Below are 56,168 nucleotides of genomic sequence, written 5' to 3' on the forward strand. Positions count from 1 at the left end.
TGTTAGATTGTTTGTGGTGATTTTTTTTTTGTGTTGGGGGGAGGGGGTGTGGGAACATCGGGGCCCCCACCCGGCAGAAAACCAGCCGCGCCCGACGGCAAAAAGCCGCGACGGCGACCGTCGCGGCCATTCGTTGCGGCGGACCGCTCCGCCGGCTCAGGCCTGCTCGATGCTCTGCCGGATCTGCTCGATACCGGCCGGATCGTCCAGCGTGGTCAGGTCGCCCGGATCACGGCCTTCGGCCAGCGCCTGGATCGAGCGGCGCAGCACCTTGCCGGAGCGGGTCTTCGGCAGCTGGTTGACGAAGTACACCCGCGCCGGGTTGGCGATCGCGCCCAGCTGCGCCGCCACCTGCGCGATGACCTCTTTTTCCAGCTGCGCACGGCTGGCCGGATCGTCGAGCAGCGCCGGGTTTTTCACCACCGCGAACGCCTTCGGCACCTGGCCCTTGAGGCTGTCTTCCACGCCCACCACCGCCACTTCGGCGATGGCGCTGTGGCCGGCAACGGCTTCCTCGATCTCGCGGGTGCCGAGACGGTGGCCGGCGACGTTGATCACGTCGTCGGTGCGGCCGAGGATGGTGAAGTAGCCGTCAGCATCCTTGATGCCCCAGTCGAAGCTGGAGTACACCAGCTGGTCCGGGAACAGGCTGAAGTAGGTGTCGACGAAGCGCTGGTCCTGCTGCCAGATGGTGCTCATGCAGCCCGGCGGCAGTGGCGGGATCACCCCGATCACGCCCTTCTCGCCGGGGCCGACCTCCTCGCCGGTGGCCTCGTTGAACAGCTTGACGTTGAAGCCGTACACCGGCAGGCCGGGGCTGCCGAACTTGACCGCCTTGGGCTCCACGCCGTTGCACAGCGTCAGCATCGGCCAGCCGGTTTCGGTCTGCCAGTAGTTGTCCAGCACCGGCACCTGCAATTCGGCGGCGATCCAGCTGGCGGTCGGTTCGTCCAGCGGCTCGCCGGCGAGGAACAGCGCGCGCAGGCTGGAGAGATCGTATTTATGCAGCCACGCCGGATCCTGCTTTTTCAGCACGCGGATGGCGGTCGGCGCCGAGAACATCACCGTGACCTTGTACTTTTCCACCAGCTGCCACCAGATGCCGGCGTCGGGGCGGATCGGCAGCCCTTCGTACACCAGCGTGGTCATGCCGTTCAGCAGCGGGCCGTACACGATGTAGGAGTGGCCGACCACCCAGCCGATGTCGGAGGTGGAGAAGTAGCACTCGCCCGGCTGGCCGCCGTAGATGTAGTCCATGCTCGCCGCCAGCGCCACCGCGTAGCCGCCGGTGTCGCGCTGCACGCCCTTGGGTTTGCCGGTGGTGCCGGAGGTGTACAGGATGTAGCTGGGGTGGTTGGATTCCACCCACGTCACCTCGGCGCGCTCGTGCAGGTGCTGCTCGCGCAGCGCGGCGTAGTCGAGGTCGCGCCCCGGCTTCATCATCGGCGCCTCGGCGAGACCGCGATTGACCACGATCACCTTGCCCGGCGCGCTGCTGCCGGCCAGCGTCAGCGCCTCGTCCACCAGCGGCTTGTAGGCGATCACCTTGCCGCCGCGCATGCCGGCGTCGGCGGTGACCATCACCTTGGGCGTGGCATCCTCGATGCGGGTGGCGAGGCTGGCGGAGGCGAAGCCGCCGAACACCACCGAGTGGATGGCGCCCAGGCGCACCGTGGCCAGCATCGCGAAGATCGCCTCCGGGATCATCGGCATGTAGATCAGCACCCGGTCGCCCTTGCCCACGCCCTGCGCCTGCAGGATGGCGGCGAAACGCGCCACTTCCTCGTACAGCTCGCGGTAGCTGTAGCTGCTTTCGGCGCCGGTCTCGCTGGACACGTACACCAGCGCCGCCTGCTCGCCGCGCGCGGCCAGGTGGCGGTCGACGGCGTTGTAGCAGAGGTTGGTCTCGCCGCCGGCGAACCAGTCGCGGAACGGCGGCTGGTCGTACTGCAGCGCCTTGTCGAAGGGCTTGTGCCAGTGGATGCGTTGCGCCTGCTCTGCCCAGAAGCCGGCCGGGTCGTCGATGGAGCGGCGATGGAAGTCGTGGTACGAGGTCATGTCGGGGTCTCTCTTGTGTCTGCCGCGTCTGGCGCGCGGTCTGGCGTCAAACAACCAAGCGGTTGCTTGTCAGACAAATTAAGCCCTTTGACGGGCAAGGTCAATGCGCACACCCCCTGCCGGCGACCCGCGCGAAATTGGACGTTGCGGAAATGCCGAGCCGGCGCCGCATTCCGCCCGCCATTCGCCGGCGCTGCCGCCGGCTGGCCTTGCACAACACTGGTCGAAAGCGGGGCAGATGCGGTACGCTGTAACGCTAAGAAAACGCCCGCAGGACAGGACAAAGCCATGGACATCAAACATTACATGAACGTCGTCGGCCAGGCCGCGCGCAAGGCCAGCCGCGCCATCGCCCGCGCCGACACCAACCAGAAGAACAAGGCGCTGCTGGCCATCGCCGACGCCATCGAGCGCGATCTGGAACGGCTGGTTGCGGCCAACATGGTGGATCTGGAAAACGCGCGCCAGAACGGACTGGAAGAAGCGCTGATCGACCGCCTGACGCTGTCGGAAAAAACCGTGCGCGGCATGGCCGAGGGCTTGCGCCAGATCGCGGCACTGCCGGACCCGGTCGGCGAGATGGACGACTTCACCTACCGTCCGTCCGGCATCCAGCTGGGCAAGATGCGCGTGCCGCTGGGCGTGGTCGGCATCATCTACGAGGCGCGCCCGAACGTGACCGCCGACGCCGCCGGCCTGTGCCTGAAATCCGGCAACGCGGTGATCCTGCGCGGCGGCTCGGAAGCGTTCAACAGCAACCAGGCCATCGCCGCCTGCGTGCACGAGGGCCTGCGCGTGGCCGACCTGCCGCTGCACGCGGTGCAGGTGCTGGAAACCACCGACCGCGCCGCGGTGGGCGAGCTGATCACCATGAGCGAGTTTGTGGACGTGATCGTGCCACGCGGCGGCAAGGGCCTGATCGAGCGCATCAGCCGCGAGGCGCGGGTGCCAGTGATCAAGCATCTGGACGGCAACTGCCACGTCTACATCGACGACACCGCCAATCCGGACAAGGCGTTCAACATCGCGCTGAACGCCAAGACCCACCGCTACGGCACCTGCAACACCATGGAAACGCTGCTGGTGCACACCGCGTTTGCCGAGTTCATCCTGCCAAGGTTGGCCGCGGCGTACTGGGAGCAAGGCGTCGAGCTGCGCGGCTGCGAGCGCACCCAGGGCATCCTCGGCGACAAGGTAGTCGCTGCCACCGAGGCTGACTGGGAAACCGAATACCTGGCGCCGGTGCTGGCGATCAAGGTGGTCGGCGGCATCGACGATGCCATCGAGCACATCAACCACTACGGCAGCCACCACACCGACGCCATCGTCACCGATGACTACGGCCGTGCACGTCGCTTCCTGCGCGAGGTGGACTCCGCCAGCGTGATGGTCAACGCCAGCACCCGCTTTGCCGATGGCTTCGAGTACGGCCTCGGCGCCGAGATCGGCATCTCCACCGACAAGATCCACGCCCGCGGCCCGGTCGGCCTGCACGGTCTCACCAGCCAGAAGTGGATCGTGCTCGGCGACGGCCAGATCCGCCAGTAAAACCGCACCCGTTTCACCCTCCGATGCGCCGCCGGCAGCCCTGCCCGCGGCGCATTGTCTTGCCCGCAGTTCTTGCCGTACGTGCCGCTGCCGACTGCGCCACTCTTCCACAGTCGGCTGTGGATAAGTTGTGCACAATACTGGCCACGCCGCGCAATGGTGTGGCCGCTGGCGATGATCACGCGCAAAAACCGCCCGTCACGCGCCAAGAACCGCTTTGCCGACAAGCACTTGCCGACAGCGGCAGGCCGGCGCGGGCGAGCGTGGCCCCTGTCCGTCACAGTGCTACAGTGAAAACAGGGGGCTGTGGACAAGCCGGCAGGACAAACCCCGTTTTTGGCAGCAATGCGCAGTTTATTTCCATTTTTTGAAACAATGTCCCGCCATGCGGAACAAAATACTTGCCCTGCATTACCGCACAGGCATAATCGTCTGGCCCGTTGGCACCGCGCTTGCGCCCCGCCATCCCGTTCAGGAGTCGTGCATGTACCCAGTCGTACCCAATACCGAACAGAGCCAGTGGCTGCGCGAGCGCGGCTGTCGTGACGTGGAGCTGTGCTTTGCCGATGTCAGCGGGTTTGCCCGCGGCAAGACGCTGCCGCGCGAGGCCTTCATCAGTGGCCAGACGCTGCGCATCGCGCGCGCGGTGGCGATCCAGAGCTGCGTCGGCGAATTCCCCGACTACCGCTTCTACGGCGAGAACGACCCCGACGCCACGCTGCGCCCGGACATGGCCACGCTGCGACCGGTGCCGTGGGCCAGTACGCCGCGCGCGCTGGTGCTGTGCGACTGTGTCGATCTGGACGGCGCGCTGACCCCGTTCGCGCCGCGCTCGGCGCTGAAGCGGGTGCTGGCCGGCTACGCCGCGCGCGGGCTGCAGCCGGTGGTAGCGCCGGAGCTGGAGTTCTACATCTTTGCGGCCAACCCTGATCCGGCGCAGCCGTTCCAGGCACCGCCGCTGCGCAGCGGCCGGCGCGAGGTCGGCTTCGACTCGTTCAGCTTTACCACCCTCAACGATCTGGAAGCATTCTTCGACGACGTCTACCGCGGCTGCGAGCTGCTCGGCATCGCCACCGATACCTGGGTGCACGAGATGGGCCCCAGCCAGTTCGAGATCAACCTCAAGCACGGCGACGCGCTGGCGCTGGCCGACCAGACCTTTTTGTTCAAGACCCTGCTCAAGGAAACCGGCAACCGCCACGGCCTGAACGTGGTGTGCATGGCCAAGCCGCTGGCCGGCCAGCCGGGCAGCTCGATGCACCTGCACCAGAGCCTGGTCGACCGCGACGGCAGCAACGTGTTCAGCGACCGCCACGGCAACGAGAGCGCGCTGTTCCACCACTTCATCGCCGGCCTGCAGACGCATCTGCCCAAGCTGATGCCGCTGTTCTGCCCTAGTCCCAATTCCTACCGCCGCTTCGTCAAGGGGCTGGCGGCACCGGTCAACGTGTCGTGGGGACTGGACAACCGCTCGGTCGGGCTGCGCATCCCGCAGGGCGGCCCGGAGGCACGGCGGGTGGAAAACCGCCTGCCCGGCTGTGACGCCAACCCCTACCTGTCGCTGGCGGCCAGCCTCGGTGCCGGCCTGCTCGGCATCGAGGACGGCCTGCAGCCGAGCGCACCGGCTCAGGGCAACGTGTTCAAGCAGGCGGACAGCGAACTGCTGCCCAACACGCTGGACGCAGCGCTGGCGGCGATGCAGGGCGCCGACAGCGTCAGCCGCCTGTTCGGCGAGGCATTCAGCCTGCCCTATGCCGCGGTGAAGGAAGTGGAGTTGCAGCATTTTCACGGCGAGATCACGCCGTGGGAGCGCCGCTACCTGTCGCTACTGGCCTGACGGCAGCGGAAAACGACACAGGCCACGGCAATGCCGTGGCCTGTGCTGATCAAGACGGGATGGCGCTTACGCCGTGGCGGCCATTGGCGCCGCGGTGCGCTCGGCCAGCAGCGCGATGGCGTCGCTGCGCGTATGGCCCGGCATCTGGCGCTGCACTTCGATGATCCAGAATTCGACCTTCTGCCGGTCGCCACGCGCCAGGCGCAGCAGGGCGCCGTAGGCCGGGCCGGTGAGGTGGACATCGTGCTGCAGCGACTGCGTCTGCGCGTGCATCGCATAGCGCGCCGTGCCGGCACGGGCGGCGGCCTTGGACCTGGCCCGCTGCTGCGCCGGCTTGACGAAGAACAACCAGTACAGGGCAGCAAACACCAATAATGCAGAGAGAGCGAACCAAGCGAACACGGCATATCCTCCTGTAATAATGACAAGATTCTAATCTGCAATCGCTGGCGAACCTATCCGTGAAAACACCTATAAATGGCATGAGGGCCGGCCTTGCCAGCACCGCCCAGTCGCCGCGCCAGCCATTCCAATGACATGACCGGCGCGTTACACTGCCGCCTGGATCCGAACTCCCTCACCCGCAAAGGAGAAGTGCATGTACCAGCATCTGACGGTTGCCCTCGACGGCAGCCATAACGCCCGCCCGGCCCTGATCGAGGCGGTTCGTCTTGCCGCCGCCAGCAAGGCCCGCCTGTCCTTGGTGCATGTGGTGTCGCTGCACGACTTCGCCATCGAAAGCGTCGGCCTGCTCGACAGCGGCGCACTGCAGGCGGAGGCCCGCGGTCGCGGCCAGGCCATCCTCGACGAGGCCGCCGACTACGCGCAGAAGATGGGGGTGGCCCAGCCGGACTGCTTCCTGCTGGAGGCGCCGGAAGGTGGCAGCAGCATGACGCAGGCGCTGGTCGACTGCGCCACCCAGGTCGCCAGCGACCTGCTGGTGATCGGCACCCACGGCCACCGTGGCTGGCGTCACCTGCTGATGGGCAGCTTTGCCGAGGAAATCATGCGCAAGACCACGCTGCCGCTGCTGGTGGTGCGCAATCCGGAAGACGACGACAACCCGCTGCCGAGCATAGGCTGAGGGTTCAGTACCGGTTCACCATTGTCTGCGGCGGGTCGCAACGGGGCGATCCGGCGTTGAAAACGGCGGCGGCATGCAAGTTGACCGCAAGGTAAACGCCGCTTGCTCGGCCGTTTGCGCCTTGTCTCGCGTGAGTTCGCGAGAGCGTGGGCACGCGCTCAGGCAGAGGCGTGGCGCTGCGCGAAGATGAAGAACTCGCGGTTGCCATCGCCGCCCTTGATCGGGCTGTCGAACCAGCCCAGCCGCCGGAAGCCCAGCTCGGCCACCAGCGCGCTGATCTTCTGCTCCACCCCGGCGTACAGCTGCGCGTCGCGCACGATACCACCATGACCCAGCCCTTCGCGGCCAACCTCGAACTGCGGCTTGACCAGGCTCAGCAGGTAGCCGCCCGGCCGGATCAGCGGCAGCGCCGACGGGTACACCAGCGCCAGAGAGATGAAAGACACGTCGCACACCATCAGGTCGAACGGCGCGCCGTCATTGGCGGCCAGCAGCGCCGCGTGGTCCAGCGCGCGGGCGTTGACGCCCTCGAAGGCGACGATGCGCGGATCGGCGGCCAACCTTGGCGCCAGCTGGTCGTGGCCGACATCGACCCCCACCACCCGCCGCGCGCCGGCCTGCAGCAGGCAATCGGAAAAGCCGCCGGTGGACTGGCCGACATCCAGCGCCGTCCAGCCGTCGATCTGCAAGCCGGCCTGCGCCAGCGCGCCGGCCATCTTCAGCCCGCCGCGCGACACGTAGCGGTCGGCCTCGTCCGGCACGATCACGAAGCGGCTGTCGGCTGGCAGCTTCTGGCTGGCCTTGCCGATGTCGCGCAACTGGCCGCCGTCGTCGATACTGACCCGCCCGGCGGCAATCAGCGCCTGTGCCGCGGTGCGCGATGGCGCCAGACCCAGCTCGACCAGTAACAAATCAACACGTTGCATCAGGCGCACTCCACAAACAGGCAATCGGGCGGCAAGGGTGCGCAATGCGCCGCGGGCTGTCAAGACTGCCGCAGTGCCACCATAAGATGCGATGATGGCCGCAGCCATGGCCACAAGGAGAACAAAATGGACACCCTGACACTGGAACCGCACGCGGTACGCGTCCTCGGCGCACTGATCGAGAAACAGGCGCTGACCCCGGACAGCTATCCGCTGACCCTCAACGCGCTGCTGGCCGCCTGCAACCAGCTGACCAGCCGCGAGCCGGTGCTGCAGCTGAGCGAGGCCGATCTCAGCGCCACGCTGGACAGCCTGCTCGCCGCCAAGCTGGTCAACGAACGACTACCGGCCGGCAGCCGCGTCGCCAAATACGAACACCGCCTCAACTACGCGTGGAACATCGACGGCGCCAGGTTGGCCGCACTGGCGCTGCTGATGCTGCGTGGCGCGCAGACCGCGGCCGAGCTGCGCACCCGCGCCGGACGCCTGTACAGCTTCGGCAGCGTCGAGGAGGTCGATACCGCGCTGAATGCGCTGGCCGACAAGTACCCGCCGCTGGTGCTGAAGCTGCCACGCCAGCCGGGCGAACGCGAGGCGCGCTGGGTGCACACCCTGCATCCGGTGGCCGTGGCCGCCGCCCCTGCGACGGCGAGCGCCAGCGACGACAGTCTCGCCGAACGGGTCAGCGCGCTGGAACAGACCGTCGCCGGCCTGCTGCAACGCGTCGCCGAGCTGGAAGCCGGCGCCGGACAGGCGTAACATCGCCCCCCTTTTTCCGGAGAACATCATGCTGAAACCTGTCCTGCTGGCGCTGGCCGCCTGCCTGCCACTGTCCGCCGTTGCCGGCGACACCACCCTCGCCCGCGGCAGTGACTACGACTTCCTCACCCGCATGCCGACCGGCCTCGGCCCCGGCATCAGCATCGACCACATCGTGGCGCGCAAGGCCACACCGCAGGGCGACAAGCCGCAGGCCAGCGCCGTCGGCGTGCTGTTCGGCCTGCCGGTACCGGCGCTGTTGCGCCTGGACCTGGGCGGCAAGCTGGCCTATCTGGAATCGGACGGCTACGCCAGCGCCGCCATGGTCGGCGGCCGCCTGACCATCGATCTGCCGGCCAGCACCGAGCTGTTCGCGCAGGGCTTCTACGCGCCGTCGTCGGCCGCCAGCGGCAGCGTGAAATCGGTCAGCGACAGCATGGTCGGCCTGCGCTGGAGCCCGCTGAAGCTGGTCGGGGTCGAGGCCGGCTACCGCGTGTTCGAAGTGAAGCGCAACGACAGCCAGCGTGACCGCAGCATCGCCGACGGCGCCTACGCCGGGGTCAGCGTCGCCTTCTGATCACGCCAGCGCCCGATAAACAAACCGGCCCGACAGCATGCTGTCGGGCCGGTTTGCATTGCGGCCAACCTTGGCGCTCAAAACGAGTTCACGATCTGGCGCCTTCACGCGAGGGCAGGCGCCAACGGCAGGGCAAGCGGTGTTTACCTGGCGGAAACAGCCATGCCGCAGCCGTTTCTAATGCCGTCGCCCCTGCTGCAATCCGTGGCAGTAGGGATGCTCAGTGCAGCACGGTACGCTTCAGCCGTCGCATGCCCCACCACACCGCCAGCGCCACCAGCGGCACCGACAGCCCGGTGGCCAGCTCGGCATTGATCGGCGCGCCCAGCGCCTTGCCCGCCTTGAACAGATAGGACAGCAGGCCGATGGCGTAGTAGGTCAGCACCCCGACCGACAGCCCTTCCACCGTCTCCTGCAGCCGCAGCTGCAGTGCGGCGCGCTTGTTCATGCTTGCCAGCAGCGCGCGGTTCTGCGCCTCGTGCATCACCTCCACCCGCGTGCGCAGCAAGGCGGTGCTGCGCTGCAGCCGCGCCATCAGCCGCTCCTGGCGTTTGGCGGCGGTGTCGCAGGTCTCCATCGCCGGCACCAGCCGCCGCTCCATGAATTCACGGAACGGCTGCAGCCCCGGCAGCCGGCTTTCGCGCAGTTCGGTGATGCGCCGCTCCACCAGCTTGTAGTAGGCGCGCGCGGCGGCGAAGCGGTACTGGCTTTCGGCGATCAGCTGTTCGCCCTGCGCCGCCAGATCGGTCAACTCGTCCAGCAGCAGCGCGTCGGTGTCGCTCTGCTCCGCCATGCGCTGGGTGACGCTGCGCAGCTGGGTGCCGAGGCGGCTCAATTCCGGTGCCTGCCGCTTCGCCTCCGGCAGCGCCAGCAACGCCAGCAGGCGGTAGGTCTCGATCTCGAACAGACGCTGCAGCATGCGGCCGGACTGCGACGGCCCCATGTCGCGGTCGATCACCACGTAGCGGCTGAAGCCTTCGGTCAGCCGTGCGTCCGGGTGCAGGCGCAGGTCGGTGTAGGCGACGCCGTTGTTGTCGCCGATCTCGGCGCCGATCAGGTCGTGGCCGCCGAACCAGCGCTGCGAGATCTCGCTGGCCGGTGCCTCCTGCGACGCCGGCAGCAGCACGGCATGGATCGCCACCATCAGCTCGCCGGGCAGGCTGGCCAGCCAGTCCTTCGGCAGCCGGTCCAGCGCGGTGCGTTCGAACGGGTCGACGCAATCGCCGGACAATACAAAGGTGTAACGCACGAATTCGGTATGCAGCGCCCAGCGCACGGTGAGGTCGCCGGCGATGCCGGTATGGTGCGCGCCGCGCGGATCCGGCAGCGGCAGGCCTAGGCGGCGGAACAGCTCGATGAAGGCGGCGCGTTGCGCGGTGTCGTCGTCGTCGAACAGCAGGGTCAGCGTGGAGAGCCGCGCCGGCGACGGAATGGCGATCGGGGGACGAGCATGGGCTTCGTCATTGAGCACCCGTCGTAACGGGTGGCTGGTGAGGGTTGTCATGATCTAGGCAGTGTCCAGTTGACGATGCTCTGTCGGCATCTGCACCGCAGCATAAACGGCGGCACCGGCCACCGCCAGCCCGCCAGCCGTGGCGGCACGGCAATCGCTCAGGAATACCACACCCGCTGGTACATTCTGTGCCCGGCACGCCGTCAGAACCTGTTCACGGTCTGCCGCGACTCCATCTCAAATGAGGCGATGCCGCGTTAAAAACGCCTTCGGCATGCTTGCTTTATCTCTGGATAAACGCCGCGTCCCCAGCCGTTTTCGCCTTGTCCCGCGTGAGCGCGCGAGATCGTGGACACGTACTCAGCGCGGCTTGTGGTGGGCCAGCAGTGCCAGCATCGCCTCGCGCACCACCGGATTGCGGATCTGGCGTGCAGCGTCGTCGAAGGCGCTGACGCCGGCCTCGGACAGGGCAAAGGATTTCGGCTTGCGCAGCTTGGGCGGTGTCGGCAGCACCTTGACGCGCAGGCTGCGCAGCGGGTGGCCCTGGCGCTGCAGCGGCGCCAGCAGGCTGTTGCCGAGCAGCTTCAGCCGCGCGGCCACGGTGCTGTTGTGGGCGTAGACCACCAGTTCACCGTCGCGCACGCAGGCCACCTGGCAGAACTGGCCAAGTTGCCCCGGCAGCAGGCGCTTGAACGCGCGGTCCAGTGCCAGGATGGCGTGGGCGGCGGCGGTCAGGTCGGCCAGCTGCTTGTCGCGGCGGCTGAAGGCGGTGAGGTGCAGGCTGCTCATGATGAAGTCGGGCAAAGGGATAGCCGCAGTTTAGCGCTAAACCGCCCTGCCTGCCGCGCCATCGGCGCCGCCACGCGGCGTGTACAAGGTTGGCCGCAACGGCGGCCGGGCGACCGGCAATTCATCGCCATGCATCTTGATTCCGCGCAGAATCGGCCCCATCTATGCCGCTTATTCGTGTGCTACACTTTAAGCCATTTTTTTCGGCCCGCTGGCCGCTGGATGTTCAGACAATGATTTCGACGCTCCTTAAGAAAGTATTCGGCAGCCGCAACGAACGCCTGCTGAAGGAATACCGACAGGTTGTGGCGCGCATCAACGCCATGGAAAGCACCATGACCGCGCTGTCCGACGCAGCGCTGGCGGCCAAGACCACCGAATTCCGGGAGCGTCATGCCAAGGGCGAAACGCTGGACGCGCTGCTGCCGGAGGCGTTCGCCGTCTGCCGCGAAGCCTCCCGCCGCGTGCTGAACATGCGCCACTTCGACGTGCAGCTGATCGGCGGCATGGTGCTGCACCAGGGCAAGATCGCCGAGATGCGTACCGGCGAGGGCAAGACCCTGGTCGGCACCCTGCCGGTGTACCTCAATGCGCTGTCCGGCAACGGCGTGCACGTGATCACTGTCAACGACTACCTGGCCAGCCGCGACGCCGGCATCATGGCCAAGCTGTACAACTTCCTCGGCCTGTCGGTCGGCGTCAACCTCAGCCAGATGGCGCACGACGCCAAGAAGGCCGCCTACGGCAGCGACATCACCTACGGCACCAACAACGAATTCGGCTTCGACTACCTGCGCGACAACATGGTGTTCTCGCTGGGCGAGAAGGTGCAGCGCAAGCTGAACTTCGCCGTGGTCGACGAAGTGGACTCCATCCTGATCGACGAGGCGCGCACGCCGCTGATCATCTCCGGTCCGGCCGACGACAACGTCGCCATGTACCAGCTGATCAACCAGGTACCACCGCGCCTGCAGAAGCAGGAAACCGAAGACGGCGAAGGCGACTACTGGGTCGACGAAAAAGCACACAGCGTGCTGCTGTCCGAAGCCGGCCACGAGCGCGCGGAACAGATCATGGCCGAAATGGGCCTGCTGCAGGACGGCGACAGCCTGTACTCGGCGGCCAACATCTCGCTGATGCATCACCTCGGCGCCGCGCTGAAGGCGCACGCGCTGTTCATGCGCGACCAGCACTACGTGGTGCAGGACGGCGAGGTGATCATCGTCGACGAATTCACCGGCCGCCTGATGTCCGGCCGCCGCTGGTCCGACGGCCTGCACCAGGCGGTGGAAGCCAAGGAAGGCGTGCAGATCAACCGCGAGAACCAGACGCTGGCGTCGATCACCTTCCAGAACTACTTCCGCCTGTACGGCAAGCTGTCCGGCATGACCGGCACCGCCGACACCGAAGCCTTCGAATTCCAGAGCATCTACGGCCTGGAAACGGTGGTGATCCCGACCAACCGTCCGATGGTGCGTATCGACAGCCAGGACAAGATCTACCGTTCCGCACGCGAAAAATACGCGGCCATCCTCGCCGACATCGGCGACTGCCAGCAACGCGGCCAGCCGGTGCTGGTCGGCACCACCAGTATCGAGAACTCGGAAATCGTCGCCAAGCTGCTCGGCGATGCCGGCCTCACGCACAACGTGCTCAACGCCAAGGAACACGCGCGTGAAGCCGACATCATCGTGCAGGCCGGCCGTCCCGGCGTGATCACCGTCGCCACCAACATGGCCGGCCGCGGTACCGACATCGTGCTCGGCGGCAACCCGGAGCCGGAAATCAAGGCGGTGGAAGCCGACGACAGCCTGTCCGACGCCGACAAGGCGGCGCGCATCGACGCCATCCGCAGCGACTGGAAACTGCGCCACGAACAGGTGCTGGCCGCCGGCGGCCTGCACATCATCGGTACCGAACGCCACGAGTCGCGCCGTATCGACAACCAGCTGCGTGGCCGTGCCGGTCGCCAGGGCGACCCCGGCTCCAGCCGCTTCTACCTGTCGCTGGAAGACCCGCTGCTGCGTATCTTCGCCGGCGACCGCGTGGCGATGATCATGGACAAGCTGAAAATGCCGGACGGCGAGGCCATCGAGCACGCCTGGGTGACCCGCTCCATCGAGAACGCGCAGCGCAAGGTGGAAGGCCGCAACTTCGACATCCGCAAGCAGCTGCTGGAGTATGACGACGTCGCCAACGACCAGCGCAAGGTGATCTACCAGCAGCGCAACGAGATCCTGGAAGACCAGGACGTGTCCGCCATCGTCGGCAATATGCGCGACGACGTGTTGTCCGACCTCATCGACCAGCACATGCCGCCGGAATCGCTGGAAGAACAGTGGGACCTGCCGGGGCTGGAAAAGGCGCTGGACAGCGAATTCCAGCTCGCCGCACCGGTGGCGCAGTGGATCCAGGAACAGCCGACGCTGGACATTCCCGACATCAAGCAGCGCATCCTGGAGCTGGCCGCAGCCGCCTATCAGGACAAGATCAGCCAGGCCGGCGAAGCGGCGATGCGCCAGTTCGAGCATGGTCTGGTGCTGCAGATGCTGGACAACAACTGGCGCGAACACCTCGCCGCCATGGACCACCTGCGCCAGGGTATCCACCTGCGCGGCTACGCGCAGAAGAACCCGAAGCAGGAATACAAGCGCGAGGCGTTCGAACTGTTCGCCGGCATGCTGGACCGCATCAAGCGCAGCGTGGTCGGCGTGCTGATGACGGTGCAGGTACGCAGCGAAGCCGACATGGAAGCGGTCGCCCCGCACGAAGTGGCCGGCATGGAACTGCACCACGACGAGCTGCCGTCGGCAGTCTCCGGCGAGGACAATCCATTCTCCGCCACCGCGCTGGCGGCACAGGGCCTGCGTGTCGGTCGCAACGATGCCTGCCCGTGCGGCAGCGGCAAACGCTACAAGCAGTGCCATGGCCAGCTGAGCTGAGCCGTAGCTGCCCCCATCACGCCGCCGTGACCCCGTCACGGCGGCGTTTTTCATGGTGCCGGTGCTGACGGTCAGCGCACACGGCCGAAGGTTGGCCGCAGCGCGCCCGATCTGTACGTGACCGCCCGGCCACGGCCAAGCCGAACGGCGGCAGCGGCAGCAAGCTTGCGGCCAACCCTGGCCCGCTGCAGACCGCCTGCGGTGCACGACCATCTCGCACGCCCTGCCCCACCGTAACGGGCTTGCCGTCCGCACGACACGACACGACACGACACGACACGACACGACAATGGCACCAAGCTTTGTGCCGCAGCGCACGCCACCGTGCGACACAAGCCTGGCCGCCCCCGCAAACGCCGCCGTCACTGCTGGCCGGCCAGCGCGTCAGCCATGAAAAAACCCTGCCACCGCGGATGCGGCGACAGGGCGGTGTCGACAAGGTTGGCCGCAGGCTTGCGGCCAACCTTGTGTCAGGCCAGCAGGCAGGAGGACTGGGTGTCGGCGCTCAGCCGGCGCAACTCCGGACGTTCGCCGGCGCACTGCGCCTCCGCCAGCGGGCAGCGGGTGCGGAACACACAGCCGGACGGCGGGTTGATCGGGCTGGGCAGGTCGCCCTGCAGGATCTGGATCACCTTGTTGCGCTCCAGTTTCGGGTCCGGGATCGGGATCGCCGACAGCAGCGCGCGGGTATACGGGTGCGACGGTTTGTCGTACAGCGCATGCTTCTCCGCCAGCTCCATCTCGCGACCGAGATACATCACCAGGATGCGGTCGGAAATGTGCTTCACCACCGCCAGGTCGTGGGCGATGAAGATCAGCGCCAGCCCCATCTCGCGCTGCAGTTCCTTCAGCAGGTTGATGATCTGCGCCTGGATCGACACGTCCAGCGCCGACACCGGCTCGTCGCAGATGATCAGCTTCGGCTCCAGGATCAGCGCACGGGCGATGCCGATACGCTGGCACTGGCCGCCGGAGAACTCGTGCGGATAGCGGTTGATCATCTGCTCGCGCAGGCCGACCTTGACCATCATCGCGCGCACGCGCTTCATCACTTCCTCGGACGACAGCTCCGGGCGGTGCACGCGCAGCGGCTCGCCGATGATCTGGGCGATGGTCATGCGCGGGTTGAGCGAGGCCAGCGGGTCCTGGAAGATCATCTGGATGTCGCGGCGCACCGCCAGCCAGTCCTTCTCCGTACCCTGGCGCAGGTCACGGCCCATCCACACGATCTCGCCGGCGGTGGCCGGGATCAGGTTGAGGATGGAGCGCGCCAGCGTCGACTTGCCGCAGCCGGACTCGCCGACCACGCCCAGCGTCTCGCCTTCGTACAGGTCGAAGCTGACGCCGTCGACCGCCTTCAGCGTTTTCTTCGGCGTCCACGGCCAGTCGTTGCCGCCCTTGACCTTGAAGTGCACCTTGACGTCGCGCACCGAGAGAATCAGTTTCTTGTCAGACATGGGCCACTACCTCGACGGACGGTTTCAGCTCGGCCGGCGCCTTGTGACAGGCGCGCAGCACGGCAGGGTTGGCCGCAGAGGCAGCCAGTGGCGGCAGCGTGCTGATGCACAGCTCGCTGACATGGGTGCAGCGTTCGGAGAACGGACAGCCCTTCGGCATGTTGGCCATGTTCGGCGGATTGCCGGGGATGCTGACCAGCTCGCTACCGTCGTGGTCCAGCCGCGGCAGCGCGCCGAGCAGGCCGATGGTGTACGGGTGCGACGGCTGGTAGAAGATGTCATTGGCGCTGCCATACTCCATCACCCGGCCGCCATACATCACCATCACTTTTTCGCACAGCCCGGCCACCACGCCCAGATCGTGGGTAATCATCACGATGGCGGTGCCGAAGTCGCGCTGCAGGTCCTTCAGCAGGCTGAGGATCTGCGCCTGCACCGTCACGTCCAGCGCGGTGGTCGGCTCGTCGGCGATCAGGATTTCCGGCTCGCACAGCAGTGCCATCGCAATCATCACGCGCTGGCGCATGCCGCCGGAGAACTCGTGCGGGTACATGTCGACACGGCGGGCCGCCTCGGGAATGCGCACCGCTTCCAGCAGGCTGATGGCGCGCTTTTTCGCCTCGCGCCGGGTCATGCCCTTGTGCAGCTCCAGCACCTCGGTCATCTGCCGCTCCACCGTCAGGTAGGGGTTCAGCGAGGTCATCGGGTCCTGGAAGATCATCGACACGCGGTCACCGCGGATCGCATTCAGCTGGCGCGGGCTCATGGTCAGCAGGTTCTGGCCGTTGTACAGCGCTTCGCCCGTGGCTTTGCCGTTCTTGGCCAACAGGCCCATCATCGCCAGCACGCTCTGGCTCTTGCCGGAGCCGGATTCGCCGACGATGCCCAGCGTCTGGCCGGCCTGCAGGTCGAAGCTGACGCCGTTGACGGCGCTGACCAGACCGTCGGGGGTCTGGAACTGCACGCCGAGATTGTTTACTTGTAACAGGCTCATGCTGTTCTCCTCTTATCGGTCTTTCGGGTCCAGCGCGTCACGCATGCCGTCGCCGATATAGTTGGCGCAGTACAGGGTGAGCGACAGCATGGCCGCAGGGAACAGCAGCATCCACGGTGTGGTTTCCATCACCCCGGTGCCGTCTTCGATCAGGACGCCCCAGCTGGTCATCGGCTCCTGTACGCCGAGGCCCAGGAAGGACAGCACCGACTCGGTGAGGATCACGCCCGGCACCGTCACCGTGGTGTAGATCACCACGATGCCCAGCAGGTTCGGCACCACGTGGCGGAAGATGATGCTGCCGGTGGACACGCCGATGGCACGCGCCGCTTCGACGAACTCCTTCGACTTCACCGACAGCGTCTGGCCGCGCACCACGCGCGCCATGTCCATCCACGAGAACACGGTGATGGTCAGCACCACCAGGTAGAACTCGCGACCGAGCAGGGTCACCATCAGGATGGCGATCAGCAGGTAGGGCACCGCGTACATCATGTCGACGATGCGCATCATCACGGTATCGACCTTGCCGCCGAGGAAGCCGGCGGTGGCGCCCCACACGATGCCGATGGTGACCGAGGCGATGGTGGCCATCAGGCCCACCATCAGCGAGATGCGGCCGCCGATCAGGGTGCGCACCAGCAGGTCGCGGCCGAGATCGTCGGTGCCGAACAGGTGCAGGTTGTGCCAGGTCGGCGCCATCGCCATCGCATCCCAGTCGGTGTCCTCGTAGCTGTGCGGCAGCAGCATCGGCCCGAAGACACAGGCCAGCACCACCAGCGACAGCAGGATCAGGCTGACCACGGCCGCCTTGTTACGCAGGAAGCGTTCGCGGGCATCGGCCCACGGGCTGCGGCCTTCGACCGCGGCCATGCTCAGGTTGGCCGCCATGGCCTCGGCCACCGCCTTTTGTTTACTTCTGAACAACATGTGCAAGCCCTCGCTCAGTAGCGGATTTTCGGGTCGAGATACGCGTAGGCGAGGTCAACCAGCAGATTGAGAATCACCGCGAACACGGTCACCAGTACCACCAGCCCCAGCACCAGCGTGTAGTCGCGGTTGGAGGCGCCGTTGATGATCAGCTTGCCCAGCCCCGGCAGGGAAAACACCGACTCGGTGACCACCGCCGAGGTGATCGACGAGATCGCCAGCGGGCCGAGCACCGACACCACCGGCATCAGCGCCGGTTTCAGCGCGTGGCGGAACACGATGGTCCGCAGCGGCAGGCCCTTGGCGCGCGCGGTACGGATGAAGTTGCTGTTCAGCACCTCGATCAGGCTGCCGCGCATCACGCGGCCGATGGTAGACACGTTGATGAAGGTCAGCAGCGCGATCGGCAGCACCATGTAGCGCGGGTCGAAGTCGTTCCAGCCGCCGGCCGGCAGCACGCTCAGCCAGATGGCGAACAGCAGGATCAGCACCGGGCCGATCACGAAGGAGGGGAAGGCGCTGCCGAGGTTGCCGACCAGCATCACGAAGTAGTCGATCAGGCTGTTCTGGCGCAGCGCGGCGATAATGCCCAGCGCCACACCGATGACCACCGACAGCAGCAGTGCACCGCCACCGATGGCCAGCGATACCGGCAGCGCATTGCCCACCAGCTCGTTGACGCTCCAGTCGGCGTAACGGAAAGAAGCCCCCAGGTCGCCTTGCAGCAGGCTCTTGAGGTAGAGGAGGTATTGTTGCCACAGCGGCAGGTCCAGATGGTACTTGGCCTGCAGGTTGGCCATCACCGCCGCAGAAACCTTGCGTTCGGTGTCAAACGGGCCACCGGGGGTGGCGTGCAGCATCAGGTAACAGACGGTGATGACGAGCAACAACGTGGGAATCGTCATCAGCACGCGTCGTAAAGCGTAAGACCACATGGGAGTACTCCAGGACGGATAGCGCTTTGCATTGCAGCAATGCAGGTAGGCAAGCGGCAGCAGCACCGCAGGTCGCGGCAGTGCAGCAATCGCCATCACTTCAAACCAGACCGGGTGGCCCCGTCAGGAGCACACCCGGTCTGCGCACATCAGGGGCAAGCCCCGTCAGACTGCCATCAACTCAGCTTAGTGCTTGATGATGTACAGGTCCTTGCTGCGATAGCGGTCCATCGGATTCTTGGTGGTGTAGCCGCCGACGTAGGATTTCACCAGCCGCGGTACGGTGTACTGCAGCAGCGGGATCATCGGGTAGTCATCCATGATCAGCTTGGTGGCCTGGGTCAGCAGCTGCTTGCGCTGGGCCGGGTTCTGCGCCAGGTTGCCCTGCTTGATCAGTGCTTCGGCCTTCGGATTGCAGTTGAAGTTGTCGTTCTGCTCGGAGCCGCACTGCACCAGGGTCAGGAAGGTGGTGGCGTCGTTGTAGTCGGCCACCCAGCCGTTGCGGCCGATCTGGTATTCGCCGTCATGGCGCTTCTTCAGCAGCACCTTGAATTCCATGTTTTCCAGCTCGGTGTTGAGGCCGAGCTTGGTCTTCCATTCCGAGGCGGCGAAGATCGCCATCTTCTTGTGGTATTCACTGGTGTTGTAGCTGAACTTGACCTTGCTGCCCGGCTTCACGCCGGCGGCGGCCAGCAGCTTCTTGGCTTCGGCCACGCGCTGCGCCATCGGCCACTTGGCCCAGTCGTAGCTGGTCACATCGGCGCCGTTGGTGCCGCGCACGATGGCGCTGTAGGCCGGTACCTGGCCGTCGGCGGTGATCTTGGTGGCGAGGATGTCACGGTCGATGACCATGTTCAGCGCCTTGCGCACGCGCACGTCCTTCATCACCGGGTCCTTGTGGTTCAGACCGTAGTAACGCAGGCCCAGCATCGGCGCGTTGCGGATGTCTTTCGGCAGCTCGGCCTTGTACTTCTCGTAGGTGCCTGGTGGCAGCTGGTACACCCAGTCGTTTTCACCGGACAGGAACATCTTCACGTCGGCAAAACCGTCTTCGATCGGCAGGTAGGTGACGCGGGTCAGCTGCACGTTCTTGTTGTCCCAGTACTGCGGGTTCTTGGCCAGCACCACCTTGCTGTTGACCTGCCACTCCTTCAGCACGAAAGCGCCGTTGCTGACCATATTGCCCGGCTTGACCCAGTCCTTGCCGAACTTGTCGATGGCCGCTTTCGGTACCGGGCCCAGCTGGCCGTTGGATACCACTTCCGGCAGGAAGGCCACCGGGTACGGGGTCTTGATTTCGAGGGTGAACTTGTCGAGCGCCTTGACGCCGACATCGCTTACCGGCTTCTTGCCTTCGGCGGCTTCAACACCGTTGAGCAGGAAGGTGCCGTAGGTGGTGGCGTAGGTGGAGGCGGTCTTCGGATCGAGGAAACGACGAATACCATAGACAAAATCATCAGCGGTCACGCTGGAGCCATCCGACCATTTCGCGTTCTTGCGCAGGGTGAATACCCAGGTGGTCGGGTCTTTCTGCTTCCAGGATTCGGCCACACCCGGCACGACACGGCCTTCGTTGTCGGTGGCGGTCAGGCCTTCGAACAGGTCACGGACGAGGTTGTTGGCGCCCACCGACTCGGCGATGGCCGGATCCAGCGATTCCGCTTCGGAACCGTTGTTGCGCACGATTTCCTGCTTAGCGGCCAGCGGGGTACCGGCCGGTACCTTGGCGGCAAACGCGGCGCCGGATACGCCCAGGCCCAGGGCAACGGAAGCTGCCAACACACTGATTGTCATGGTTTTTTTCATATTCTCCTGCTCTCCTTGAAACGACGAGGGCCAACCCCAGGCTGGCCCTCAGCACGATATGGATACAATACGCAAAGGCGAGGCAATTATGCCCAGCCATAAAGTGCGCCACAAGCACTAAAACATGAACTAGCCACCACGACAAGCAAAAAGCGTGGCATTTCTTTCACAGAATTTGAGTAGAAACACCACATTTATGCCAAGGCATGAGCCTTACTCATGCCAGGCATTTCCAAAACACATGCTCGCCGGCGCGCAGCGGCACCAGCGTGTCGTTGCCGTAGGTGATTTCCGCCGGCACCTGCCAGCTTTCCTTCACCAGGGTGATGGTGTCGCTGTTGCGCGGCAGACCGTAGAACGCCGGGCCGTTGAAGCTGGCGAACGCCTCCAGCTTGTCCAGCGCGCCGGCGGCCTCGAATGCCTCGGCGTACAGCTCGATGGCGGCATTGGCGGTGTACATGCCGGCGCAGCCGCAGGCGTTTTCCTTGGTGTGGCGCGCGTGCGGCGCACTGTCAGTACCGAGGAAGAACTTGTCGCTGCCGCTGGTCGCCGCCTTCAGCAGCGCTTCGCGGTGCCGCTCGCGCTTGAGCACCGGCAGGCAGTAGTGGTGCGGACGGATGCCGCCGGTAAACAGCGCATTGCGGTTCATCAGCAGGTGGTGGGCGGTGATGGTGGCGGCAACGTTGGCCGCAGCGCCGGCGACGTACTCCGCCGCCTGTTGCGTGGTGATGTGCTCGAACACCACGCGCAGTTGCGGCAGGCGCGCCATCAGCGGCTCGAACACGGTGTCGATGAACACCGCCTCGCGGTCGAACACGTCCACGGCAGGGTCGGTGACTTCGCCGTGCACCAAGAGCGGCATGCCGACTTCGGCCATCGCTTCCAGCGCCGCCATCGCGTTATTCACGTCGCGCACACCGGCGTCGGAGTTGGTGGTGGCGCCGGCCGGGTACAGCTTGATGCCGTGCACGAAGCCGCTTTCCTTGGCCTTGCGTACTTCGTCGGCGCTGGTGGTTTCGGTCAGGTACAGCGTCATCAGCGGCTCGAAGGTGCTGCCGGCCGGACGCGCGGCCAGGATGCGCTCGCGGTAGGCGGCGGCGGCCTCGACGGTGGTCACCGGCGGTTTCAGGTTGGGCATGATGATGGCGCGGCCCATCTGGCGACAGGTATCCGGCAGCACCGCCGCCAGCGCCTCGCCATCACGGATGTGCAGGTGCCAGTCGTCGGGGCGGGTAATGGTCAGTTGCATGGCAAAACCTTTCTTGAATAAAAAGCGGGCGCCGCCGTGGCAACGCCGGTGGTGTCTTATTTGCGGCGGATCACCAGCAGGAAGCGGCCATCGTCGGTGGTGGACGACTCCAGCAGCGCATTGCCGGTCTGGCGGCAAAAGGCCTCGAAATCCTTCGGCGCACCGGGGTCGGTGGCGATGGCGGACAGTACCTGGCCGCTGGTCAGGCCGGCCAGCGCCTTTTTCGCGCGCAGGATCGGCAGTGGACAATTGAGACCGGACAGGTCGAGGTGAAGATCTGGCTGCATGAAAACTATCCCCTGCCATTACACGTTACAATGAAGCGATCTATTTTAAGGTGCGCCGGCAGATTGCCCAAGTGCGCAATACCATTATATGTGTGTGATTGCCCTCGCCTACCAGACCGCAGCCTGCGGGCCGCTGCTGGTGGCGGCCAACCGTGACGAGTATTACGCCCGCCCCACCGCGGCGCTGGATTTCTGGCGCCCGGAACATCCGGACGTGCTCGGCGGCCGCGATCTGCAGGCCGGCGGCAGCTGGCTGGCGATGGACGTACGCGGCCGCTTTGCCGCCGTCACCCACATCCGCGAAGGCCACGCCCGCAGCGCGGCGCGCTCGCGCGGCGAGCTGGTCAAGCGCTTTGTCAGCGGCAACGAATCGGCGCTGGAATTCGCCGCCTGGCTCAAGGCCGAGCACCGCCAGTTCGCGCCGTTCAACCTGCTGTTCGGCGAGATCCGCAACCTGTTGCACTTCAACAGCCGCAGCGGCATGCTCAACCGCGTGCCGCCGGGCATCCACGTGCTGTCCAATGCCGACATGAACAGCCGCTGGTTCAAGTGCGAACAGCTGCGCGCCAAGCTGCAGCAGCAGACACGGCCGCCGGCGGAAAACGACATCCTGCGCTGGCTGAGCGACCCGACCCCGGCACCGGTGGAACAATTACCCAATACCGGCGTCGGTCTGGCATTGGAAAAGATGCTGTCGCCGGTGTTCATCAACGGCCGCGACTACGGCACCCGCGCCTCGTCGGTACTGATGCTGAACGCGCGCAGCGAATTAAGCTTTACCGAAGTCAGCTGGGGACTGGGTGGCCGTGAAAGCGGTCGCCGTCGCCAGACCATGCGCCTCACTCCCAACAGGAACTCATGATCGTGAAATACCTTGCCCCTGCCCTTGTCATCGCCGTTGCGGCCAACCTTGCCGTGGCCAGCTCCCTGGGTAAAGACCGCCCGGTCCACAGCAAGCAGAACTGGTACGAGGAAGAAGCCCCGTGGCAGGAAGCCAGCGTGCCGCTGGCCGACTATCCGGCCAGCTTCGACTGGCGCGAGATCGAGATGCCCGGCGAGGTCAAGCAGCGCGTGTTCATCGATGCCGGCTCGATCCAGGTCGGCAGCGATGGCGTCACCCGTTTCAGCCTGCGCCAGCTGAGCAGCAAGGGCGCGGAGAACATCAGCCGTGAAGGCGTGCACTGCAACGAGCGCAGCCTGCGCAGCTACGGCTTTGCCGACCCCGAGGGCAAGCGCTGGATCGAGTCGACCAAGGCCAAATGGCAGAAGGCCAGCTTTGGCGATCCTTTCCGCCAGACCATGCTGAAGAACCTGTGCCCGGACGGCCTGGCGCCACGCAACGCCGAAGCGCTGCTGGCCAACCTGAACAAGCCGGACGCCAGACCGCGCAAAAAGTAAACGGATGCCGCCATGACCGCCTCAGCCACCACCCTGTCGCCCGGCCACAGCCTGCTCGGCCCCGCCCAGATCCTGCTCTCCGCGGTAGCCTTCGGCGCGATGGCGATCTTTGCCAAACAGGCTTACGCCGACGGCGTCAGTACCGGCAGCCTGCTGTTCCTGCGCTTCCTGGTCGCCGGGCTGCTGTTGCTGCCGTGGGTGCTGTGGCGGCGGCTGCCGTGGCCGCGCGGCCGTAGCCTGCTGACGCTGATCGCGATGGGCGCGGTCGGCTACGCCGGCATGTCGGCCTGTTATTTCAATGCGCTGCACTACGCCTCGGCCGGCACCGTGGCGCTGCTGCTGTACCTGTTTCCGGTGATCGTGATCCTGCTCTCCAGCCTGCTCGGCGAGCCGCTGACCCGACGCCGCCTGCTGGCGCTGCTGCTGGCGCTGGGCGGGCTGGCGGTCACCATCGGGCTGGAGTGGTCGACCTCGCTACGCGGCCTGCTGCTGGGGCTGGGCGCGGCGCTGATCTACGCGCTGTACATCCTGGCCGGCAGCCGCCTGCGCGAGCGCGGCCACCCGCTCGCTGCCGCCTGCGTGGTGACGCTGTCGGCGGCACTGTGCAATGGCATCGTGGTCAGCCTGCAGGGGCTGCAGCCACCGGCGAGCGGCAGCGGCGTGCTGGCCATTGCGCTGATCGCGCTGATTTCCACCGTGATTGCCATCACGCTGTTCCTGGCCGGACTGGAAAAAACCGACGCCACCCAGGCCTCGCTGCTATCGACGGTGGAGCCGGTGGTCACCGTGCTGCTGGCGGCGGTGTTCCTGCACGAAGCCGTCACCCTGTCGCAGCTGGCCGGCGGCGCGCTGATCCTGGCGGCGGTGGTGGTGATCAGCCGTGAACGCAAGCCAGCGGAGCTGACACTCACCGAGTGACAGGCGGCCAGTCGACACGGTTTTTCCCGATAGATACGACGGCACCGGTATAATCTGCCGCTGTTTTTCGAATTAGGGTGTCATCGTGTCCGATCGTCTTGCCGTATTGCCGCAATACCTGCTGCCCAAGCAGGCGCTGACCGCCTTTGCCGGCCGGGTTGCCAATGCCCGTGGCGGCGAGCGCACCACGCGGCTGATCCGCTGGTTCGTGCGCCGTTACCAGGTCAACATGGCGGAAGCCGCCAATCCGGACATCGCCAGCTACGACACCTTCAATGCCTTCTTCACCCGCGCGCTGCGCGACGGCGTGCGGCCGCAGGCGGACGCGGCGCTGACCTGCCCGGTGGATGGCGCCATCAGCCAGTTCGGCCACATCGCGCAGGACCAGATCTTCCAGGCCAAGGGCCACCACTACTCCACCACCGCGCTGCTCGGCGGCGACGCCAGCCTGGCGGCACAGTTTGCCGACGGCCAGTTCGCCACCATCTACCTCAGCCCGCGCGACTACCACCGCATCCACATGCCGTGCGACGGCACGCTGCGGCGCATGATCTACGTGCCCGGCGCGCTGTTCTCGGTCAACCCGACCACCGCGCGCGGCGTGCCCGGCCTGTTCGCGCGCAACGAGCGCGTGGTATGCGTGTTCGACACCGCGTTCGGCACTATGGTGCTGACCCTGGTCGGCGCCACCGTGGTCGGCAGCATGGCCACCAGCTGGCACGGCGTGGTCAATCCGCCGCGCCGCAGCGAGGTCACCGAGTGGTCCTATACCGGCCAGCACATCACCCTCAAGCAGGGTGAGGAAATGGGCCGCTTCCTGCTCGGCTCCACCGTGGTGCTTCTGTTCCCGCAGCACAGCATGGCGTTCAACCCGGCCTGGCTGCCGACCAAGCCGGTGCGCCTGGGCGAAGCGATGAGCACGCCGCGCTAAGACGGCCCCGTCCCAATGCAAAACCGCGCGGCGATCACTCGCAGCGCGGTTTTTTCATGCGGCCAACCTTCAGACCACGTCGGGCAGGCGGTGAAAGCTGGATGGCACGTCGTGCTCGTCGCTGAAGCTGACGAACTCCCACGCCTCCGGCGTATCCAGCAGCACGCGCAGCAGCTTGTTGTTGAGCGCATGGCCGGACTTGTGGCCGCTGAAGGCGGCGATCAGCGGATGGCCGACGATGTACAGGTCACCGATGGCATCGAGGATCTTGTGGCGCACGAACTCGTCCGGAAAGCGCAGCCCTTCCGGGTTGAGCACGTACTCGTCGTCGATCACGATGGCATTGTTGAGGTTGCCGCCGCGGCCGAGACCGTGGCTGCGCATGTACTCGACCTCGTGCATGAAGCCGAAGGTGCGCGCGCGGCTGATTTCGTCGATGTAGGAACGGTTGGCGAAATCGATGTGCACCGTCTGCGGCGCACGGTTGAATGCCGGATGGTTGAACTCGATCGACAGCTCGACACTGAAGCCGTCGTGCGGCGCCAGCCGCACCCACTTGTCGCCTTCCACCACCTCGACCACCTGCTTGACGCGGATGAAGCGCTTCGGCTGTGCCTGATCGACGATGCCGGCGCTTTGCAGCAGGAAGATGAACGGCGCGGCGGAGCCATCCATGATGGGCATCTCCGCCGCGGTGACGTCGATCAGCAGGTTATCGATGCCCAGCCCTGCAAAGGCGGACATCAGGTGTTCGATGGTGCCGATACGCACGCCGGTCTCGGAGACCAGCGTCGAGGAGAGGCGCGTATCGTTCACCAGCGAAGGATGCACTTTGACACTGACCGGCTCGGGCAGGTCAGTACGGCGAAACACGATGCCGGTATCGGGCGCCGCCGGGTTCAGGGTCAGTTTCACCCTTTCTCCCGAATGCAGGCCTACGCCGGTCGCGCTGATCGCTTTTTTCAAGGTGCGCTGCAAAATCATCACATGCTTTCAAGCCGTTACAGTGACACCGATTCTAGCACAGCTCACGCTAGTGCTTTATTGATTGACCGGATACCGACTATAGGTCTGCGCTATCAGTCCGCCTGCTTGCGCAGGAAGGCCGGAATGTCGAACGACTCGCTGACCGACGGATCGGAGAAGTCGGCGGCACCGGTGGCACGGCGGTTGCGGCTACGCATCACGGCCGGGGTGTTGCCCAGCTCGTTGTAGTCCACTTCCATCGCGATATTGTCGGTACCGGTCTTCACGATCTTGATGTATTCCGGACGCTCGTCACGGCTGGTCTGCGGCTTCTGGCCGAGGCCGGTCGCGATCAGTGTCACGCGGATGGTGTCTTCCGGCATGTCTTCCACTTCGGCGGTACCGAACTTCACCTGCGCATCATCGTCGGCGTACTGGCGGATGATGGACATGATTTCGCGGTATTCGCTCATCTTCAGACAACCCGGCGCGGTGGAAATGTTCACCAGTACGCCACGGGCACCTTCCAGCGTGATGTTGTCCAGCAGCGGGCTGGCCACGGCCTGTTCGGCGGCGACGCGGGCACGGTCGATGCCGGAGGCAAACGCCGACCCCATCATCGCCAGACCCATCTCGCCCATCACCGCGCGCACGTCGGCAAAGTCGACGTTGATCAGGCCCGGGCAGGTAATCACCTCCGAGATCCCGGCCACGGCGCCCTTGAGCACGTCGTCCGCGGCGCGGAAGGCGTCGCGCATCGACACGTCGTCACCCAGCACGTCCATCAGCTTCTCGTTCGGGATCACGATCAGCGAATCGACGTGCTTCTTCAGCAGCTCGATGCCGTCGTTGGCGACGCGCATGCGCTTGCCTTCGTGGTCGAACGGACGCGTCACCACGCCGACGGTGAGGATGCCCATTTCCTTGGCCACTTCCGCCACCACCGGTGCGGCGCCGGTCCCGGTACCGCCGCCCATGCCGGCGGTCACGAACACCATGTTGGCGCCGCGCAGCATCTCGGCGATGCGTTCGCGGTCTTCCAGCGCGGCGCTGCGGCCAACTTCCGGATTGGCACCGGCACCCAGACCGCGGGTCAGGTTGTTACCCAGCTGCAGCTTCTGCGCGGCCTTGTTGCGCTTCAGCGCCTGGGCATCGGTGTTGGCGCAGATGAATTCCACGCCGTTCACCAGATTGTCGATCATGTTGTCGATGGCGTTGCAGCCGCCACCACCAACACCGATCACCTTGATCACCGCCTCGGAGGCGGTTTCCTGCATTACTTCGAATACCATGCTCATTTTTTCTCTCCTGTTAAAAGATGAGCGAACCCGAGACCCTGGTCATGCTCAGAAATTTCCGGCAAACCAGGCTTTCATTTTTTGAAACATTTGTCCTACGCCGCCATCGTCCACCTTGTGGTGGGCGCGCGGATTCATCTGGTCCTTGCCGTACTGCAACAGGCCGACGCCGGTCGAGAAGCGCGGATTCTTCACCACCTCCGACAAACCGCCGACATACTTCGGCACGCCGATACGCACCGGCATGTGGAACACTTCCTCGGCCAGCTCGACCATGCCCGGCATCAGGCTGGCGCCGCCGGTAATCACCATGCCGGACGACAACACTTCCTCGAAACCGCTGCGGCGCAGCTCCTGCTGCACCAGCTGGAACAGTTCTTCCACCCGCGGCTCGATCACTTCGGCCAGCGTGGCGCGCGACATCTGGCGCGGACCGCGCTCGCCGACGCCCGGCACCTCGATCATCTGCGAGGCATCGGCCAGCGACACCAGCGCCACACCGTGCTGGATCTTGATGTCTTCCGCTTCCTTGGTCGGGGTGCGCAGCGCCATGGCGATGTCGTTGGTGATCTGGTCTCCGGCAATCGGGATCACCGCGGTATGGCGGATGGCACCGTTGGTGTACACCGCGATGTCGGTGGTGCCGCCACCGATGTCGATCAGGCAGACGCCGAGTTCCTTCTCGTCCTCGGACAGCACCGCCATCGCCGACGCCATCGGCTGCAGCACCAGGTCGGACACTTCCAGCCCGCAGCGGCGCACGCACTTGGCCACGTTCTGCGCGGCGGAGACCGCGCCGGTGACGATGTGCACCTTGGCCTCCAGCCGCACGCCGCTCATGCCCAGCGGCTCGCGCACGCCTTCCTGTCCGTCGATGCTGTATTCCTGGGTCAGGATGTGCAGCACCTGGTGATCCGGCGGAATGGTCACCGCGCGCGCGGTTTCGATCACGCGCTCGATGTCCATCGGCGTCACCTCGCGGTCCTTGATCGCCACCATGCCGTGCGAATTGACGCTCTTGATGTGACTGCCGGCGATGCCGGTAAACACCTGGTGGATCTTGCAGTCGGCCATCAGCTCGGCCTCTTCCAGCGCGCGCTGGATCGCCTGCACCGTGGACTCGATGTTGACCACCATGCCGCGCTTCAAGCCGCGCGACGGCACCTGGCCCATGCCGATGATGTTGATCTGGCCCTCTTCCAGCACCTCGGCAACGATCGCGACGATCTTCGAGGTCCCGATATCCAGACCGACCAGCATGTTCTTGCTTTCTTTAGGTTTGCTCACCTGTCGCTCCAACACTCAAAGCTTGTTTGCTGTTGCCGTGCTTGCCGCCTTGTAATCCGGCATCTTCACGGCAAATCCATTGGGGTAACGCAGGTCGATGTACTCGATGCGATACGGCATGGTGGCCAGGCTGCGCGGCCAGTACTCGACAAACCGCGCCAACCGCTCCTTCACCGGGCCACGTCCCAGCTCCAGCATTACCCCGTTATCCAGTTCCATCTTCCAGGCGCGGCGTTCGCTCAACCACAATTGCCGCACTTTCAGCCTGGCCTGAGCCAGTACCGGCCCGAACGTGTGCAGGGCCTGTACCATTTCCTTTTCACTGCCCGCCGGCCCGAACAGCACCGGCAGCGGCTGGTCACTGGCCGCATCGAACCAGCGGCCTTCCTTGCTGATCAACCCGCTTTCGCCCCAGCGCGCCACCGCGACGTGTTCCGCGATGGTGATCTGCAGGCGGTCCGGCCACGTCCGCCTCACCTGCGCCTCGCGCACCCACGGCAGCTTCTCGAACGCACCGCGCGTCTTGTTGATGTCCAGCGTGAAGAAGGTGCCGGACAGCTCGTGCTGCGCGATGTACTTCAACTGCACCGGTGTCACCTTCACGAACTGGCCACCAATCGCGATCCGCTTGACCGGGAACAGCGGCGAGTGCGTCAACCACACCCCGGCGCTGTACAGCAACATCAGCAGCGCGGCCAGCAACAGCATGTTCGCCAGCGCGCGCAGTACCGCATGGTTATCCCACATGAGCTGCCGCCAGCACCTGTACGCACAGATCTTCGTAGGACAGCCCCTCGACCCGCGCCGCCATCGGCACCAGGCTGTGGCTGGTCATGCCCGGATTGGTATTGGCCTCCAGCAAATAAATGCCGCCGGCCTCGTCCATCAGGAAGTCGATGCGCGCCCAGCCACGGCAACCCAGCACGCGGAAAGCCTGCAACGCCAGCTCGCGCGCACGCTGCTCAACGTTGGCCGCAAGGCCGGACGGGCAGCGGTAGACGGTGTCGTCGCGGAAATACTTGGCCTGGTAGTCGTAGTACTCGGTGGCCGGCTCGATCTTGATGGTCGGGTAGGCCTTGCCGTCGATGATGGCGCAGGTGTACTCACCGCCGCCGATGAACTGCTCGGCAATCACGATCTCGTCGTACTGGCGCGCCTCTTCGTACGCCGCCTTCAGGCCGCCGTGTTCCTTCACCTTGGTGACGCCGATGCTGGAGCCTTCGGTGGACGGCTTCACGAAGATCGGCAGGCCGAGGCGGGCCTCGATGGCGTCGAAATCGCTGTCGTCGCTCAGCAGCTCGAAGTCAGGGATCGGCAGGCCGGCGCCCTTCCACAGCAGCTTGGTGCGCCACTTGTCCATGCAGATCGCCGACGCCATCACGCCGCAGCCGGTATAGGGAATGGCCATGCTCTCCAGCGCACCCTGCAGCGTGCCGTCCTCGCCGAACGGGCCGTGCAGGATGTTGAACACGCGTGCAAAGCCCTCTTCCTGCAGCGCTGTCAGCGGTTTTTCCGACGGGTCGAACTTGTGCGCATCGACGCCCTTGCTCTGCAGCGCGGCCAGCACGCCGTTGCCGCTCATCAGCGACACTTCGCGCTCGGCGGAGCTGCCACCCATGATCACTGCCACCTTGCCAAATTGCTTCATCATGTTTCCTTGCTGCCGCGTGAGCTGCACGCGGCCAACCTTGTCCTGGGTTATGCCTTGCTCGCCGCGACCAGCTTGGCCGGGATGCCGCCAATGGAACCGGCGCCCATGGTGATCACCACGTCACCGTCACGCACCATGTCGCTGATCACCTGCGGCATGTCGGCGATCTGCTCGACGAACACCGGCTCCACCTTGCCGCCGACCCGTACCGCCCGCGTCAGCGCGCGGCCGTCGGCAGCCACGATCGGTGCCTCGCCGGCGGCGTACACTTCCGCCAGCAACAGGCAGTCGACACCGTTCAATACCTTGACGAAGTCCTCGAACAGGTCGCGGGTGCGGCTGTAACGGTGCGGCTGGAACGCCAGCACCAGCCGCTTCTGCGGGAAGGCGCCGCGCACCGCGGCCAGCGTCGCCGCCATTTCCACCGGATGGTGGCCGTAGTCGTCGATCAGGGTGTAGCTGCCGCCATCCTTGGCCGGCAGTTCGCCGTAGCGCTGGAAGCGGCGGCCGACACCGGCGAACTCGGCAAGACCACGCTGGATCGCCTCCACCTCGGCACCGCACTCCAGGCCGATGGCGGTAGCCGCCAGCGCGTTGAGCACGTTGTGGCGGCCCGGCATGTTCAGCGTCACCGGGAAGCGCAGGCCGTCGGCCTTGACCACCACGTCGAAGTGCATCTGGCCGGCATCGGCGACCACGTTCTCGGCGTAGACATCGGCGCTGTCGTCCAGACCGTAGGTGGTGACCGGCTTTTTCAGCTGCGGCACGATGCTGCGCACGTGCTCGTCGTCGACGCACAGCACGGCCCGGCCGTAGAACGGCAGGTGGTGGATGAAGTCGACGAAGGCCTGCTTCAGCTTGTCGAAGCTGTGGTCGTAGGTGTCCATGTGGTCGGCGTCGATATTGGTCACCACCGACATCACCGGCTGCAAATAGAGGAAGGAGGCGTCCGATTCGTCGGCCTCGGCCACCAGGTAGTCGCCGCTGCCGAGGCGGGCATTGGTGCCGGCCGCGGTCAGCTTGCCACCGATCACGAAGGTCGGATCAAGGTTGGCCGCACCCAGCACCGACGCGGTCAGGCTGGTGGTGGTGGTCTTGCCGTGGGTACCGGCGATGGCAATGCCCTGCTTGAAGCGCATCAGCTCGGCCAGCATCATCGCGCGCGGGATCACCGGCACGTGCTTGGCCTGGGCTTCCTGCACTTCCGGGTTGTCGGCCTTCACCGCGGTAGAGGTCACCACCACGTCGGCGCCCTTGATATAGGTGGCATCATGGCCAAAGAAGATGCGCGCGCCCTGCTCGGTCAGGCGCTTGGTGGCGGCGTTGTCGGCCATGTCGGAACCGGACACGGTGTAGCCCAGGTTCAGCAGCACCTCGGCGATGCCGCACATGCCGACGCCGCCGATACCGACAAAGTGTATGTGTTTGACGCGATGTTTCATGGTGTCTTCTCTTGCTCGGGCCCCGTTCGGGCCCAGTCCTATTCGGTATCCGCCAGCGCCTGGCACAGGTCAGCCACTTTGGCTGCCGCGGCCGGCTTGGCCAGCGTTCGCGCCTGTTCGGCCATCTGCAGCAGCTGTGGGCGGGTCAGCCCTGCCAGCAGCGCCGCCAGTTGCTGCGGATTCATGTCTTGTTGCGGCAGATGGATGGCCGCGCCATGGGCCGCCATCCACGCCGCGTTGTCGCGCTGGTGCGAGGTGGTGGACACCACCAGCGGCACCAGGATGCTGGGCACGCCGGCGGCGCACAGTTCGCTGATGGTGATCGCGCCGGCACGGCACAGGATCACGTCGCAGTCGGCCAGCAGCGCGGCCATATTGTCGATAAACGGCAGCAGCGTCACGTCGCGGCCAACCTTGAGCCCGGCGCTGGCGTACGCCTGCTGCACCGCGTCGAAATTCTTGTCGCCGGTCTGGTGCGTCAGCAGCGGCCGCGCCTCGGCCGGCAGCAGCGCCAGCGCCTGCGGCAGGGTGTCGTTGAGCACCTTGGCACCCAGGCTGCCACCGACCACCAGCACCCGCAGCGGGCCAGTACGGCCGGCAAAGCGCTCGGCCGGCGGCGTCATCTGCTCGATCTCGGCGCGCACCGGGTTGCCGGTGACCACCGCCTTGTTCAGCCTGGCGGCCTCGCCGTCAAAGCCGCAGGCCAGATGGTCGGCAAACGGCAGCAGCGCCTTGTTGCTCAGCAGCAGGCCGGCGTCGGCATTGACCATCACCAGCGGCTTCCACAGCAGCGCGCCGGCGAGGCCGGTCGGCAGGCACACGTAGCCGCCCATGCCCAGAATCACGTCCGGGCGGTGTTCGAACATCAGCTTCAGGCTGCGCACAAAGGCGGCCCCCAGCTGCAGCACGCCTTTTACCGACCCCAGCAGCCCCTTGCCGCGCACGCCGTGGAACGCCAGCCGGATCAGCGGGATGCCGGTCGGCGGCACCAGCTTGTTTTCCATGCCACGCTCGGTGCCGACCCACAGCACTTGCCAGCCGCGCTGTTGCAGCTCGCGGGCAACAGCGATGCCGGGGACGATGTGTCCACCCGTGCCTGCCGCCATTACCATCACCGTGCGTTTAGTCATCTTTTCTTTCTCAACTCCGGGCCGTAGCCCCTGATTCCGTTCACCTGCGGCCAACGTTGGCCGCAGCGTAATGCTTCAAACCCTGAAGCCTCACTGCCTGTTTTTCCTTCGCCGCTACGCGGCTTTTAAACCTTGAAGCCCCGCATCAAACGCCTGTTTTCATAATCCACCCGCAACAGCACCGCCAGCGAGGCGAGGTTGCACAGCATGGCCGAGCCGCCGAACGACATCAGCGGCAGGGTCAGGCCCTTGGTCGGCAGCAAGCCCATGTTGACGCCGACATTGAAGAAGGTCTGAATCCCCAACCAGATGCCGATACCCTGTGCCACCAGCGACGGGTAATAACGCTCCAGCTTCTTCGCCTCGGTGCCGATATGGAAGGCACGCCGCACGATCCACGCATACAGCCCCAGCACCACGCAGATGCCGATGAAACCGAATTCTTCCGAGATCACCGCCATGATGAAGTCGGTGTGCGCCTCCGGCAGGTAGAACAGCTTCTCGATGCTGCCGCCGAGGCCGACGCCCAGCCACTCGCCACGGCCGATGGCGATCAGCGAGTGCGACAGCTGATAGCCCTTGCCGTACGGGTCTTCCCACGGATCGAGGAAACCCAGCACCCGCTTCACCCGGTACGGCGAGGTCACGATCAGCAAGCCGATCGCCGCCACCGCCATCAGCGCCAGACCGGCAAAGATGCGCAGGTTGATACCGCCGAGGAACACGATGCCCATGGTGATGCTCATCACCACCATCAGCGCGCCGAAGTCCGGCTCCGCCAGCAGCAGGAAGGCCACCACCACGATCGCCATCAGGATCGGCAGGAAACCCTGGCTGAAACTGTGCAGCTTGGCCGCCTTGCGCACGGTGTAGTCGGCAGCGTAGATCACCGCCGCCAGCTTCATCACTTCCGACGGCTGGAAATTCAGCACGATCAGGTTGATCCAGCGCCGCGACCCATTCACCACCCGGCCGATGCCGGGAATCAGCACCAGCACCAGCAGGAAGCCGGCGAACAGGAAAAACTTGCCCGCGTACTGCTGCCACCACGCCATCGGGACCATGAAGGTCAGCGCCGCCGCCGACAGCCCGATCACCATGAACACCATGTGGCGCATCAGGTAGAAGTACGGGCTGTTGGTCGCCGGATCGGCCTCGGCGTTGGCAATCGACGCCGAGAACACCATCACCAGGCTGACCGACAGCAACAGCGCAATCGCCCACATCAGCGCCTCGTCCATCACGGTGATGGCGGTGCTGTGGTGGTAGCGGCTGCGCGCGGCGTGCATCACGATAGACGCTCCGCTTGCAGCTGCGCGACGGTGTCGACAAACACTTGGGCGCGATGCGCGTAATTCTTGAACATGTCGAGGCTGGCGCAGGCCGGCGACAGCAGTACCACGTCACCGGGCTGCGCCAGGCTGGCCGCCTCGCGGGTGGCGTCCTCCAGCGTCTGGCACGCCACCAGCGGCACGCCGCTGTCGGCCAGCGCGGCGCCGATCTGCGGGCCGTCACGGCCGATCAGCACCACCGCGCGGGCGATACGGGCGCAGGCCGGCGCCAGCGGCGCAAAATCCTGGCCCTTGCCGTCGCCGCCGGCGATCAGCACCACCTTTCGGGTCATGCCGTTCAGCGCCGCCTCGGTGGCGCCGACGTTAGTGCCCTTGGAGTCGTCGATGTACATCACGTCGTCGAACTCGGCGACGAACTCGACGCGGTGCGCGAGGCCACGGAAGGTTTTCAGTGCCGGCAGCAGCTGTTCGCGCGCGAGGCCGATCGCCTCGCACAGCGCCAGTGCCGCCAAGGCGTTGGCCGCGTTGTGCAGGCCCTGCAGCGGCATGTCGGCACAGTCGAACACCGCCTGTCCGGCGATGGCCAGCTGGTAACGGCTATCCGTCTGTTGCAATGCGTAATCGGCGTCTTCACGCAGCGAGAACCACGCCACCCGTCGTCCGGCGCGCACCATCGCACGGCAGAACACGTCGTCGCGGTTCAGCACCTGCACGCCGTCACCGTTGAAGATGGCGGTCTTGCTGTGCGCGTAATCGAGCAGGTCGTGGTAGCGATCCAGATGATCTTCGGAGATGTTCAGCACCGTGGCCGCGTCCGCCTGCAGGCTGCGCGTGGTTTCCAGCTGGAAGCTGGACAGCTCCACCACCCACACCTCCGGTGCCCGCCCGGCGGCTTCGCGCGCGGCCAGTGCGTCCAGCACCGGCAGGCCGATATTGCCGCACACCACGGTATCCAGCCCGGCGGCCTCGCACAGGTGGCCGACCAGGCTGGTGACGGTGCTCTTGCCGTTGGAGCCGGTGATGGCGATCACCCGCGCACCACTGACGGCAATGGCGCGTGCCCACAATTCCACGTCGCCGACCACCTCGCCGCCGGCGGCGGCAAAGGCGGCGATGGCCGGGCTGCGGACGCTGACGCCGGGGCTGACCATCAGCATGTCGGCATCGGCAAAGGTAGCGTCGCTGAAGGCGCCCAGACGCAGCGACACCGAGCCAAGGTTGGCCGCAACGGCGGCCGCATTCGGCGGATTGTCGCGGCTGTCCGCCATCGTCACCCGCGCACCGTGCGCCAGCAGCCAGCGGGCGGCGGACACGCCGGTGTCACCGAGGCCGATAACGATGATGTGACGGTTAGCCAGATCCATGGTCAGCTTTCCTTAGCGCAGTTTCAGCGTGGCAAGACCTGCCAGCACCAGCATCATGGTGATGATCCAGAAGCGGACCACCACCTGGGTCTCTTTCCAGCCTTTGAGTTCGTAGTGGTGATGCAGCGGCGCCATGCGGAACACGCGCTTGCCGGTGAGCTTGAACGACGCCACCTGGATCATCACCGACAGCGCCTCGACCACGAACAGGCCGCCCATGATCAGCAGCACGATTTCCTGGCGCACGATCACCGCCACGGTGCCCAGCGCGGCGCCCAGCGCCAGCGCGCCGACGTCGCCCATGAACACCTGTGCCGGGTAGGCGTTGAACCACAGAAAGCCGAGGCAGGCGCCGCAGATGGCGGCGCAGAACACCACCACCTCGTGCGCACCGGGCACGAAGGGCATGCCCAGGTATTTGGAGAACAGCGCGTGGCCGGCGACGTAGGCGAAGATCGCCAGACCGGCAGCCACCATCACCACCGGCAGCGCGGCGAGGCCATCAAGGCCATCAGTGAGGTTGACCGAGTTGGAGGTGCCGACGATGACGAAGTAGGTCAGCACGCAGAAGCCGATGCCGCCCAGCGGATAGATCACGTTCTTGAAGAACGGGATGATGAATTCGGTGGATGCCGGCAGCTTGGCGGTGGTGATCAGGAACACGCCGGCGGCAATGGCGATGGTCGATTGCCACGCCATCTTGAAGCGGGCGGAGACCCCGTTCGGGTCCTTGTACACCACCTTGCGCCAGTCATCGTAGAAACCCAGCGCGCCGGTGCCCAGCGTCACCGCCAGCAGCAGCCACACGTACTGGTTGGACAGGTCGGCCCACAGCAGGGTGGTGACACTCATCGCCAGCAGGATCAGCGTGCCGCCCATGGTCGGGGTGCCGGTCTTCACCAGATGCGTCTGCGGGCCGTCGCTGCGCACCGCCTGGCCGACCTTGAGTTCGGTCAGCTTGGCGATCACCCACGGCCCCAGCCACAGCGAGATCACCAGCGACGTCAGCGCCGCCATCACCGCGCGCAGCGTGACGTAGTTGAGGACGTTGAAAGCCCGGATGTGGTCCTTTAGCAGTTCAGCCAGTAACAGCAGCACGTTTAGCCCTTCCCGTTTTCTTGTTGTTGTGGGGTTACCAGATGGGCAACGACCCGTTCCATGCGCATGAAGCGCGAACCCTTGACCAGCACCGTGCTGGCCGGGGTGACCACGGCATCCAGCCGCGCCAGCAGCGCGTCGATGTCGTCGAAATACTCGGCGCCGGCACCGTAGGCTGCGGCGGCATGCTGCGCCAGCTCACCGAGGCACAGCAGGGTTTCGATGCCTCGTGCGCGGGCGTGGGTGCCGACTTCGGCGTGCAGTTGCGGCGCGGTGTCGCCCAGCTCGCCGATCTGCCCCATCACGAATACGCGCGGTGCCGGATAGGCAGCCAGCACGTCGATACCGGCCTTCATCGAATCCGGATTGGCGTTGTAGCTGTCGTCGATCACGGTGGCACCGCAAGCGGCTGGCTTCAGCTGCAGGCGGCCCTTGACGCCGGCAAAGGCGGCCAGGCCGGCGGCGATGGCGGCCAGCGGCACGTCCAGTGCCAGCGCCACCGCTGCGGCGGCCAGCGCGTTGCGCACATTGTGTTCGCCGGCGGCCGGCAGTTCGATCGCCTGCTCGCCCTGCGGGCAGCACAGCACGAAGCGGCTGCCGGTGGCGCTGGCGACGATGTCGCGGGCGTAGACGTTGGCCGCAGCGGACAAACCAAAGCGCAGTTGGCGATGCTGGCCGGCGGCGGCGGTGAAGATCGCCTGCTGCGCGTCGTCGGCATTGATGATGGCGACACCGTCGGCGCTCAGGCCTTCAAAAATCTCGCTCTTGGCGCGGGCGATGTCGGCGGTGCTGTCGAAGCCGCCGCCCAGATGCGCGCGCATGGCATTGTTGACCAGCGCCACCTGTGGCCGGGTCAGGCCGCTCAGGTAGCGGATCTCGCCAAAGTGGTTCATGCCCATCTCGATCACCGCGTAGCGGTGCGCCGGGCGCAACGCCAGCAGCGTCAGCGGCAGGCCGATGTCGTTGTTGAAGTTGCCGGCAGTGGCGTGCACTGCGGCGTTGCCGGCATGGGCGCGCAGGATGGCGGCCACCATCTCCTTGACCGTGGTCTTGCCGTTGGAACCGGTGATGCCGATGCGCTTCACGTCCAGCCGCGCGCACCAGGCGGCGGCCAAGGTGCCCAGCGCCAGCCGGGTGTCGTCGACACGGATCACGCTGCCGCCAGCCGGCGCAAAGTCGCGGCGCACCAGCGCAAACGCGCCCTTGGCCAGTACCTCGGCCACGAAGTCATGCGCGTCGAAGTTGTCACCCTTCAGCGCCACGAACAGGTCGCCGGCCTGCACCGCGCGGCTGTCGGTGACCACGCGCTGGAACACGGCGTCGCTGCCGGCCAGTTCGCCGGACAACAGGCGAGCGGCGTCAGACAGCGGCAGCATCGTTGGCCCCCCAGGCGGTGAGCGCGTCTTCGGCAACGCGGAAATCGGAGAACGGCTGCTTCACGCCGGCGATGTCCTGGTATTCCTCGTGGCCCTTGCCGGCGATCAGGATTACGTCGCCGACGCGGGCATTGGCCACCGCCCAGTGGATGGCGGCGGCGCGGTCGATTTCGACATGGCCCGGTGCCTGCATGCCGGCGACGATGTCGGCGACGATGGCCGCCGGCGCTTCGCTGCGCGGGTTGTCGCTGGTCACCACCGCCACGTCGGCGATGCGCTCGGCGATCTCGCCCATCAGTGGCCGCTTGCCCTTGTCGCGATCACCACCGCAACCGAACACGCAGAACAGCTTGCCGCCGGCAGGGCGGATCTCGGCCAGGGTGGCCAAGGCCTTTTCCAGCGCGTCCGGCGTGTGTGCGTAGTCGACCACCACCAGCGGCTCCAGGCTGCTGCCAATGCGCTGCATGCGACCGCGTGCCGGCTGGATCTTGCCCAGCACGCGCACCGCGTCGTCGAGGGTCACGCCGTTGGCGCACAGCACCGCCAGGCAGGCCAGCATGTTGGCCGCATTGAAGCGGCCCAGCAGCGGGCTCTTGATCTCGGCATCGCCCCACGGCGTGGTGACGGAGAGCTGCAGGCCATCAAGGTTGGCCGCAAGGCTCAGCGGGCGCACGTCGCCCTGCTCCAGGCCGTAGCTGATGACACGGGTGCGGCTTTGGTCAATTTCGCTCGCCAGCTGGCGACCGAAGGCGTCGTCGACATTGATCACCGCGTGCTGCAGCCCCTGCCAGTGGAACAGCTTGGCCTTGGAGGCGCCGTACTCGGCCATGGTGCCGTGGTAATCAAGGTGGTCGCGGGTCAGGTTGGTGAACACCGCGCTGCGGAAGCTGACGCCATTGACGCGGAACTGGTCGAGGCCGTGGCTGGACACCTCCATCGACACCATGTGCGCGCCCTGGCGACGGTATTCCGCCAGCTTCTGCTGCACGGTGATCGGGTCGGGGGTGGTGTGGGTGGTTTCGGTCAGCGCGCCGTAAAAGCCGTTGCCGACGGTGCCGATCAGCGCCGCCTTCTCGCCCAGCAGCGCGTAGGCCTGCGCCAGCCAGTGCGAGATCGAGGTCTTGCCGTTGGTGCCGGTAATGCCGATTACCGCCATGTCCCGGCTGGGGTAGCCGTAGACGTGGGCGGCGACGATGCCGGCGCGCTCGCGCAGCTGCGGCACCGCCAGATTGGGTACCTGCCACGCCGGGTTCCAGACGAAGCCGTCGGCGTCATCCCACAGCACCGCGGCGGCGCCCTTTTCCAGCGCGGCGGCGATGAAGTCGCGGCCGTCGCTGTACTCGCCACGGCAGGCGAGGAACACGTCACCGGGGAACACGCGGCGGCTGTCCGCCTCGACGCGGGAAATGGCGACGCCCAAACCCTGCAACACGGCAGGGTCCCAGTCAGGCAAGTCGATCAAGCTTGTTTTCATGTTTCTTCCCGCACTTCCGAAATCTGGTGTTCCGGAATCAATGTATTGTTGGAGGGAGCATCCGGCTCGACCCCCAGAATTCGCAAACTGCCGGCCATGATGTTGGAAAACGCCGGCCCGGCCACCGCACCACCGTAGTAGGCACCGGCACCCGGTTCATCAATCATCATCGCCACGATCAGCCGTGGCGTGGTCGCCGGCGCAAAGCCGACAAACAGGCCGATGTGCTTGTTGGCCGCATAGGCGCCACCGACCAGCTTGCGCGCGGTACCGGACTTGCCGCCAACGTGGTAGCCCAGCACCTGGGCGCGCACCGCGGTACCGCCTTCTTCCGTCACCGTCACCATCATGTCGCGCATCTTTTTCGCGGTGTCCGGCTTGATCAGGCTCTTGCCCGGCAACGGTGCACCGAGGCGGGTAAACGACACCGGCAACAACGCGCCGCGGTTGGTAAACACCGTGTACGAACGCGCCAGCTGCAACAGGCTGACCGAGACGCCATAACCGAACGACATGGTGGCCTGCTCGATCGGGCGCCAGTTCTGCCAGTCGCGCAGGCGGCCGGCACTTTCACCCGGAAAACCGGTTTGCGGGCTTTGCCCGAAGCCGGCCTGCCGGTAAAACGTCCACATATCCTCCGGCGAGAACATCGCCGCCATCTTCGACGAACCGACGTTCGACGACTTCTGGATGATCTGCGTCACCGTCATCGCCGGCTTCGGATGCGTATCGCGCACCGTGGCCGGACCGATGCGGTAGGTCTGGGTGTCGAACACCGTGTCCGGCGTCACCTTGCCGGCATCCAGCGCCATCGCGATCGGGAACGGCTTCATGGTCGAGCCGGGCTCGAACATGTCCACCACCGCGCGGTTGCGCCGCATTTCCGGCTCCAGCACCGCACGGTTGTTCGGGTTGTACGACGGGGTGTTGGCCAGCGCCAGCACCTCGCCGGTGCGGGCATCCAGTACCACCACCCCGCCGGCTTTCGCCTTGTTTACTTCCATCGCCGCCTTCAGCTCGCGGTAGGCGAGGTACTGAATGCGCTTGTCGATCGACAGCTGCAGCGTCTGGCCGTCACGCGGCGGCTCGATCACCGCCAGGTCTTCCACGATGTGGCCGCGACGGTCCTTCAGCACCGTGCGACTGCCGTGCTTGCCGGCAAGCATCTTTTCGCGCGTCAGCTCGAAACCTTCCTGCCCCTTGCCGTCCACGCCGGTAAAGCCGACCACGTGGGCCAGCATCTCGCCAGCCGGGTAGTAGCGGCGGAATTCCTGCTGCTTCGCCACCCCCGGAATCTCCAGCGCCATCACCTGCTGCGCCAGCGCCGGACTGATCTGGCGCTTGAGGTAGACGAACTCGCGCTTGTTGTCCGACAGCTTGCGCTTCACTTCGTCCAGCGGCATTTCCAGCAGCCGCGCCAGCTGCTGCAGCTTGGCGGCCGGCACCGTGCCCAGCTCCATGTCGACCGGGCTGGCCCAGATCGACTGCACCGGGGTGCTGATCGCCAGCGGCTCGCCATTGCGATCGGTAATCTCGCCGCGGTTGGCCTCCAGCAGCAGCGTGCGGCGGAAGCGCGCATCGCCCTGGTTCTGCAGGAAGTCCTGCTGCACCACCTGCAGGTAGATCGCCCGTGCCAGCAAGGCCAGCAGCAGCGCGCCCAGCAGCAGCAGCACCACGGTGACCCGTCCCGGCGCCAGCCGCATCGCCGGCTTCAGGTTCTGCTGGTAGCGCGGCGTGTACACCCGGCTCATCGCACGCCCTCAGGCGTGATCACGTGCACCTGGCGCTGGCTCGGCGTCAGCATCTGCAGCCGCGCGGCGGCGGTCTTCTCGATCAGCGCATGCGCGCCCCAGGTGCTCTGTTCCAGCGTCAACTGCCCGTACTCCACATCCAGCTGGCGTGCCAGCTTTTGTTCTTTTTCCAGCTCGTAGTACAGCTTGCGTGCCACGTGGGTGGAACTCACTACCGACATCGCACACAGGACCAACAGCAGCAGCAGTACCGCATTCAGCTTGTTAAGGCTCACTCTGTGCCCTGCCACTGCCCGCCGATACGCTGCGCCACGCGCATGATCGCGCTACGCGAACGCGGGTTGGCGGCCACTTCCGCCTCGCTGCAGCGGATCGCCTTGCCCACCGGCTTGATCGCCGCCTCGGGGATGTCGCAGGCACGCACCGGTACCCACGACGGCAGCTTGTCGGTGGTGCTGGCATCGCGAATGAAGTTCTTCACGATGCGGTCTTCCAGCGAGTGGAAGCTGATCACCGCCAGGCGACCGCCTGCGGCCAACCTTGCCACCGTTTGCGGCAGGATTTCCTTCAGCTCGTCCAGCTCGCGGTTGATGTAGATCCGGATCGCCTGGAAGGTTCGCGTCGCGGGGTCCTGACCTTGTTCGCGAGTACGGACGTTTTTCCCAACGAGCACAGCGAGCTCACGCGTCGTTTCGAGGGGACGTTCAGCCCTGTGCGCAACAATGGCTGCTGCGATCTTGCGAGCAAACCGCTCTTCACCATAAGTCTTGATAACCTCTGCAATATCCGCCTCGTCAGCCGTGGCCAGCCACTGCGCGGCCGTCTGGCCGCGGGTGGTGTCCATGCGCATGTCCAGCGGCGCGTCAAAACGGAAGCTGAAACCGCGGCGTCCGTCGTCAATTTGCGGGGACGAAATCCCCAGATCCATCAGCACGCCGTCGACCTGGGCCACGCCCAGCGCGTCCAGCTCGGCGGCAAAGGCGGCAAAGCCGTTGTGCACGATGGTAAAGCGGGCATCGCTGGCCGCCAGTGCGGTGGCGACCGCAATCGCCTCCGGGTCCTTGTCGAAGGCGATCAGCCGGCCCGTCGGGCCCAGCTGCGACAAAATCAAGCGACTGTGGCCGCCGCGCCCGAAGGTGCAATCAACGTAAACGCCATCCTTGCGGATGGCGAGCGCCTCTACGGCTTCGTCGAGCAGCACCGTGCGGTGAACAAAAACTGCGTCGGTCAAAGTGTAAAATCTCCAAGGTGCTGCGCCAGGTCGGCCGGATCCAACGCCAGGGCAGCATTGGTCTGCGCGTCCCATTCGACGGCATCCCACAATTCAAATCGGTTACCCATACCCACCAGCGCCACTTCCTTGTCCAGCTTGACCAGCTCGCGCAGCCGCGCCGGCAGCAGGATGCGGCCGGCGGCATCCATCTCCAGCAGGTCGGCGTGGCCGAGCATCAGGCGCTGGTAGCGCTTCAGGGCCGGGTTGGCGGCCGGCAGCTTCAGCAAGCGCTCTTCTACCGGTTTCCAGTTGGCTTCGGGGTACAACAGCAGGTGCTCGGACGATTCCAGCGTGATTACCAGGCGATGACCGAACGCGGACAACAGTGTCTCCCGGTGCTTGGCCGGAATGGCCAGACGCCCCTTGCTGTCGAGAGAGACAAGACTTACGCCGCCGATCATTTTGTTGTCACATCACCTGAAATTAATGCGCTGACACTCCACAATTACCCACATTGCCCCACTTTTCGCCACTATAGGGAAACGACATCAGCCGGTCAATATTGATTTGTGGCATTTCGCCTTTCGCGACAAAGACTTAGGGCAGGTCAAAGCGGAGGGAAAACAAGAGAAATCAGCGGCTTACAGCATCCTCTGCAGGCAGAGTGTCAAGTCATGCCATTGACAAGCAGCACCACAAAACAAAAAACAGCGGCCGCCCTGCCAAATACAGGGCGGCCGCTGTTTTTGCAGGCTTACGCCAGCTTCTGCTTCAGGATTTCCTGCACCTGCGCCGGGTTGGCCTTGCCTTTGGATGCCTTCATCACCTGTCCGGCCAGCGCGTTAAGCGCCTTTTCCTTGCCGGCGCGGAATTCTTCCACCGCTTTCGGGTTGGCGGCCAGCACCTCTTCCACCATCTTCTCGATGGCGCCGGCATCGGACACCTGCTTCAGGCCGTCGCGCTCGATGATGACGTCGGCAGACAGCTCGCTGTCCCACATCGCATCAAACACCTGCTTGGCCAGCTTGTTGGACAAGGTACCGTCGGCAATGCGCACCAGCAGGCCGGACAAGCGTTCGGCATTGATCGGCAGCTCGGCGATATCCTTGCCTTCGCGGTTGAGACGCGCGGCGACGTCGCCACCCAGCCAGTTGGCCGCCAGCTTGCCCTGGCCGGAGGCCGTCGCCACCGCCTCGAAATAGGTGGCCAGCGCGCGACTGCCGGTCAGTACCGCGGCGTCGTACGGGGTAACACCGAAGGCGTCGACAAAGCGCGCCTTCATCTGCGCCGGCAGTTCCGGCATCTCGCTGCGGACGCGTGCGATCTGCTCGTCGCTGATGCGCACCGGCAACAGGTCCGGGTCCGGGAAGTAGCGGTAATCGTGCGCGTCTTCCTTGGTCCGCATCATGCGCGTTTCGCCGGAGTCCGGATCGAACAGCACCGTTGCCTGCTGCACCTTGCCGCCGTCCTCGATGGTTTCGATCTGCCACTGCGTCTCGTACTTGATCGCCTGCTCGAGGAAACGGAACGAGTTCAGGTTCTTCACCTCGCGGCGGGTACCGAATTCGGCCTGGCCGAACGGGCGCACCGACACGTTGGCGTCGACGCGGAAGCTGCCTTCCTGCATGTTGCCATCGCAGATCCCCAGCCAGGTCACCAGCGTGTGCAGCGCCTTGGCGTAGGCGACCGCCTCTTCCGCCGAGCGCATGTCCGGCTCGGACACCACTTCCAGCAGCGGCGTGCCGGCGCGGTTGAGGTCGATGCCGGTCATGCCGTGGAAGTCTTCATGCAGCGACTTGCCGGCATCTTCTTCCATGTGCGCGCGGGTGACGCGGATGGATTTCTCCTCGTCGCCGACCAGGATGTTCAGCTTGCCGTGTTCGACGATCGGCAGCTCCATCTGGCTGATCTGGTAGCCCTTGGGCAGGTCGGGATAGAAGTAGTTTTTGCGGGCAAACACGTTCTTCTGGTTGATGGTGGCGTCCAGCGCCAGACCGAGGCGAATCGCCTTCTCCACCACCGCCTTGTTCAGCACCGGCAGCACACCCGGCAGCGCCAGCTCCACCAGCGAGGCCTGGGTGTTCGGTTCGGCGCCGAAAGCGGTGCTGGCGCCGGAGAAAATCTTGGAAACGGTGTTGAGCTGCACGTGCACCTCAAGACCGATAACGACTTCCCATTTCATGTTTGGAAAATCCTTCTTGTTTTAAAGGTTGGCCGCAGGCTGCGGCCAACCTTTGTTGATCGCGTAATTACAGGGCCGGGGCCTTGCTGTGCCAGTCGGTGACCTGCTGGAACTGGTGCGCCACGTTCAGCATCTTCGCTTCGCTGAAGTAGTTGCCGATGATCTGCAGCCCGACCGGACGGCCGTTGTCGCTGAAGCCGGCCGGCACGCTCATCGCCGGCAGGCCGGCGAGGTTGACCGACAGGGTGTAGATGTCCGACAGGTACATCTGCACCGGATCGCCGGACTTCTCGCCCAAATTGAAGGCGGCGGTCGGCGCCACCGGGCCGAGGATCACGTCGCAGCCGGCAAAGGCGGCCTTGAAATCGTCGGCGATCAGGCGGCGGATCTTCTGTGCCTTGATGTAGTAGGCATCGTAGTAACCGTGGGAGAGCACATAGGTGCCGACCATGATGCGGCGCTTCACCTCGCTGCCGAAGCCTTCGGCGCGCGACTTCTCGTACATGTCGACCAGGTCCTTGTACTCGCTGGCGCGGTGGCCGTAGCGCACACCGTCGAAGCGCGACAGGTTGGCGGAGGCTTCCGCCGGCGCGATCACGTAGTAGGCCGGGATCGACAGCTGGGTGTTGGGCAGGCTGATGTCCACCACCTCGGCGCCCAGCTTTTTCAGTTCGCTCACCGCGTTGTCGATGATGCGGCCAACGTCGGCGGCGAGGCCGTCGGCGAAGTACTCGCGCGGCAGACCGACGCGCAGGCCGGCCAGCGGCTGCGCCAGATCGCGGCTGTAGTCTTCCTTGGCACGCTCCAGGCTGGTGGAATCACGCTCGTCGAAGCCGGCGATCACGTTCAGCATCAGCGCGCAGTCTTCCGCGGTCTGTGCCATCACCCCGCCCTGATCCAGCGAGCTGGCGTAGGCGACCATGCCGAAGCGCGATACCACGCCGTAGGTCGGCTTGATGCCGGTCACGCCGCAGTGGCTGGCCGGCTGGCGGATGGAGCCGCCGGTATCGGTGGCGGTGGCCACCGGCGCCAGGCGCGCGGCCACCGCCGCGGCGGAACCGCCGGAGGAGCCGCCGGGAATGGCGGCCAGGTCCCACGGGTTCTTCACCGCACCGTAGTAGCTGTTCTCGTTGGACGAGCCCATCGCGAATTCGTCCATGTTGGCGCGGCCCAGCGTCACCAGACCGGCGGCCTGGCACTGCTCGATCACGTGCGCGTCGTAGGGCGAAATAAAGTTGTCCAGCATCTTCGAGCCGCAGCTGGTCTTCCAGCCCTGCTGGCAGAAAATATCCTTGTGCGCGATCGGTGCCCCGGTCAAGAGCCCGGCGCTGCCCGCGGCGCGGCGCGCATCGGCGGCGGCGGCCTCGAGCAGGGTCTTGTCGCGGTCAACGGTGATGAAGGCATTGAGCTGCGGGTTGAGCGCGTCGATGCGCTGCAGGTATTCGGTGGCCAGCTCGACGGCAGAAACCTGCTTGTCGGCCAGCTGTTGCGACAATTGTTTTAGCGTAGCGTGAATCATCGTGTAGAGAGCTTCCGTAGAGAAGGCCCGCCTCGGCGGCAGGGCAGATACGGCAAAGGTTGGCCGCAGCGGCTTATTCGATGACTTTCGGCACCAGGAACAGGCCTTTTTCCACCTGTGGCGCCACCGCCTGGCAGGCCTCGCGCCGGTTCGGCTCGGTGACAACGTCTTCGCGCAGGCGCAGCGATACATCCTGCGGGTGCGCCATCGGCTCGATACCGTCGGTATTGACCGCCTGCATCTGCTCGATCAGGCCGAGAATACTGTTCAACTGGCGGTTTACCGCGTCGATTTCGGCGTCTGTTACCGCGATGCGGGACAGGCGCGCAATACGTGCAACATCCTGATGGCTCAACGACATGGCGTCCTCGTCAAAATCTTTAATATTTCAAGCGTTGTAGGGTATCATAATTGGTTACATTAGCCCAAGAACCAAGGGGCCAGACCTGCTTGGCAAACGGGACCGCTGCGGACAGTGAATCTTTACCTGTCCGCCCTGTCCCAAACACGATTTAATTACGCGTGCCGTCGTTTTCGATAAGGCAACGTTCAAAAAACATTTCAGGACCGACCCCCATGCTCCGCTCGCTCACCGGATACTTCTCCAATGACTTGGCTATCGACCTCGGTACTGCCAACACCCTGATCTACATGCGCAACAAGGGCATCGTGCTGGACGAACCGTCGGTGGTCGCCATTCACAACGATATCCCCAGCAACAAGAAATCGATCCTGGCCGTCGGCCTCGAAGCCAAGAAAATGCTGGGACGCACCCCGGGCAGCATCCAGGCCATCCGTCCGATGAAGGACGGCGTGATCGCCGACTTCACCGTCACCGAGCAGATGCTGAAGCAGTTCATCAAGAAGGTCACCCCCAACCGCTTCTTCGCCGCCAGCCCGCGCATCGTGATCTGCGTGCCGTGCGGCTCGACCCAGGTCGAGCGCCGCGCGATCAAGGACTCGGCGCTGGCCGCCGGCGCCCGCCGTGTCGAGCTGATCGAAGAAACCATGGCCGCCGCCATCGGCGCCGGCCTGCCGGTGGAAGAGCCGACCGGCTCCATGGTGGTCGACATCGGCGGCGGCACCACCGAAGTCGGCGTGATCTCGCTGGGCGGTGTGGTGTACTCCAATTCGGTACGCGTGGGCGGCGACAAGTTTGATGAAGCCATCATCAACTACATCCGCCGCAACTACGGCATGCTGATCGGCGAAGCCACCGCCGAAGAAATCAAGAAAACCATCGGTTCCGCCTTCCCCGGCGCCGAAGTAAAGGAAATGGAAGTCAAGGGCCGCAACCTGGCCGAAGGCATCCCGCGCGCCTTTACCGTGTCCAGCAACGAGATCCTGGAAGCGCTGACCGAGCCGCTGAACCAGATCGTGTCGGCGGTGAAGATCGCGCTGGAACAGACCCCGCCGGAACTGGGCGCCGACATTGCCGACAAGGGCATGGTGCTGACCGGTGGCGGCGCGCTGCTGAAGGACATCGACCGCCTGCTGGCCGAGGAAACCGGCCTGCCGGTGTTCATCGCCGAAGAGCCACTGACCTGCGTGGTACGCGGCTCCGGCAAGTCGCTGGAAAAAATGGACAAGGTCGGCACCATTTTCACCAGCGTTCCCTGATTTCCTGACCAGACGTCACCTCGCAAGAGGTGACGTTGTGCTGCATGAACTTTGCCAACACTCCCAGCTTTGCCAATCAGGGCCTGCAGCCCGGCGGCCGCCTGTTCCTGTGCGTGCTCACCTCGCTGGCGCTGCTGATCGGCGACAGCCAGTACGGCCTGATGGAAAAGGCGCGCGACGCCATTTCCGTGGTGCTGTACCCGTTGCAGCGTGCGGCCAACGTGCCGCTCAACCTCACCATGCAGGTCGGCGACTTCTTTACTGCGCAGGCGGCACTGAAGCGCGAGAACGACGCACTGCGCGAACGCGACCTGATCCAGTCCTCCCACCTGATGCGCATGTCGTCGCTGGAGAAGGAACTGCAGCAGCTGCGCCAGCTCAATGCGCTGGCGGCGCAGCCGTCGCATGCCGGCGTGGTGGCCGAGGTGCTGTACACCGGGCGCGACCCGTTTTCCTATCGCCTGATCATCGACAAGGGCAGCAGCAGCGGCATCGCCAGCGGCCAGGCGGTGATCGACGAGAACGGCCTCATCGGCCAGGTCACCCGCGTGCAGCCGCTGAGCGCCGAGGTCACCCAGGTGATCAACCGCCACTACATCGTGCCGGTGATGATCGAGCGCACCGGCCATCGCGCGCTGCTGTACGGCTTTGGCGGCGGCGTGGAAGTGCGCTACCTGCCGATCAGCACCGACATCCGCGACAATGACCTGCTGGTTACCTCCGGCGTCGACGGCGTCTACCTGCAGGGCATTCCGGTAGCGCGGGTGAAACAGATCGACCGCCTTGGCGGCGCCGCCTTTGCCCGCGTGCGCAGCGAGGTGATCGCCGGCGTGCAGTCCAGCCGCTTCGTGGTGATCATGCCCAACCGCCGACTGCCGGCCGCGCCGCCGGTGCCGCCTCCGACCGACGCGGCCAACACCGACAAGAAATCGCCATGATGCGTGATGCCTTCCATCCCGGCAGCGGCCATGCCCAGCTGCGCCATTGCCGTCAGTCCCGACCGTCATGAACTACGATCGCCCGCAAGAACTGCTCAAGCCGGTCAAGCGCCGCTTCATCACGCTGACCTTTGTCGTCGCGCTGGCGCTGGAGCTGCTGCCCTTGCCGCAAGGCTCCAGCCGCTGGCTACCCGACTTCGTCGCGCTGCTGATCCTGTACTGGAGCGTAAACCAGCCGCGGCGCATCGGCATCGGCATGGCCTTCGGCATCGGCCTCTTGGCCGACGTGGTGTCGACCAGCATGTTCGGCCAGCACGCGCTGGCCTACTCCGTCGGCGCCTACCTGATCCTGCTGCGCCAGCAGCAGCTGGTGATGTTCAACCTCGGCCAGCAGACGCTGGTGATCCTGGTGCTGATGATGCTGATCCAGCTGCTGATGGCGGTCGCGCGCTGGAGCGTCGGCGCCTCGCTGCCCGGCCTCGGCTACTTCCTGCCGGCCCTGATCGGTGCGCTGCTGTGGCCGCTGCTGACCAAGCTGATGCTGCTGCCCTACCGTAGCGAACGGCACTAAGCGCCATGAAGCAAGCCGCACGCCTGAAAGACCCGCACACCGAAGAACGCCAGCTGTACTGGCGGCTGCTGGTCGCCTACCTGTTCATGGTGCTGATGCTGTTGCTGCTGGTGGCGCGTTTCGTCTGGCTGCAGGTGTTCCAGTACGAACACTTCGCCACCCTCGCCCAGAACAACAGCATCTCGCTGGTGCCGGTGCAGCCCAACCGCGGCCTGATCGTCGACCGCAACGGCATCGAGCTGGCGCGCAACTACGCCTCCTACACCCTGGAGCTGACGCCGGACAAGATCGACAACCTCGACGCCACCATCAAGGCGCTGGGCCAGGTGGTGCCGATCACGCCGCGCGACCTGAAGCGCTTCCAGAAATTCCTGTCGGAGTCGAAGGACTTCGAGCCGGTGCCGCTGCGGCTGAAGATGGATGACGTCGAGGCGGCGCGGCTGGCGGCCAACCTGTGGCGCTTCCCCGGCGTCGAGGTCAAGGCGCGGTTGTACCGCGACTACCCGTACAAGGAGCTGACCAGCCACGTGCTCGGTTACATCGGCCGCATCGGGCCGCGCGAGAAGGACCGCCTCGCCGCGGACGAGAAGACCGCCAACTACCGCGGCGCCACCCACATCGGCAAGCTGGGGCTGGAAGCGGTGTACGAGGACGACCTGCACGGCCAGAACGGCTTCGAGGAAATCGAGACCGACTCCGCCGGCCGCGCGGTGCGCTCGCTGCGCCGCACCGCGCCGGTACACGGCAACACGCTGCAACTGGCGCTGGACATCCACCTGCAGGATGTCGCCGACAAGCTGTTCGGCGCCCGCCGTGGCGCGCTGGTCGCCATCGACCCGGGCAGCGGCGGCGTGCTGGCGCTGCTGTCCAAGCCCAGCTTCGACCCCAACCTGTTCATCGACGGCATCGACAGCCAGAGCTGGCAGAGCCTGAACAGCGACTGGCAGCGGCCGCTGATCAACCGCGCCATCCGCGGCATGTATCCGCCCGGCTCCACCTTCAAGCCGTTCATGGGCATGGCGGCGCTGGAAGCCGGTGCCATCACCCCGAACGAGATCCGCCCGGCGCCGGGCTACTTCACCCTGCCCGGCTCCAGCCACCAGTTCCGCGACTCCAACCCGCGCGGCAACGGCTCCGCCAACCTGGCCAAGGCCATCGCGGTGTCCAGCGACACCTTCTTCTACAAGCTGGCGTGGGACATGGGCATCGACCGCATCCACCCGCTGCTGGCGCAGTTCGGCCTCGGCAGCCGCACCGGCATCGACCTCGACGGCGAGGCGGTCGGCGTGCTGCCGTCCAAGGAGTGGAAGGCGCGCCGCTTTGCCGGAACGCGCTACCGCGACGAGCACCGCCGCTGGCTGCCGGCCGACGTGGTCAGTATCGGCATCGGCCAGGGCTTCAACACCTACACCCCGCTGCAGATGGCCAATGCCACTGCCATGCTGGCCAATGACGGCCGCGCCTTCCACCCGCACCTGGTGCAGAAGGTCACCGACGCGCGCAACGGCAAGACGCGCCTGATCGAGGCGGCGCCGTACAAGCAGCTGCCGTTCAAGCAGCAGCACTACGACTACATCAAGCAGGGCATGCGCGCGGTGATGCTGCCGGGCGGCACCGGCTGGCGTCTCGGCCAGGGCCTGCAGTACTCGATGGCCGGCAAGACCGGCACCGCGCAGGTGGTGCAGATCAAGCAGGGCGCCAAGTACAACGCCGGCGCGCTGGCCGAGCAGCACCGCGACCACTCCTGGTTCATCGCCTTCGCCCCGGTGGAGCAGCCGAAGATCGCGGTAGCGGTGATCGTGGAAAACGCCGGCTTCGGCGCCACCGCCGCGGCGCCGATCGCGCGCGCGCTGTTCGACTACTACCTGACCGGCAAGCTGCCCGACGACATCCGCGGCCAGCTGGAAACCTTCCCGCCCTCGGCAACAGGAAAGCAAGATGCAAGTGTCGCTCGCTAAGCGCCTCACCCGCGCCATCATGGACCCGCTGGACGGCTGGCTGCTGGCGCTGCTCGCCGGCGTGTTCGTGCTGAGCATGATCGCGCTGTTTTCCGCCTCCAACCAGAGCTGGGCCAAGATCGACAACAAGCTGGTCTACACCGCGCTGTCGCTGCTCATCATGTGGCTGCTGGCACGGCTGAGTCCGCAGACGGTGATGCACCTGGCGCTGCCACTGTATGCTGCCGGCGTGCTGCTGCTGGTCGGCGTCGAGCTGTTCGGCATCACCGTCAACGGCTCCACCCGCTGGCTGAACGTCGGCATCGCCCGCATCCAGCCGTCCGAAATCATGAAGATCGCGCTACCGATGATGCTAGCGTGGTACTTCCAGAAATACGAAACCACCCTCAACTGGCGCCACTACGTGGTGGCGGCGGTGCTGATCGTGATTCCCGGCCTGCTGATCCTGAAACAACCCGACCTCGGCACCGCCACGCTGGTAATGGGCGCCGGCTTCTTTGCGCTGTTCTTTGCCGGCCTGTCGTGGAAGATCATCATCGGCGGCGGCGTCGCCTTCCTCGCCAGCCTGCCGGTGGTGTGGAACCTGATGCACGACTACCAGCGCAAGCGGGTACTGACCCTGATCGACCCGATGGAAGATCCGCTCGGCGCCGGCTACCACATCATCCAGTCGATGATCGCCATCGGCTCCGGCGGGGTGTGGGGCAAGGGCTGGCTGGCCGGCAGCCAAACCCACCTCGACTACATTCCGGAGCGCACCACCGACTTCATCTTCGCGGTGTACTCCGAGGAGTTCGGCCTCGCCGGCAACCTGCTGCTGCTGGCGCTATACCTCGGCATCATCAGCCGCTGCCTGCTGATCACCGCGCGCGCGCCGACGCTGTACGGCCGGCTGCTGGCCGGCGCCATCACGCTGTCGTTCTTCGTCTACGTGTTCGTCAACATGGGCATGGTCGCCGGCATCCTGCCGGTGGTCGGTGTGCCGCTGCCGTTCATGTCCTACGGCGGTACCGCCACCGTGTCGCTGGCCATCGGCCTCGGCATGCTGATGGGCATCGGCAAGCTGCAGCGCCGCTAGCACGCGACGCAAGGTTGGCCGCAAGCCGGCCATCCGGCCTAGACCATGCGGCCGATGGCGCGCCCGCTGCCGGCGCGCTAGGCTGGACGCCATGAAACCCGATCCCTCGCTGCCCCTGGTCTACGCCTGCTCCGGCTGCTCCAGCGCCGCGCAACTGGCCAACCACTTCGCACTGCGCCTCACCCGCGCCGGCCACGCCGAGATGTCGTGCATCGCCGGCGTCGGCGGCCAGGTGCCCGCCTTGTTGCGTACCGCACGCAGCGGCCGCCGCATCCTGGCGCTGGACGGCTGTCCGCTGCGCTGCGTGCAGGGCTGCCTGCAGCAGGCCGGACTGCACGCCGATCTGAGCATCGAGCTGTCCGACCACGGTGTGATCAAGCGCAAGCACGCCGATTTCGACAACGCCGACGCCGAGCGGCTGTGGCCGCAGCTGGTGGCGGCGGCGCAGGCGCTGCAGCCGCCGCGCTAGAGCGCTCGCCACTGCCCGCATGCGATGCCAGCAGGCGCGGCCATCCTGTACCGCGACCGGTTGAGTCGCGGCTCAGCCCGAAACAGGATCACATCGGATAGAAGAGAAAAAGACGCTCGTTCGCAGCGGCCAGCGCCGCCGCGCAGGCGGCTTACCTCACAGCAGCCAGCGCCACAGGCCGTACACCACGAAACCGCTGACGATCGCCGCCAGCGTGTGTCGGCTGAAGAACGCCACCGCCGCCGCGGCGAGGGTGCCAGGCAGGTAGGCGTTGCCCGGCGACAGGTCGATGGCCCCCTGCGGCGCCAGCGCCATCGGCACGATCAGCGCGGTCAGCACCGCCGCCGGCACGTAGTGCAGCGCACGCGACAGCCAGGCTGGGAAGCTCAGCTTGTGGCCGAATACCAGAAAACTCAGCCGGATGCCGTAGGTGACCACGATCATGCCGGCAATGGTCAGTAGCAGTTGCAGGCTCATGTCGTCTCCTTCATCTCAGACTTGGTGGTCGCCGTCAGCCGTTCGGCCAGCACGCCGCCGGCCACCCCGGCCAGCGCCGCCAGCATCAATCCCAGCTTGAACGGCAGCTCGCGCGCCAGCAGCGCCACCACCCCGGCCAGCAGCGCCGCCACCAGCACCGGCCGCTTTTTCAGCTGCGGCGCGACGATGGCGGCAAAGGTAGCCACCATCGCGAAATCCAGCCCCAGATCGGCAAGGCCGGGCACGCTCTGTCCCAGCAACACGCCGATGATGGTCCACAGCTGCCAGTTGCCGTACATCGCCAGCGACGAGCCCAGCCAGTACCAGGCGCCGTCGAACTCGTTGTCCTGCTGCCGCAGCTGGTGCTCGACCACGGCGAAGGTCTCATCGGTGAGCCAGAACGCCAGCGACCAGCGCCAGCGCACCGGCAGGTGGCGGGCGTAGGGCAGCAAGGTGGCGCTGTACAGCGCGTGGCGCAGGTTGACGACAAAGGTGGTCAGCCAGATCACCGGCAGCGCGGTGCCGCTGCTGATCAGACTGACGGCGATGAACTGCGACGAGCCGGCGAACACCAGCGCCGACAGCGCCAGCGTCGCCCACGCCGGAATGCCGCTGGCGATCGCCAGCGTGCCGAAGATGACGCCGAACGGGGCGGCGCCGACCAGCATCGGCAGCGAATCGCGGGCACCGGCCAGCAGCGGGGGAAATCGTTGCGACATGCTTGCTCCACAGCAAAAGGTTGGCCGCATTGTAGGCCGCCGCCAACGGCGCCGTCTTGAACGATCTTGCGCCGGTTAGCTGCGCACCGCGCGCTGGTACGCCGCCGGCGTCACCCCCAGCGCGGCACGGAAGGCGCGCGTCAGGTGCGGCTGATCGGCAAAGCCCAGCTGCGCCGCCACCTGGCCGGGCGCCACGCCCTGCGCCAGCAGCTGGCGCGCACGCGCCACGCGCAGCTGGTTGCGCCACGCCACCGGCGGCAGGCCGAATTCGGCGCGGAAGCTGCGGTTGAGGTGCCACGGCGACAGCCCGGCGCTGTCGGCCAGCTGCTGCAGCGACAGGTTGTCGGCGAGGCGGTCGGCCAGCAGCGCACGCACCTGCTGCAACCGCGGCTGGTCGCGTGCCAGCAGCCGCTCGCGCACGCCCATGTGCCGCTGCAGCACGTCGGCAAACACCGCGTACAGTGCACTCTCGCGCTGCAGCCGGTCGTGGCACTGCGCCAGCAACGGTTGCAGCAGCGCCAGCCGCCGCGCCAGATCGACATCGTAGATCACCGTCTGGCGGAAGAACGGCTCCACCGGGCGCCCGGCCAGCTGGCTGGCGAGGGCGCGGATCAGCGTCGCCGACGGGTAGAAACCGCGATAGCCCCAGCCGGCGGCATCGGCCGATTCGCCGGTGTGCACCTCGCCGGGATTGATCAGCACCAGCGCACCGACGCCGGCGACGTGCGAACTGCCGTGGTAGCGGTAGGACTGCGCGCCCAGTGTCAGCGCGTTGACCACGTACTCCTCGTGAAAGTGCGGGGTGAACACCTGCCGGGTGTAGAACGCGTCCAGACACTCCAGCGGCGCAATGTCGTCGGCGCGGAAGTAGCGGGCGTATTCGGCTGGAACGGCGGACATGGTGACGGCTCGGCAGGGGGTGGCCCCATTCTGGCACAGCCGCCGCCGCAGGGGCTTGAACGATCTTGCGGCCAACCCTGCCGCCGGCCGTTTAGGAACCGGCCATGAAGGTGCGGATGCCGGAGCCGATGAACTGCACCCCGACGCAGATCAGCAAAAAGCCCATCAGCCGGCCCAGCACCTCGGTGCCGGCGCGGCCCATGCGCGCCGCGATCAGCGTCGACGAGCGCAGCACCAGCCAGGTCACCAGCGCGGTGCTGACAATGGCGAGCATGGTCATGCCGAAGGCGAGCAGCTTCTCGGTACGGCTGTGCAGTTCGGCAATCTCGGTGGCGATGCCGATCACCACCGCGATGGTGCCGGGGCCGCTGATGCCCGGCATCGCCAGCGGGAAGAAGGAATAGTCCTCGCGGCGGTTGGTCTTCGGCGCCATGCCCGGATCCTGCGACAGGAACAGCATGCGGTAGCCCAGCACCGCCACCACGAAGCCGCCGGCGATACGCAGCGCGCCGAAGGAAATGCCGAACGCGGCCAGGATCAGGTTGCCGGCCAGCAGGCACACCAGCATGATCGCGGCGGCGTAGACGCAGGCCATGCGCGCCTGCTGCGCACGGCGCAGCTCGCTCATGCCCTGCGTCAGCGACACGAACAGCGGGATCTTGGACAGCGGATTGGTGATCACCAGCAGGCTCACCAGCCCGCCAAACAGGAACTGCAGATACAGGGTCTTGAACATCATTCTTCTTGATCTGGAAGTAAGGATCCGGAAATAAGGCCAGCGGCCGCCGCAAGCAGCGGCAGCGCGGGCAGGCATTGTAGCCAGCCGTCGTCGTGGGCGAAACCGGCGGCACGGTAATCGTGATCATGGGGCCAGCTGCGACATTATGCCGCAGCTGGCGGCGGAGGCTGCGTGCTATGCTCTTCGCCACTGCAACCTGCCCCCGCACACCATGAAAAAACTCGCCCTTGCCGCACTCGCCGGCCTGCTGTCGTTGCCCGCCCTTGCCCATGACTACAGCGCCGGCGCGCTGAAGATCGACCACCCGTGGAGCCGCGCGATGCCGGCCAGCAGCCCGACCGCGGCGGTGTTCATGACCATCAGCAACAGCGGCGGCGCCGACCGGCTGCTGGCCGCCAGCACGCCACAGGCGGCGCGCGCCGAGCTGCACCAGCACCTCAACGACAACGGCGTGATGCGCATGCGCGAAGTCAGCGGCGGCATCGTGCTGCCGGCCGCCGGCCAGGTAAAGCTGGCTCCCGGCGGCCTGCACCTGATGCTGCTGCAGATACCGAAACAGGCGGTCAGCGGCGACCGCTTCCCGCTACAGCTGCAATTTGAAAAAGCCGGCAAGGTCACCGTAGAGGTCACCGTGGAAAGCGGCATGGCACCCGTCCACCCCGCCGGCCACTAAGCCTGCCCATCCCCGCCCGGCACCACGCCGGGCGGCGCCTGCCATCGCGCTGTTGGGGGCGGGGGGGGGGGGCGCCCCCCCCCCCCCCCCCCCCCCCCCCCCCCC

At 65.7% G+C, this 56,168-nt stretch carries 52 protein-coding genes; 17 read left to right on the top strand and 35 right to left on the bottom strand.

From position 1 onward, the window contains the following. Positions 1-156: 156 nt before the first annotated feature. Positions 157-2,058 (bottom strand): propionate--CoA ligase, encoded by a 1,902-nt coding sequence (locus NOM55_RS06820; RefSeq protein WP_255907996.1) that lies wholly within the window; start codon positions 2,056-2,058, stop codon positions 157-159. A 288-nt stretch (positions 2,059-2,346) separates the two neighbouring features. Between NOM55_RS06820 and NOM55_RS06825 the strand changes: the two genes are divergently transcribed. Together NOM55_RS06825 and NOM55_RS06830 are read left to right on the top strand one after the other, a co-directional pair. Continuing rightward, positions 2,347-3,606, top strand: coding sequence for a glutamate-5-semialdehyde dehydrogenase (locus tag NOM55_RS06825; protein WP_047965953.1), 1,260 nt, complete (start codon positions 2,347-2,349; stop codon positions 3,604-3,606). Positions 3,607-4,090: 484 nt separating this feature from the next. Beyond that, positions 4,091-5,443, top strand: coding sequence for a glutamine synthetase family protein (locus NOM55_RS06830; protein ID WP_255907997.1), 1,353 nt, complete (start codon positions 4,091-4,093; stop codon positions 5,441-5,443). Positions 5,444-5,509: 66 nt separating this feature from the next. Here the strand turns inward: NOM55_RS06830 and NOM55_RS06835 are convergent, their stop codons facing one another. After that, entirely contained in the window at positions 5,510-5,845 is a 336-nt protein-coding gene (locus NOM55_RS06835; protein WP_147424467.1) for a hypothetical protein, read from the bottom strand. 196 nt (positions 5,846-6,041) lie between these two features. On the opposite strand from NOM55_RS06835, the gene NOM55_RS06840 reads away from it, so the two are divergent. Then, on the top strand, positions 6,042-6,527 hold the full coding sequence (locus NOM55_RS06840) for a universal stress protein (protein WP_047965950.1): 486 nt from the start codon (positions 6,042-6,044) through the stop codon (positions 6,525-6,527). A gap of 158 nt (positions 6,528-6,685) precedes the next feature. Here the strand turns inward: NOM55_RS06840 and NOM55_RS06845 are convergent, their stop codons facing one another. Further along, a complete protein-coding gene (locus NOM55_RS06845) occupies positions 6,686-7,453 on the bottom strand; it encodes a TlyA family RNA methyltransferase (RefSeq protein ID WP_255907998.1) in 768 nt (255 codons plus the stop codon). 126 nt (positions 7,454-7,579) lie between these two features. Between NOM55_RS06845 and NOM55_RS06850 the strand changes: the two genes are divergently transcribed. Together NOM55_RS06850 and NOM55_RS06855 are read left to right on the top strand one after the other, a co-directional pair. Further along, the gene (locus tag NOM55_RS06850) at positions 7,580-8,212 is read left to right on the top strand and encodes a YceH family protein (RefSeq protein WP_255907999.1); all 633 of its coding nucleotides are present in this window, start codon (positions 7,580-7,582) and stop codon (positions 8,210-8,212) included. A gap of 28 nt (positions 8,213-8,240) precedes the next feature. Then, positions 8,241-8,789 carry a YfaZ family outer membrane protein gene (locus NOM55_RS06855; protein ID WP_047965947.1) on the top strand — a complete coding sequence of 183 codons (549 nt, stop codon included), beginning with the start codon at positions 8,241-8,243 and terminating at the stop codon, positions 8,787-8,789. 220 nt (positions 8,790-9,009) lie between these two features. Here NOM55_RS06855 and NOM55_RS06860 read toward each other — a convergent pair whose 3' ends face one another. Together NOM55_RS06860 and NOM55_RS06865 are read right to left on the bottom strand one after the other, a co-directional pair. Then, positions 9,010-10,293 (bottom strand): DUF3422 family protein, encoded by a 1,284-nt coding sequence (locus NOM55_RS06860; RefSeq protein ID WP_120810219.1) that lies wholly within the window; start codon positions 10,291-10,293, stop codon positions 9,010-9,012. Between the two features lie 309 nt (positions 10,294-10,602). Then, complete coding sequence (locus NOM55_RS06865; protein ID WP_047965945.1) at positions 10,603-11,031, bottom strand: DciA family protein; 429 nt, start codon at positions 11,029-11,031, stop codon at positions 10,603-10,605. A gap of 233 nt (positions 11,032-11,264) precedes the next feature. Here NOM55_RS06865 and secA point away from each other — a divergent pair, with 233 nt between their 5' ends. Then, a complete protein-coding gene (gene secA / locus NOM55_RS06870; protein ID WP_255908000.1) occupies positions 11,265-13,973 on the top strand; it encodes a preprotein translocase subunit SecA in 2,709 nt (902 codons plus the stop codon). 470 nt (positions 13,974-14,443) lie between these two features. Here the strand turns inward: secA and oppF are convergent, their stop codons facing one another. The 7 genes from oppF to NOM55_RS06905 form a co-directional block, all read right to left on the bottom strand. Beyond that, positions 14,444-15,430: a murein tripeptide/oligopeptide ABC transporter ATP binding protein OppF gene (oppF, locus tag NOM55_RS06875; protein ID WP_255908001.1), complete on the bottom strand. Its 987-nt coding sequence runs from the start codon at positions 15,428-15,430 to the stop codon at positions 14,444-14,446. After that, entirely contained in the window at positions 15,423-16,424 is a 1,002-nt protein-coding gene (locus NOM55_RS06880) for an oligopeptide/dipeptide ABC transporter ATP-binding protein (protein ID WP_255908002.1), read from the bottom strand. The genes oppF and NOM55_RS06880 overlap by 8 nt, the downstream gene beginning before the upstream one ends. Positions 16,425-16,436: 12 nt before the next feature. Further along, the gene (locus NOM55_RS06885) at positions 16,437-17,354 is read right to left on the bottom strand and encodes an ABC transporter permease (RefSeq protein WP_082133630.1); all 918 of its coding nucleotides are present in this window, start codon (positions 17,352-17,354) and stop codon (positions 16,437-16,439) included. A 14-nt stretch (positions 17,355-17,368) separates the two neighbouring features. Continuing rightward, a complete protein-coding gene (gene oppB, locus NOM55_RS06890) occupies positions 17,369-18,289 on the bottom strand; it encodes an oligopeptide ABC transporter permease OppB (RefSeq protein ID WP_120810222.1) in 921 nt (306 codons plus the stop codon). Between the two features lie 186 nt (positions 18,290-18,475). Beyond that, on the bottom strand, positions 18,476-20,083 hold the full coding sequence (locus NOM55_RS06895) for a peptide ABC transporter substrate-binding protein (RefSeq protein ID WP_047965967.1): 1,608 nt from the start codon (positions 20,081-20,083) through the stop codon (positions 18,476-18,478). A gap of 229 nt (positions 20,084-20,312) precedes the next feature. Continuing rightward, positions 20,313-21,344, bottom strand: coding sequence for a dihydroorotase (pyrC, locus tag NOM55_RS06900; RefSeq protein WP_255908003.1), 1,032 nt, complete (start codon positions 21,342-21,344; stop codon positions 20,313-20,315). Between the two features lie 56 nt (positions 21,345-21,400). After that, entirely contained in the window at positions 21,401-21,631 is a 231-nt protein-coding gene (locus tag NOM55_RS06905) for a sulfurtransferase TusA family protein (RefSeq protein WP_047965939.1), read from the bottom strand. A gap of 88 nt (positions 21,632-21,719) precedes the next feature. Between NOM55_RS06905 and NOM55_RS06910 the strand changes: the two genes are divergently transcribed. The 4 genes from NOM55_RS06910 to asd all read left to right on the top strand — a co-directional run bounded on the left by NOM55_RS06910 (position 21,720) and on the right by asd (position 24,878). After that, positions 21,720-22,493, top strand: a complete 774-nt coding sequence (locus NOM55_RS06910; RefSeq protein WP_255908004.1) for an NRDE family protein — start codon at positions 21,720-21,722, stop codon at positions 22,491-22,493. A gap of 2 nt (positions 22,494-22,495) precedes the next feature. Then, entirely contained in the window at positions 22,496-23,029 is a 534-nt protein-coding gene (locus tag NOM55_RS06915; protein ID WP_255908005.1) for a CNP1-like family protein, read from the top strand. A 12-nt stretch (positions 23,030-23,041) separates the two neighbouring features. Next, complete coding sequence (locus tag NOM55_RS06920) at positions 23,042-23,947, top strand: DMT family transporter (RefSeq protein ID WP_120810227.1); 906 nt, start codon at positions 23,042-23,044, stop codon at positions 23,945-23,947. A gap of 85 nt (positions 23,948-24,032) precedes the next feature. Continuing rightward, positions 24,033-24,878: an archaetidylserine decarboxylase gene (gene asd / locus NOM55_RS06925; protein WP_120810228.1), complete on the top strand. Its 846-nt coding sequence runs from the start codon at positions 24,033-24,035 to the stop codon at positions 24,876-24,878. 69 nt (positions 24,879-24,947) lie between these two features. Here the strand turns inward: asd and lpxC are convergent, their stop codons facing one another. The 19 genes from lpxC to gatC form a co-directional block, all read right to left on the bottom strand. After that, positions 24,948-25,859 (bottom strand): UDP-3-O-acyl-N-acetylglucosamine deacetylase, encoded by a 912-nt coding sequence (gene lpxC / locus NOM55_RS06930; protein WP_255908176.1) that lies wholly within the window; start codon positions 25,857-25,859, stop codon positions 24,948-24,950. A gap of 98 nt (positions 25,860-25,957) precedes the next feature. After that, positions 25,958-27,142, bottom strand: coding sequence for a cell division protein FtsZ (ftsZ, locus tag NOM55_RS06935; RefSeq protein WP_047965934.1), 1,185 nt, complete (start codon positions 27,140-27,142; stop codon positions 25,958-25,960). Positions 27,143-27,190: 48 nt separating this feature from the next. After that, positions 27,191-28,402, bottom strand: a complete 1,212-nt coding sequence (ftsA, locus tag NOM55_RS06940; RefSeq protein ID WP_202902695.1) for a cell division protein FtsA — start codon at positions 28,400-28,402, stop codon at positions 27,191-27,193. Between the two features lie 42 nt (positions 28,403-28,444). Further along, positions 28,445-29,176: a cell division protein FtsQ/DivIB gene (locus tag NOM55_RS06945; RefSeq protein ID WP_255908006.1), complete on the bottom strand. Its 732-nt coding sequence runs from the start codon at positions 29,174-29,176 to the stop codon at positions 28,445-28,447. Next, the gene (locus NOM55_RS06950) at positions 29,166-30,077 is read right to left on the bottom strand and encodes a D-alanine--D-alanine ligase (RefSeq protein ID WP_255908177.1); all 912 of its coding nucleotides are present in this window, start codon (positions 30,075-30,077) and stop codon (positions 29,166-29,168) included. The genes NOM55_RS06945 and NOM55_RS06950 overlap by 11 nt, the downstream gene beginning before the upstream one ends. A 50-nt stretch (positions 30,078-30,127) precedes the next feature. Next, complete coding sequence (murC, locus tag NOM55_RS06955; RefSeq protein ID WP_047965932.1) at positions 30,128-31,522, bottom strand: UDP-N-acetylmuramate--L-alanine ligase; 1,395 nt, start codon at positions 31,520-31,522, stop codon at positions 30,128-30,130. Positions 31,523-31,560: 38 nt separating this feature from the next. Continuing rightward, complete coding sequence (gene murG / locus NOM55_RS06960) at positions 31,561-32,652, bottom strand: undecaprenyldiphospho-muramoylpentapeptide beta-N-acetylglucosaminyltransferase (protein WP_255908007.1); 1,092 nt, start codon at positions 32,650-32,652, stop codon at positions 31,561-31,563. A gap of 125 nt (positions 32,653-32,777) precedes the next feature. Beyond that, the gene (ftsW, locus tag NOM55_RS06965; RefSeq protein WP_255908178.1) at positions 32,778-33,941 is read right to left on the bottom strand and encodes a putative lipid II flippase FtsW; all 1,164 of its coding nucleotides are present in this window, start codon (positions 33,939-33,941) and stop codon (positions 32,778-32,780) included. Next, positions 33,941-35,308, bottom strand: coding sequence for a UDP-N-acetylmuramoyl-L-alanine--D-glutamate ligase (gene murD / locus NOM55_RS06970; protein ID WP_255908008.1), 1,368 nt, complete (start codon positions 35,306-35,308; stop codon positions 33,941-33,943). Before murD ends, ftsW begins: the two co-directional genes overlap by 1 nt. 12 nt (positions 35,309-35,320) lie before the next feature. Beyond that, on the bottom strand, positions 35,321-36,403 hold the full coding sequence (mraY, locus tag NOM55_RS06975) for a phospho-N-acetylmuramoyl-pentapeptide-transferase (RefSeq protein ID WP_305118873.1): 1,083 nt from the start codon (positions 36,401-36,403) through the stop codon (positions 35,321-35,323). A gap of 5 nt (positions 36,404-36,408) precedes the next feature. Beyond that, positions 36,409-37,782 (bottom strand): UDP-N-acetylmuramoyl-tripeptide--D-alanyl-D-alanine ligase, encoded by a 1,374-nt coding sequence (murF, locus tag NOM55_RS06980; RefSeq protein WP_255908009.1) that lies wholly within the window; start codon positions 37,780-37,782, stop codon positions 36,409-36,411. After that, on the bottom strand, positions 37,766-39,256 hold the full coding sequence (locus NOM55_RS06985) for a UDP-N-acetylmuramoyl-L-alanyl-D-glutamate--2,6-diaminopimelate ligase (RefSeq protein WP_255908010.1): 1,491 nt from the start codon (positions 39,254-39,256) through the stop codon (positions 37,766-37,768). Before NOM55_RS06985 ends, murF begins: the two co-directional genes overlap by 17 nt. Continuing rightward, positions 39,253-41,007: a penicillin-binding protein 2 gene (locus NOM55_RS06990; protein ID WP_047965925.1), complete on the bottom strand. Its 1,755-nt coding sequence runs from the start codon at positions 41,005-41,007 to the stop codon at positions 39,253-39,255. Before NOM55_RS06990 ends, NOM55_RS06985 begins: the two co-directional genes overlap by 4 nt. Next, complete coding sequence (gene ftsL / locus NOM55_RS06995; RefSeq protein ID WP_255908011.1) at positions 41,004-41,282, bottom strand: cell division protein FtsL; 279 nt, start codon at positions 41,280-41,282, stop codon at positions 41,004-41,006. Before ftsL ends, NOM55_RS06990 begins: the two co-directional genes overlap by 4 nt. Further along, complete coding sequence (rsmH, locus tag NOM55_RS07000; RefSeq protein WP_120810237.1) at positions 41,279-42,238, bottom strand: 16S rRNA (cytosine(1402)-N(4))-methyltransferase RsmH; 960 nt, start codon at positions 42,236-42,238, stop codon at positions 41,279-41,281. The genes ftsL and rsmH overlap by 4 nt, the downstream gene beginning before the upstream one ends. Beyond that, entirely contained in the window at positions 42,235-42,681 is a 447-nt protein-coding gene (mraZ, locus tag NOM55_RS07005) for a division/cell wall cluster transcriptional repressor MraZ (protein ID WP_047965923.1), read from the bottom strand. The genes rsmH and mraZ overlap by 4 nt, the downstream gene beginning before the upstream one ends. Positions 42,682-42,974: 293 nt before the next feature. Next, positions 42,975-44,402 carry an Asp-tRNA(Asn)/Glu-tRNA(Gln) amidotransferase subunit GatB gene (gatB, locus tag NOM55_RS07010; protein WP_255908012.1) on the bottom strand — a complete coding sequence of 476 codons (1,428 nt, stop codon included), beginning with the start codon at positions 44,400-44,402 and terminating at the stop codon, positions 42,975-42,977. Positions 44,403-44,469: 67 nt separating this feature from the next. Beyond that, positions 44,470-45,921, bottom strand: a complete 1,452-nt coding sequence (gene gatA, locus NOM55_RS07015) for an Asp-tRNA(Asn)/Glu-tRNA(Gln) amidotransferase subunit GatA (protein WP_255908013.1) — start codon at positions 45,919-45,921, stop codon at positions 44,470-44,472. A gap of 73 nt (positions 45,922-45,994) precedes the next feature. Further along, positions 45,995-46,282, bottom strand: coding sequence for an Asp-tRNA(Asn)/Glu-tRNA(Gln) amidotransferase subunit GatC (gene gatC, locus NOM55_RS07020; RefSeq protein WP_047965920.1), 288 nt, complete (start codon positions 46,280-46,282; stop codon positions 45,995-45,997). A gap of 215 nt (positions 46,283-46,497) precedes the next feature. Here gatC and NOM55_RS07025 point away from each other — a divergent pair, with 215 nt between their 5' ends. The 6 genes from NOM55_RS07025 to NOM55_RS07050 all read left to right on the top strand — a co-directional run bounded on the left by NOM55_RS07025 (position 46,498) and on the right by NOM55_RS07050 (position 52,555). Beyond that, on the top strand, positions 46,498-47,541 hold the full coding sequence (locus tag NOM55_RS07025) for a rod shape-determining protein (RefSeq protein ID WP_255908014.1): 1,044 nt from the start codon (positions 46,498-46,500) through the stop codon (positions 47,539-47,541). Positions 47,542-47,585: 44 nt separating this feature from the next. Then, complete coding sequence (gene mreC / locus NOM55_RS07030; RefSeq protein WP_255908015.1) at positions 47,586-48,479, top strand: rod shape-determining protein MreC; 894 nt, start codon at positions 47,586-47,588, stop codon at positions 48,477-48,479. 67 nt (positions 48,480-48,546) lie between these two features. After that, positions 48,547-49,050, top strand: a complete 504-nt coding sequence (gene mreD / locus NOM55_RS07035; protein ID WP_255908016.1) for a rod shape-determining protein MreD — start codon at positions 48,547-48,549, stop codon at positions 49,048-49,050. A 5-nt stretch (positions 49,051-49,055) separates the two neighbouring features. Then, a complete protein-coding gene (gene mrdA, locus NOM55_RS07040; protein WP_255908017.1) occupies positions 49,056-51,008 on the top strand; it encodes a penicillin-binding protein 2 in 1,953 nt (650 codons plus the stop codon). Beyond that, positions 50,989-52,086 (top strand): rod shape-determining protein RodA, encoded by a 1,098-nt coding sequence (gene rodA, locus NOM55_RS07045; protein ID WP_255908018.1) that lies wholly within the window; start codon positions 50,989-50,991, stop codon positions 52,084-52,086. Before mrdA ends, rodA begins: the two co-directional genes overlap by 20 nt. A 91-nt stretch (positions 52,087-52,177) precedes the next feature. Further along, the gene (locus tag NOM55_RS07050) at positions 52,178-52,555 is read left to right on the top strand and encodes a putative zinc-binding protein (protein ID WP_255908019.1); all 378 of its coding nucleotides are present in this window, start codon (positions 52,178-52,180) and stop codon (positions 52,553-52,555) included. A 156-nt stretch (positions 52,556-52,711) separates the two neighbouring features. Here NOM55_RS07050 and NOM55_RS07055 read toward each other — a convergent pair whose 3' ends face one another. The 4 genes from NOM55_RS07055 to NOM55_RS07070 all read right to left on the bottom strand — a co-directional run bounded on the left by NOM55_RS07055 (position 52,712) and on the right by NOM55_RS07070 (position 55,390). Further along, entirely contained in the window at positions 52,712-53,032 is a 321-nt protein-coding gene (locus NOM55_RS07055) for an AzlD domain-containing protein (protein ID WP_047965913.1), read from the bottom strand. Next, a complete protein-coding gene (locus tag NOM55_RS07060) occupies positions 53,029-53,751 on the bottom strand; it encodes an AzlC family ABC transporter permease (protein ID WP_255908020.1) in 723 nt (240 codons plus the stop codon). Before NOM55_RS07060 ends, NOM55_RS07055 begins: the two co-directional genes overlap by 4 nt. Positions 53,752-53,826: 75 nt before the next feature. Further along, positions 53,827-54,651 carry an AraC family transcriptional regulator gene (locus NOM55_RS07065; RefSeq protein ID WP_255908021.1) on the bottom strand — a complete coding sequence of 275 codons (825 nt, stop codon included), beginning with the start codon at positions 54,649-54,651 and terminating at the stop codon, positions 53,827-53,829. Between the two features lie 91 nt (positions 54,652-54,742). Beyond that, the gene (locus NOM55_RS07070; RefSeq protein WP_255908022.1) at positions 54,743-55,390 is read right to left on the bottom strand and encodes a MarC family NAAT transporter; all 648 of its coding nucleotides are present in this window, start codon (positions 55,388-55,390) and stop codon (positions 54,743-54,745) included. Positions 55,391-55,601: 211 nt separating this feature from the next. Between NOM55_RS07070 and NOM55_RS07075 the strand changes: the two genes are divergently transcribed. Further along, entirely contained in the window at positions 55,602-56,063 is a 462-nt protein-coding gene (locus NOM55_RS07075; protein ID WP_255908023.1) for a copper chaperone PCu(A)C, read from the top strand. The last annotated feature ends 105 nt before the right edge of the window (positions 56,064-56,168 follow it).

Origin of the sequence: Vogesella sp. AC12, assembly GCF_024437575.1 — a bacterium.
In the GTDB taxonomy this organism is placed as follows: domain Bacteria; phylum Pseudomonadota; class Gammaproteobacteria; order Burkholderiales; family Chromobacteriaceae; genus Vogesella; species Vogesella indigofera.

Coding starts and splice junctions, on each gene's coding strand:
- NOM55_RS06820 (WP_255907996.1), bottom strand. CDS start 2,058: ATGACCTCGTACCACGACTTCCATCGCCGCTCCATCGACGACCCGGCC.
- NOM55_RS06825 (WP_047965953.1), top strand. CDS start 2,347: ATGGACATCAAACATTACATGAACGTCGTCGGCCAGGCCGCGCGCAAG.
- NOM55_RS06830 (WP_255907997.1), top strand. CDS start 4,091: ATGTACCCAGTCGTACCCAATACCGAACAGAGCCAGTGGCTGCGCGAG.
- NOM55_RS06840 (WP_047965950.1), top strand. CDS start 6,042: ATGTACCAGCATCTGACGGTTGCCCTCGACGGCAGCCATAACGCCCGC.
- NOM55_RS06845 (WP_255907998.1), bottom strand. CDS start 7,453: ATGCAACGTGTTGATTTGTTACTGGTCGAGCTGGGTCTGGCGCCATCG.
- NOM55_RS06850 (WP_255907999.1), top strand. CDS start 7,580: ATGGACACCCTGACACTGGAACCGCACGCGGTACGCGTCCTCGGCGCA.
- NOM55_RS06855 (WP_047965947.1), top strand. CDS start 8,241: ATGCTGAAACCTGTCCTGCTGGCGCTGGCCGCCTGCCTGCCACTGTCC.
- NOM55_RS06860 (WP_120810219.1), bottom strand. CDS start 10,293: ATGACAACCCTCACCAGCCACCCGTTACGACGGGTGCTCAATGACGAA.
- NOM55_RS06865 (WP_047965945.1), bottom strand. CDS start 11,031: ATGAGCAGCCTGCACCTCACCGCCTTCAGCCGCCGCGACAAGCAGCTG.
- secA (WP_255908000.1), top strand. CDS start 11,265: ATGATTTCGACGCTCCTTAAGAAAGTATTCGGCAGCCGCAACGAACGC.
- oppF (WP_255908001.1), bottom strand. CDS start 15,430: ATGTCTGACAAGAAACTGATTCTCTCGGTGCGCGACGTCAAGGTGCAC.
- NOM55_RS06880 (WP_255908002.1), bottom strand. CDS start 16,424: ATGAGCCTGTTACAAGTAAACAATCTCGGCGTGCAGTTCCAGACCCCC.
- NOM55_RS06885 (WP_082133630.1), bottom strand. CDS start 17,354: ATGTTGTTCAGAAGTAAACAAAAGGCGGTGGCCGAGGCCATGGCGGCC.
- oppB (WP_120810222.1), bottom strand. CDS start 18,289: ATGTGGTCTTACGCTTTACGACGCGTGCTGATGACGATTCCCACGTTG.
- NOM55_RS06895 (WP_047965967.1), bottom strand. CDS start 20,083: ATGACAATCAGTGTGTTGGCAGCTTCCGTTGCCCTGGGCCTGGGCGTA.
- pyrC (WP_255908003.1), bottom strand. CDS start 21,344: ATGCAACTGACCATTACCCGCCCCGACGACTGGCACCTGCACATCCGT.
- NOM55_RS06905 (WP_047965939.1), bottom strand. CDS start 21,631: ATGCAGCCAGATCTTCACCTCGACCTGTCCGGTCTCAATTGTCCACTG.
- NOM55_RS06910 (WP_255908004.1), top strand. CDS start 21,720: ATGTGTGTGATTGCCCTCGCCTACCAGACCGCAGCCTGCGGGCCGCTG.
- NOM55_RS06920 (WP_120810227.1), top strand. CDS start 23,042: ATGACCGCCTCAGCCACCACCCTGTCGCCCGGCCACAGCCTGCTCGGC.
- ftsZ (WP_047965934.1), bottom strand. CDS start 27,142: ATGAGCATGGTATTCGAAGTAATGCAGGAAACCGCCTCCGAGGCGGTG.
- ftsA (WP_202902695.1), bottom strand. CDS start 28,402: ATGCTGGTCGGTCTGGATATCGGGACCTCGAAGATCGTCGCGATCGTT.
- NOM55_RS06945 (WP_255908006.1), bottom strand. CDS start 29,176: ATGTGGGATAACCATGCGGTACTGCGCGCGCTGGCGAACATGCTGTTG.
- NOM55_RS06950 (WP_255908177.1), bottom strand. CDS start 30,077: ATGAAGCAATTTGGCAAGGTGGCAGTGATCATGGGTGGCAGCTCCGCC.
- murC (WP_047965932.1), bottom strand. CDS start 31,522: ATGAAACATCGCGTCAAACACATACACTTTGTCGGTATCGGCGGCGTC.
- murG (WP_255908007.1), bottom strand. CDS start 32,652: ATGACTAAACGCACGGTGATGGTAATGGCGGCAGGCACGGGTGGACAC.
- ftsW (WP_255908178.1), bottom strand. CDS start 33,941: ATGCACGCCGCGCGCAGCCGCTACCACCACAGCACCGCCATCACCGTG.
- murD (WP_255908008.1), bottom strand. CDS start 35,308: ATGGATCTGGCTAACCGTCACATCATCGTTATCGGCCTCGGTGACACC.
- murF (WP_255908009.1), bottom strand. CDS start 37,782: ATGCTGCCGCTGTCTGACGCCGCTCGCCTGTTGTCCGGCGAACTGGCC.
- NOM55_RS06985 (WP_255908010.1), bottom strand. CDS start 39,256: ATGAAAACAAGCTTGATCGACTTGCCTGACTGGGACCCTGCCGTGTTG.
- NOM55_RS06990 (WP_047965925.1), bottom strand. CDS start 41,007: ATGAGCCGGGTGTACACGCCGCGCTACCAGCAGAACCTGAAGCCGGCG.
- mraZ (WP_047965923.1), bottom strand. CDS start 42,681: ATGATCGGCGGCGTAAGTCTTGTCTCTCTCGACAGCAAGGGGCGTCTG.
- gatB (WP_255908012.1), bottom strand. CDS start 44,402: ATGAAATGGGAAGTCGTTATCGGTCTTGAGGTGCACGTGCAGCTCAAC.
- gatA (WP_255908013.1), bottom strand. CDS start 45,921: ATGATTCACGCTACGCTAAAACAATTGTCGCAACAGCTGGCCGACAAG.
- gatC (WP_047965920.1), bottom strand. CDS start 46,282: ATGTCGTTGAGCCATCAGGATGTTGCACGTATTGCGCGCCTGTCCCGC.
- NOM55_RS07025 (WP_255908014.1), top strand. CDS start 46,498: ATGCTCCGCTCGCTCACCGGATACTTCTCCAATGACTTGGCTATCGAC.
- mreC (WP_255908015.1), top strand. CDS start 47,586: ATGAACTTTGCCAACACTCCCAGCTTTGCCAATCAGGGCCTGCAGCCC.
- mreD (WP_255908016.1), top strand. CDS start 48,547: ATGAACTACGATCGCCCGCAAGAACTGCTCAAGCCGGTCAAGCGCCGC.
- mrdA (WP_255908017.1), top strand. CDS start 49,056: ATGAAGCAAGCCGCACGCCTGAAAGACCCGCACACCGAAGAACGCCAG.
- rodA (WP_255908018.1), top strand. CDS start 50,989: ATGCAAGTGTCGCTCGCTAAGCGCCTCACCCGCGCCATCATGGACCCG.
- NOM55_RS07050 (WP_255908019.1), top strand. CDS start 52,178: ATGAAACCCGATCCCTCGCTGCCCCTGGTCTACGCCTGCTCCGGCTGC.
- NOM55_RS07055 (WP_047965913.1), bottom strand. CDS start 53,032: ATGAGCCTGCAACTGCTACTGACCATTGCCGGCATGATCGTGGTCACC.
- NOM55_RS07060 (WP_255908020.1), bottom strand. CDS start 53,751: ATGTCGCAACGATTTCCCCCGCTGCTGGCCGGTGCCCGCGATTCGCTG.
- NOM55_RS07065 (WP_255908021.1), bottom strand. CDS start 54,651: ATGTCCGCCGTTCCAGCCGAATACGCCCGCTACTTCCGCGCCGACGAC.
- NOM55_RS07070 (WP_255908022.1), bottom strand. CDS start 55,390: ATGATGTTCAAGACCCTGTATCTGCAGTTCCTGTTTGGCGGGCTGGTG.
- NOM55_RS07075 (WP_255908023.1), top strand. CDS start 55,602: ATGAAAAAACTCGCCCTTGCCGCACTCGCCGGCCTGCTGTCGTTGCCC.